Source organism: Litorivita pollutaquae (assembly GCF_003205515.1).
Taxonomy (GTDB): domain Bacteria; phylum Pseudomonadota; class Alphaproteobacteria; order Rhodobacterales; family Rhodobacteraceae; genus Litorivita; species Litorivita pollutaquae.
On record NZ_KZ826482.1, the window covers coordinates 288357 to 346027 of the forward strand.

General features: G+C 60.6%; 51 protein-coding genes and 2 tRNA genes (2 of these 53 cut by a window edge). 28 read left to right on the forward strand and 25 right to left on the reverse strand.

Annotation, left to right across the window (positions count from 1 at the left end):
* Together DI396_RS05265 and guaB are read right to left on the reverse strand one after the other, a co-directional pair.
* A protein-coding gene (locus tag DI396_RS05265) for an RsmB/NOP family class I SAM-dependent RNA methyltransferase (protein WP_110795130.1) crosses the window boundary here: on the reverse strand, window positions 1–576 show its 5' end (the start). The gene continues 609 nt to the left of window position 1, outside the view; the window shows 576 of its 1185 coding nt (coding positions 1–576); the start codon lies at window positions 574–576; its stop codon lies beyond the left edge, outside the window.
* A gap of 62 nt (window positions 577–638) precedes the next feature.
* Window positions 639–2087, reverse strand: coding sequence for an IMP dehydrogenase (gene guaB, locus DI396_RS05270; RefSeq protein ID WP_110795131.1), 1449 nt, complete (start codon window positions 2085–2087; stop codon window positions 639–641).
* 242 nt (window positions 2088–2329) lie between these two features.
* Here guaB and DI396_RS05275 point away from each other — a divergent pair, with 242 nt between their 5' ends.
* From DI396_RS05275 to DI396_RS05285, 3 genes are all read left to right on the forward strand, one after another.
* On the forward strand, window positions 2330–4396 hold the full coding sequence (locus tag DI396_RS05275) for an ASKHA domain-containing protein (RefSeq protein ID WP_110795132.1): 2067 nt from the start codon (window positions 2330–2332) through the stop codon (window positions 4394–4396).
* Window positions 4397–4676: 280 nt separating this feature from the next.
* Window positions 4677–4750, forward strand: a tRNA-Gly gene (locus DI396_RS05280).
* A gap of 65 nt (window positions 4751–4815) precedes the next feature.
* Entirely contained in the window at window positions 4816–5886 is a 1071-nt protein-coding gene (locus DI396_RS05285) for an AbrB family transcriptional regulator (protein ID WP_110795133.1), read from the forward strand.
* Here the strand turns inward: DI396_RS05285 and DI396_RS05290 are convergent.
* The 3 genes from DI396_RS05290 to DI396_RS05300 all read right to left on the reverse strand — a co-directional run bounded on the left by DI396_RS05290 (window position 5883) and on the right by DI396_RS05300 (window position 9099).
* Window positions 5883–7700 (reverse strand): ABC-F family ATP-binding cassette domain-containing protein, encoded by a 1818-nt coding sequence (locus DI396_RS05290; protein WP_110795134.1) that lies wholly within the window; start codon window positions 7698–7700, stop codon window positions 5883–5885. The genes DI396_RS05285 and DI396_RS05290 overlap by 4 nt on opposite strands.
* A gap of 87 nt (window positions 7701–7787) precedes the next feature.
* Entirely contained in the window at window positions 7788–8519 is a 732-nt protein-coding gene (locus tag DI396_RS05295) for a GNAT family N-acetyltransferase (protein ID WP_110795135.1), read from the reverse strand.
* Between the two features lie 127 nt (window positions 8520–8646).
* Window positions 8647–9099 (reverse strand): outer membrane protein assembly factor BamE, encoded by a 453-nt coding sequence (locus tag DI396_RS05300; protein ID WP_110795136.1) that lies wholly within the window; start codon window positions 9097–9099, stop codon window positions 8647–8649.
* A 229-nt stretch (window positions 9100–9328) separates the two neighbouring features.
* Between DI396_RS05300 and DI396_RS05305 the strand changes: the two genes are divergently transcribed.
* From DI396_RS05305 to DI396_RS05340, 8 genes are all read left to right on the forward strand, one after another.
* Window positions 9329–9901, forward strand: a complete 573-nt coding sequence (locus DI396_RS05305; protein ID WP_110795137.1) for a YceD family protein — start codon at window positions 9329–9331, stop codon at window positions 9899–9901.
* 230 nt (window positions 9902–10131) lie between these two features.
* Window positions 10132–10338, forward strand: a complete 207-nt coding sequence (gene rpmF / locus DI396_RS05310; RefSeq protein ID WP_110795138.1) for a 50S ribosomal protein L32 — start codon at window positions 10132–10134, stop codon at window positions 10336–10338.
* Window positions 10339–10361: 23 nt separating this feature from the next.
* On the forward strand, window positions 10362–11483 hold the full coding sequence (plsX, locus tag DI396_RS05315; protein ID WP_110795139.1) for a phosphate acyltransferase PlsX: 1122 nt from the start codon (window positions 10362–10364) through the stop codon (window positions 11481–11483).
* A 3-nt stretch (window positions 11484–11486) separates the two neighbouring features.
* The gene (locus DI396_RS05320) at window positions 11487–12461 is read left to right on the forward strand and encodes a beta-ketoacyl-ACP synthase III (protein WP_110795140.1); all 975 of its coding nucleotides are present in this window, start codon (window positions 11487–11489) and stop codon (window positions 12459–12461) included.
* Window positions 12462–12652: 191 nt separating this feature from the next.
* The gene (ihfA, locus tag DI396_RS05325; RefSeq protein ID WP_110795141.1) at window positions 12653–12955 is read left to right on the forward strand and encodes an integration host factor subunit alpha; all 303 of its coding nucleotides are present in this window, start codon (window positions 12653–12655) and stop codon (window positions 12953–12955) included.
* Window positions 12956–12967: 12 nt separating this feature from the next.
* Complete coding sequence (locus tag DI396_RS16685) at window positions 12968–14155, forward strand: MerR family transcriptional regulator (protein ID WP_235851752.1); 1188 nt, start codon at window positions 12968–12970, stop codon at window positions 14153–14155.
* A gap of 61 nt (window positions 14156–14216) precedes the next feature.
* Window positions 14217–14293: transfer RNA gene (locus DI396_RS05335), tRNA-Pro, on the forward strand.
* A gap of 100 nt (window positions 14294–14393) precedes the next feature.
* Complete coding sequence (locus tag DI396_RS05340) at window positions 14394–15473, forward strand: 2'-deoxycytidine 5'-triphosphate deaminase (RefSeq protein ID WP_110795142.1); 1080 nt, start codon at window positions 14394–14396, stop codon at window positions 15471–15473.
* A 3-nt stretch (window positions 15474–15476) separates the two neighbouring features.
* Here DI396_RS05340 and DI396_RS05345 read toward each other — a convergent pair whose 3' ends face one another.
* The 8 genes from DI396_RS05345 to DI396_RS05380 form a co-directional block, all read right to left on the reverse strand.
* Window positions 15477–16940 (reverse strand): GGDEF domain-containing protein, encoded by a 1464-nt coding sequence (locus DI396_RS05345; protein ID WP_110795143.1) that lies wholly within the window; start codon window positions 16938–16940, stop codon window positions 15477–15479.
* A gap of 203 nt (window positions 16941–17143) precedes the next feature.
* Complete coding sequence (locus DI396_RS05350; RefSeq protein WP_110795144.1) at window positions 17144–17377, reverse strand: hypothetical protein; 234 nt, start codon at window positions 17375–17377, stop codon at window positions 17144–17146.
* 87 nt (window positions 17378–17464) lie between these two features.
* Window positions 17465–18127, reverse strand: a complete 663-nt coding sequence (scpB, locus tag DI396_RS05355; protein ID WP_110795145.1) for an SMC-Scp complex subunit ScpB — start codon at window positions 18125–18127, stop codon at window positions 17465–17467.
* 4 nt (window positions 18128–18131) lie between these two features.
* The gene (locus DI396_RS05360) at window positions 18132–18929 is read right to left on the reverse strand and encodes a segregation and condensation protein A (RefSeq protein WP_110795146.1); all 798 of its coding nucleotides are present in this window, start codon (window positions 18927–18929) and stop codon (window positions 18132–18134) included.
* Between the two features lie 6 nt (window positions 18930–18935).
* Window positions 18936–19967: a beta-N-acetylhexosaminidase gene (nagZ, locus tag DI396_RS05365; RefSeq protein ID WP_235851753.1), complete on the reverse strand. Its 1032-nt coding sequence runs from the start codon at window positions 19965–19967 to the stop codon at window positions 18936–18938.
* Window positions 19943–21349, reverse strand: a complete 1407-nt coding sequence (locus DI396_RS05370; RefSeq protein WP_235851754.1) for an SPOR domain-containing protein — start codon at window positions 21347–21349, stop codon at window positions 19943–19945. The genes nagZ and DI396_RS05370 overlap by 25 nt, the downstream gene beginning before the upstream one ends.
* Window positions 21350–21428: 79 nt before the next feature.
* Complete coding sequence (gene argS / locus DI396_RS05375; protein WP_110795384.1) at window positions 21429–23174, reverse strand: arginine--tRNA ligase; 1746 nt, start codon at window positions 23172–23174, stop codon at window positions 21429–21431.
* Window positions 23175–23448: 274 nt separating this feature from the next.
* Complete coding sequence (locus tag DI396_RS05380; protein WP_110795147.1) at window positions 23449–24627, reverse strand: deoxyguanosinetriphosphate triphosphohydrolase; 1179 nt, start codon at window positions 24625–24627, stop codon at window positions 23449–23451.
* A 180-nt stretch (window positions 24628–24807) separates the two neighbouring features.
* Between DI396_RS05380 and DI396_RS05385 the strand changes: the two genes are divergently transcribed.
* Window positions 24808–25131, forward strand: a complete 324-nt coding sequence (locus DI396_RS05385; protein WP_110795148.1) for a HesB/IscA family protein — start codon at window positions 24808–24810, stop codon at window positions 25129–25131.
* A gap of 380 nt (window positions 25132–25511) precedes the next feature.
* On the opposite strand, the gene DI396_RS05390 is transcribed toward DI396_RS05385, so the two are convergent.
* The 4 genes from DI396_RS05390 to DI396_RS05405 form a co-directional block, all read right to left on the reverse strand.
* The gene (locus tag DI396_RS05390) at window positions 25512–26336 is read right to left on the reverse strand and encodes an IclR family transcriptional regulator (RefSeq protein WP_110795149.1); all 825 of its coding nucleotides are present in this window, start codon (window positions 26334–26336) and stop codon (window positions 25512–25514) included.
* A gap of 139 nt (window positions 26337–26475) precedes the next feature.
* The gene (locus tag DI396_RS05395) at window positions 26476–28590 is read right to left on the reverse strand and encodes an acetate--CoA ligase family protein (protein ID WP_235851755.1); all 2115 of its coding nucleotides are present in this window, start codon (window positions 28588–28590) and stop codon (window positions 26476–26478) included.
* Window positions 28591–28613: 23 nt separating this feature from the next.
* On the reverse strand, window positions 28614–29780 hold the full coding sequence (locus tag DI396_RS05400; protein WP_110795151.1) for an acyl-CoA dehydrogenase family protein: 1167 nt from the start codon (window positions 29778–29780) through the stop codon (window positions 28614–28616).
* A 30-nt stretch (window positions 29781–29810) separates the two neighbouring features.
* Window positions 29811–31025 (reverse strand): CaiB/BaiF CoA transferase family protein, encoded by a 1215-nt coding sequence (locus DI396_RS05405; RefSeq protein WP_110795152.1) that lies wholly within the window; start codon window positions 31023–31025, stop codon window positions 29811–29813.
* Between the two features lie 156 nt (window positions 31026–31181).
* Between DI396_RS05405 and DI396_RS05410 the strand changes: the two genes are divergently transcribed.
* The 6 genes from DI396_RS05410 to DI396_RS05435 all read left to right on the forward strand — a co-directional run bounded on the left by DI396_RS05410 (window position 31182) and on the right by DI396_RS05435 (window position 36549).
* Window positions 31182–32597, forward strand: coding sequence for an acetate--CoA ligase family protein (locus tag DI396_RS05410; RefSeq protein WP_235851756.1), 1416 nt, complete (start codon window positions 31182–31184; stop codon window positions 32595–32597).
* Window positions 32594–33265 (forward strand): acetate--CoA ligase family protein, encoded by a 672-nt coding sequence (locus DI396_RS05415; RefSeq protein WP_110795153.1) that lies wholly within the window; start codon window positions 32594–32596, stop codon window positions 33263–33265. Before DI396_RS05410 ends, DI396_RS05415 begins: the two co-directional genes overlap by 4 nt.
* The gene (locus DI396_RS05420; RefSeq protein ID WP_235851757.1) at window positions 33262–33762 is read left to right on the forward strand and encodes a MaoC/PaaZ C-terminal domain-containing protein; all 501 of its coding nucleotides are present in this window, start codon (window positions 33262–33264) and stop codon (window positions 33760–33762) included. Before DI396_RS05415 ends, DI396_RS05420 begins: the two co-directional genes overlap by 4 nt.
* Complete coding sequence (locus DI396_RS05425; RefSeq protein WP_110795155.1) at window positions 33759–34901, forward strand: acyl-CoA dehydrogenase family protein; 1143 nt, start codon at window positions 33759–33761, stop codon at window positions 34899–34901. The genes DI396_RS05420 and DI396_RS05425 overlap by 4 nt, the downstream gene beginning before the upstream one ends.
* Window positions 34902–34967: 66 nt before the next feature.
* On the forward strand, window positions 34968–36140 hold the full coding sequence (locus DI396_RS05430; protein ID WP_110795156.1) for an acetyl-CoA acetyltransferase: 1173 nt from the start codon (window positions 34968–34970) through the stop codon (window positions 36138–36140).
* A 4-nt stretch (window positions 36141–36144) separates the two neighbouring features.
* Window positions 36145–36549, forward strand: coding sequence for a Zn-ribbon domain-containing OB-fold protein (locus DI396_RS05435; protein ID WP_110795157.1), 405 nt, complete (start codon window positions 36145–36147; stop codon window positions 36547–36549).
* A gap of 87 nt (window positions 36550–36636) precedes the next feature.
* Here DI396_RS05435 and DI396_RS05440 read toward each other — a convergent pair whose 3' ends face one another.
* The 5 genes from DI396_RS05440 to DI396_RS05460 form a co-directional block, all read right to left on the reverse strand.
* On the reverse strand, window positions 36637–38580 hold the full coding sequence (locus tag DI396_RS05440; RefSeq protein WP_235851758.1) for a TRAP transporter permease: 1944 nt from the start codon (window positions 38578–38580) through the stop codon (window positions 36637–36639).
* Between the two features lie 85 nt (window positions 38581–38665).
* A complete protein-coding gene (locus DI396_RS05445; RefSeq protein WP_110795159.1) occupies window positions 38666–39637 on the reverse strand; it encodes a TAXI family TRAP transporter solute-binding subunit in 972 nt (323 codons plus the stop codon).
* Window positions 39638–39680: 43 nt separating this feature from the next.
* On the reverse strand, window positions 39681–40448 hold the full coding sequence (locus tag DI396_RS05450; RefSeq protein ID WP_110795160.1) for a CoA-transferase: 768 nt from the start codon (window positions 40446–40448) through the stop codon (window positions 39681–39683).
* Entirely contained in the window at window positions 40445–41383 is a 939-nt protein-coding gene (locus tag DI396_RS05455) for a CoA transferase subunit A (protein ID WP_110795161.1), read from the reverse strand. The genes DI396_RS05450 and DI396_RS05455 overlap by 4 nt, the downstream gene beginning before the upstream one ends.
* Window positions 41384–41553: 170 nt before the next feature.
* Window positions 41554–42984 carry a hypothetical protein gene (locus tag DI396_RS05460; RefSeq protein WP_110795162.1) on the reverse strand — a complete coding sequence of 477 codons (1431 nt, stop codon included), beginning with the start codon at window positions 42982–42984 and terminating at the stop codon, window positions 41554–41556.
* Between the two features lie 879 nt (window positions 42985–43863).
* Here DI396_RS05460 and DI396_RS05465 point away from each other — a divergent pair.
* Window positions 43864–44922, forward strand: a complete 1059-nt coding sequence (locus DI396_RS05465) for an acyl-CoA dehydrogenase family protein (protein ID WP_110795163.1) — start codon at window positions 43864–43866, stop codon at window positions 44920–44922.
* Window positions 44919–46067, forward strand: a complete 1149-nt coding sequence (locus DI396_RS05470; RefSeq protein WP_110795164.1) for an acyl-CoA dehydrogenase family protein — start codon at window positions 44919–44921, stop codon at window positions 46065–46067. Before DI396_RS05465 ends, DI396_RS05470 begins: the two co-directional genes overlap by 4 nt.
* A 63-nt stretch (window positions 46068–46130) precedes the next feature.
* On the opposite strand, the gene DI396_RS05475 is transcribed toward DI396_RS05470, so the two are convergent.
* Together DI396_RS05475 and DI396_RS05480 are read right to left on the reverse strand one after the other, a co-directional pair.
* The gene (locus DI396_RS05475; protein ID WP_110795386.1) at window positions 46131–46934 is read right to left on the reverse strand and encodes an IclR family transcriptional regulator; all 804 of its coding nucleotides are present in this window, start codon (window positions 46932–46934) and stop codon (window positions 46131–46133) included.
* Window positions 46935–47041: 107 nt separating this feature from the next.
* Window positions 47042–47524, reverse strand: coding sequence for a MaoC family dehydratase (locus DI396_RS05480; protein WP_110795165.1), 483 nt, complete (start codon window positions 47522–47524; stop codon window positions 47042–47044).
* Window positions 47525–47899: 375 nt separating this feature from the next.
* Between DI396_RS05480 and DI396_RS05485 the strand changes: the two genes are divergently transcribed.
* From DI396_RS05485 to DI396_RS05520, 8 genes are all read left to right on the forward strand, one after another.
* Window positions 47900–49012: an acyl-CoA dehydrogenase family protein gene (locus DI396_RS05485; protein ID WP_110795166.1), complete on the forward strand. Its 1113-nt coding sequence runs from the start codon at window positions 47900–47902 to the stop codon at window positions 49010–49012.
* Between the two features lie 16 nt (window positions 49013–49028).
* Complete coding sequence (locus tag DI396_RS05490) at window positions 49029–50255, forward strand: acyl-CoA dehydrogenase family protein (protein WP_110795387.1); 1227 nt, start codon at window positions 49029–49031, stop codon at window positions 50253–50255.
* A gap of 46 nt (window positions 50256–50301) precedes the next feature.
* Window positions 50302–51450 (forward strand): TAXI family TRAP transporter solute-binding subunit, encoded by a 1149-nt coding sequence (locus DI396_RS05495; RefSeq protein WP_110795167.1) that lies wholly within the window; start codon window positions 50302–50304, stop codon window positions 51448–51450.
* Window positions 51451–51521: 71 nt separating this feature from the next.
* Window positions 51522–53489 (forward strand): TRAP transporter permease, encoded by a 1968-nt coding sequence (locus DI396_RS05500; protein WP_110795168.1) that lies wholly within the window; start codon window positions 51522–51524, stop codon window positions 53487–53489.
* 1 nt (window position 53490) lies between these two features.
* Entirely contained in the window at window positions 53491–53931 is a 441-nt protein-coding gene (locus DI396_RS05505) for a PaaI family thioesterase (protein ID WP_110795169.1), read from the forward strand.
* A 32-nt stretch (window positions 53932–53963) separates the two neighbouring features.
* Window positions 53964–54740, forward strand: coding sequence for an SDR family NAD(P)-dependent oxidoreductase (locus tag DI396_RS05510; protein ID WP_110795170.1), 777 nt, complete (start codon window positions 53964–53966; stop codon window positions 54738–54740).
* 1 nt (window position 54741) lies between these two features.
* Entirely contained in the window at window positions 54742–55137 is a 396-nt protein-coding gene (locus tag DI396_RS05515) for a Zn-ribbon domain-containing OB-fold protein (RefSeq protein ID WP_110795171.1), read from the forward strand.
* Window positions 55134–56279: a thiolase gene (locus DI396_RS05520; RefSeq protein WP_110795172.1), complete on the forward strand. Its 1146-nt coding sequence runs from the start codon at window positions 55134–55136 to the stop codon at window positions 56277–56279. Before DI396_RS05515 ends, DI396_RS05520 begins: the two co-directional genes overlap by 4 nt.
* Before the next feature lie 674 nt (window positions 56280–56953).
* Here DI396_RS05520 and DI396_RS05530 read toward each other — a convergent pair.
* Window positions 56954–57671: the 3' portion of a DUF6902 family protein gene (locus tag DI396_RS05530; RefSeq protein ID WP_110795174.1), read on the reverse strand. It continues 359 nt past the right edge of the window; 718 of the gene's 1077 nt are visible here — the last part of the coding sequence; its start codon lies beyond the right edge, outside the window; it ends in the stop codon at window positions 56954–56956.

Genomic DNA, 57671 nt, shown 5'->3' on the forward strand with positions numbered 1-57671 from the left:
TTGAGAAACCCGGCGCGCGCCATTGGTGACCACAATCGCGGTTGCCGAAATCTCATGCGCCTCCGCCTCGATCCCCTCTTCGGACAAAGCAGAAATCGCCGCATCGCGGGTGGTTTTCAGCCTATTGGTACGCAAGAACACCGGCGCACGGGCGCGGCTTGCTTCGGCCATCGCCTCCGCCGCATCGCCCAAAGAGGCGCGCCAGAGCGGCACCAACCACTCGGGCAGGTCAAGCCGCACGCCGTCACTTTGTGGAGCCTCCCCCGCCGCCTGTTCCGCGTCGCTCAACGGCGCGGGTGCATGGCCAATCCCCGAGAAAATATCATCCGGATCGATCCCTTGTGACCGGATCAACCCGAGCAGTATCCCCCGCCCCGTTTCGGCCCCGCCACGCACCGCCAAAGACCGCTTCGCCCGCAGCGCGCCGAACACATGATCGCGCACTGCGGCGCGGTCCTTGCTTCCGGCGAAACGCGAGTTGCGCGCCCAACCGAGTAAGGCCTTTTCCGCAGGCGCGCCCTCAAGGATCGAGTCGAAAATTTCAATCGCGGCTTGGACACGGGCAGCAGGGGTCATGGGGAAGCTCCTTCAATGAAAAAGGCCGCACGCGGCGGCCCCTTCCAAAACAGTTGATAGATTTATCCGATGCGGTAGTTCGGGCTTTCGCGGGTGATCTGCACGTCATGCACATGGCTTTCGGTCAAACCCGCACCGGTGATTTTCACGAAGGTGCAATTTTTGCGCATCTCCTCGACCGTGGCATTACCGGTATACCCCATAGCCGCGCGCAACCCGCCGATAAGTTGGTGCACCACCGTGCCTGCCGGGCCTTTGTAGGGCACTTGGCCCTCGATGCCTTCGGGCACCAATTTGTCCGAGGCTGCATCCTTTTGGAAATAGCGATCCGCCGATCCACGCGCCATGGCGCCAAGGCTGCCCATGCCGCGATAGGATTTGAACGAGCGGCCTTGATAGAGGATCACTTCACCGGGGCTTTCATCCGTGCCCGCGATCATGCTGCCGACCATGGCACAAGACGCGCCCGCGGCAATGGCTTTGGCAAAATCGCCCGAGAATTTGATGCCGCCGTCCGCGATCACCGGCACGTCGCCTGCGGCTTTGGCGCAATCCATGATCGCCGTGAGCTGCGGCACGCCGACGCCCGCAACCATCCGCGTGGTGCAAATCGATCCCGGCCCGATGCCGACCTTGACCGCATCCGCCCCCGCATCGATCAACGCCTTGGTCGCATCAGCAGTCGCCACATTGCCGGCGATGATCTGCACCCCGCTGGACAGGTTCTTGACGCGGGTGACCGCTTCGATCACCCCTGCGGAATGGCCATGCGCCGTGTCGATGACCACAATATCGACGCCCGCTGCAATCAAGGCTTCGGTGCGTTCAAAGCCGGAATCACCCACAGACGTCGCCGCCGCCACGCGCAAACGACCAAGGTCGTCTTTGCACGCTGTCGGGTTCAGGACCGCTTTTTCGGTATCCTTCAACGTCAACAGACCGGTCAATTTTCCGGTGTCGTCCGTGACAAGCAATTTCTCGATCCGCCGCTCTTTCATCATACCGATCGCTTGATCACGGTCCGCAGGTTCGCGCAGGATCGAAAGATTGTCCGACGTCATCATTTTTGCCACGGGCGTGTCGTCCGATGTGGCGAACCGCATATCGCGGTTGGTCAGGATGCCGACCACCCGGCCCGCTTCGTCCACCACCGGAAAACCGGTAAAGTTATAACGTTCGATCAACGCCTTGGCATCGGCCAATGTTTGATTGGGTGTCAGCGTCACCGGGTTGTAAACAATACCGCTTTCGAACCGTTTGACGCGGCGGACCTCGCGGGCCTGTTGTTCAACATCCAAATTCTTGTGGATCACACCAATACCGCCCGCCTGCGCCATGGTGATCGCCATACGCGATTCCGTGACCGTATCCATAGCCGAACTCAAAAGCGGAATATTCATCGCAATACCGCGTGTCACGCGTGTACGCGTGTCCGCCGTTGAGGGCAGCACGCTGGACGCGGCAGGAACAAGCAAAACATCATCGAAGGTCAGTGCCTCACGAATCTCCATTTGGGTCTCTCCATGGCAAGATCGTTTGACGCCTCCCTATTGCACTAATGCGACTTGGGGGAAAGCCTTAATTGCACAGTGACACGGCGCGGGTACTCTATGTCGGCACGGGTTTCCCCCGGTATGGCGGCGCCCCTCCGCTGCGATGCCGCTAAAGGCGAAAAATATGCCAACCCCTTGTCGCCTCCGGCCTGTTTGCGGCATATGGTGCCTTTCGCAGCGCGCGCAAAAAGGACGACGTTATGACAGGCCAACCGAGCACTCCCCGCCCCACCAGCACCGATCCACTTGTCATTTTCATGCCCTCGGGCAAACGCGGGCATTTCGCCGTCGGCACACCTGTGCTGACCGCCGCGCGGCAATTGGGCGTTGATCTCGACAGCGTTTGCGGCGGGCGCGGGATTTGCTCGAAATGCCAGATCCAGCCAAGCTTTGGCGCATTTTCCAAACATGGTGTGACCTCGCGCGAGGATGCCCTGTCGCCCTTTAATGCGGTCGAGCAACGCTATGATGACAAACGCGGGCTCAAAGCCGGCCGCCGTTTGGGATGTCAGGCCACGATCCAAGGCGATGTGGTCATCGATGTGCCCGCCGAAAGCCAGGTCCACAAACAAGTGGTGCGCAAAGCGGCGGCTGTCCGCGATATCATCATGGATCCCGCGACGCGGCTTTACGTGATCGACGTGGCCGAACCCGATATGCATGACCCGACAGGAGATTTGCAACGGATCGAAAAAGCGCTTCAAGATCAGTGGAATATCCAACATATCTCATGTGCGCCATCGCTTTTTCCACGCCTGCAAACGGTGCTGCGCAAAGGCAAATGGCAAGTCACCGCCGCGCTGCATAAAACCGCGGCCGATGCCACGCCAGAATTGATCGATCTTTTTGCCGATCTGCCCGAAACTGGCCTTTATGGCCTTGCGATTGACCTTGGCTCGACCACCATCGCCGCGCATCTATGTAGCCTTGAGGACGGGCGCGTCATTGCCTCCTCCGGCCTGATGAACCCGCAAATCCGCTTTGGCGAAGACCTGATGAGCCGCGTGTCCTATGCGATGATGAACCCCGCCGGCGCCGCCGAAATGACTGCGGCCGTGCGCGAGGCGCTGAGTAATCTGGCCGCCGAAATCATCAGCGACGGCCAAGTCGATCCCGCCCTCGTGACCGAAGCAACCATCGTGTGCAATCCGGTGATGCACCACCTTTTGCTGGGCATTGATCCGACCGAATTGGGGCAAGCACCCTTTGCGCTCGCCACCTCGGATGCGCTCAATCTCGCGGCCTCGGACCTCGCCTTTACCGGCATGAACCCACGGGCCAACATCTATATCCTGCCCTGTATTGCGGGGCATGTCGGGGCCGATGCCGCCGCCGTCGCCCTTTCCGAAGAACCGCATAAATCCAACGAGTTGTCGCTCATTGTTGATGTTGGAACCAATGCCGAAATCCTGCTCGGTGACAAAACCCGTGTCTTGGCCTGCTCCTCTCCGACCGGTCCCGCATTCGAGGGGGCGCAAATCTCGTCCGGACAACGCGCCGCCCCCGGCGCGATTGAACGGGTGCATATCGACCCCGACACCAAAGAACCGCGTTTTTCCGTCATCGGATGCGATCTGTGGTCCGATGAGGACGGCTTTGCCGAAGCCATCGCCACCACCGGCGTCACCGGCATTTGTGGCTCCGGCATCATCGAAGCCGTGGCGGAAATGCGTCTTGCCGGATTGGTCGATGCGGCAGGGTTGATCGGTAGCCCCGCGCAGACCGGCACCGCACGCGCCGTGCCCACGGGGCGCACCCATGAATACCTCATCTTTGACGGGACCGAGGCAAACGGCCCCCGTATCACCGTCACCCAAGGCGACATCCGCGCCATTCAATTGGCCAAATCGGCGCTTTATGCCGGGGCGCGGCTTTTGATGGACGAAATTGGCGTTGATCACGTGGACCGCGTGGTATTGGCAGGGGCCTTTGGGGCGCATATTTCGCCCAAACATGCGATGATCCTTGGCATGATCCCCGATGCGCCGCTCGACAAAGTCACCTCGGCTGGCAACGCCGCAGGCACCGGCGCGCGCATCGCGCTCTGCTCACTCTCGGCACGCGCCGAAGTCGAAGCCTTAGTCCATCGCATCACCAAAGTCGAAACCGCCATCGAGCCGCGTTTTCAGGAGCATTTTGTCGCCGCCAATGCCATCCCCCACGCCACCGCGCCCTACCCGCATCTGCCGCCCCTGCCGCAGGTCAGCTTTAACAGCGGCGGACGCGATAACGGCGGCGCAGGCCGGCGGCGCAGACGGGCCAAATAACGCAAGCCGCCACGCAGCCAAGGCCAACACAGCACGGAACAGCGCCGCGGACATAAAATTCCAGAAGCGGACAGCAGTGCCGACCAAACCACCACCCGTTGGCCTATGACATTGTTTCGCGGCGCAGGCGCTTGAACATGCTGCGCACGATCCAACGGTGAGCAATACCGGCAACATGTAAATGCCGCCGCCCCGCCCATCTCACCGCTCTCTTCTCGCACCGCGCAGGCGCAATCGCTCTTGACGCCCCTGCCGCCGCGCCCTAATCCAACGACGGAGCGCGGGTATGGTGAAATGGTATCATGCGAGCTTCCCAAGCTTAAGGTGCGGGTTCGATTCCCGCTACCCGCTCCACGTTCGGCCCATGCCGCGCCCCGTCCGCGCCGCCGACCTTTGGTCTTTAGGGCCACGGAGACCCGATGCCGCCCATTCCGACTGCCTTACGTGTGACCCCTATGTTGATCGCCCTTGGCGCGTCCGGCGGGTTTGCGGCGAAATGGATCGGGTTGCCGCTGCCTTTCATGCTCGGCTCGATGCTGACCGTGGCGCTGTTGGCGACTTTCAAAGGCAACTGGATCCCCGAAGGCTTTAAGTTTCCTGAAAACTTCCGCGCCGGATTTATCGCCTTGATCGGATTGATGATCGGGGCGCAGGTGACGCCGGAGCTGTTCAAACAAATCCCGACCATGGCGGTCAGCCTCGCCATGATCACCCTGTTTGTCGGGCTGGCGCAGGCTGTGAACTACGTAATTTTTCGCAAGATTGGCCGCTACGATCCGGCCACTGCGTTTTTCTGTGGCTCTCCTGGCGGGTTGATCGAAGCCATCACTTTGGGCGAAGAGGCCGGCGCGGATATTCGCGCGCTGATCTTGCAACAATTCTTGCGCATCATCATGGTGGTGTCGCTTTTACCGGTGGGCCTGTCGCTCTATCACGGCACCCCCGTGGGCAGCTCGGGCGGCGCAACCATGGCGCGCGGGGCGACCGACCTTGCACATTTGGTCCCACTGATCGCCATCGCCATCGCCGGTGTTTTTCTGGGCCGGCGGTTGCATCTACCGGCGGGGCAATTGACCGGCCCTCTGGTCCTTGGGGCGCTCCTGTCACTGAGCGGGATTTACGCCGTTGATCTGCCGCAATGGTTGGTCAATCTGGCGCAAATCATCGTCGGCACATCCCTGGGCACCCGATTTGCAGGGATCGGCCACCGGATGCTGGCCAAGGGTTTGGTATTGGCGTTGCTTTCCTCGGGGGCGATGATGGCCATGGGCGCGGCCATGGCGGCGGCAATTGTGCCGCTGACCGGCGAGAATTTCGAGGTTCTGCTGATTTCCTTTGCCCCCGGCGGGGTCACGGAAATGGCGCTTGTGGCGTTGTCACTCTCGGCCAATCCGGCCTATGTGACCTTGCACCATCTTTACCGGATCACCCTGACGGTGGTCATGCTTGGCACGGCGGCCAAACGGATGTTCCCCAAATCCGGCCCCTAGGCGCCGGCTTTCTCTTCCAGATCCAGCCACTCTTCTTCCGCCGCCGCCAGAGCCTGCTGACGTTCGGCCAATGCCTCGGAGCCTTTGGCAAATTTCACCGGCTCTTTGGCATAGAGGTCCGGCGCGGCAAGAAAGACCTCCAACTTGGCGATCTCGGCCTCCAGACGCTCGATCTCGGCGGGCAAAGCCTCAAGCCGGTGCTTTTCGGTGAAGCTGAGCCCTGATTTACCGGGTTTTGCTGTCTCGGCTGACTTGCCGGATTTCTTCGCGTTCTCCGGTTTGGCCGGTTTCGCCTCGGCGACCATCGCTGCCTTTTGCGCCTGATAATCCGACCAGCCGCCGGCATAGACCACGGCGCGCCCGTCGCCTTCCATCGCCACGGTGGTCGCCGCCACACGGTCCAGAAAATCACGGTCGTGGCTGACCAAAAGAACCGTGCCGTCATAGCTATCGAGCAGCTCTTGCAACAGGTCCAATGTCTCGACATCCAAATCATTGGTCGGCTCGTCAAGCACCAGAACATTGCTTTCACGCGCCAAAAGCTTTGCCAGCAAAAGCCGCGCCTTTTCTCCGCCCGAAAGTGACCGCACCGCAGCGCGGGCCTGCCCCTCGTCAAAGAGGAATTCTTTAAGGTATCCAACCACATGCTTGGGCGCGCCGCGCACCATCACCTGATCCGCCTTGCCAGACACACGCATGTCGGGATCGCCCGTGAGGCTCTCCCAAAGGGTCATATCAGGATCCAGTTGCGCCCGCGCTTGATCGAACACCGCGACCTCAAGGTTGGTGCCAAGCTTGACCGTGCCGCTGTCGGGCGGCTCTTTGCCCAAAAGCATGTTGAGCAATGTGGTTTTACCGGTGCCATTCGGCCCAACAAAAGCAATGCGGTCCCCGCGCAGCACCGTCAAAGAGAAATCCGACACGATGGTTTTATCGCCAAAAGCTTTACGCAATCCCTCGGCTTCGATCACCTTGCGGCCCGATTTCGGCCCTGCCTCGATGGCCATGGCTGCTGCGCCTTGGCGTTTGATTTGCGCCCCGCGTTCGGCCCGCAAATCTTGCAAGGCGCGCACGCGGCCCTGATTGCGTTTGCGCCGCGCCGAAATACCCTCGACCGCCCAACGGGCCTCGGATTTGATCTTCCGGTCGAGTTTATGGCGCTGCATATCCTCGTCCTCCCAGATCTTGTCGCGCCACGCCTCGAAGCCGTCAAAACCGGTTTCCTGACGCCGCACCGTGCCCCGATCAACCCACAAGGTCGCGCGGGTGAGCGCGCGTAAGAACGCACGGTCATGCGATATCAACACATAGCCCGCGCGGGTCTGGCTCAATTCGGATTCGAGCCATGCAATCGCTTCGATATCCAAATGGTTGGTCGGCTCGTCGAGCAGCATGAGTTCGGGCGCTTCGGCCATAAGTTTCGCCAAAGCTGCGCGGCGGCGTTCCCCGCCCGATGCGGTGGATACCGCGCGGTCGGGATCAAATTTCAAACCCTCACCGGCCATTTCAACGCGGTACATTTCCGACGGATCCAGTGCCGAACAGGCGTAATCGCCAAGCGTGGCAAACCCTTCCATCGTCGGGTCTTGCTCCATGTATCCGACCGACACCCCGGGGGATAAGATCACACCGCCGCTGTCTGCTTCGACCAATCCGGCCATGACTTTCATCAATGTGGATTTTCCCGATCCGTTGCGCCCGACAAGCGCCACGCGATCAGAGGGGTGAACCACCAGGGACAGATCGGCGAAAATCGGATCGCCGCCATAGGTGAGAGAAATATCGGTGAGTTGGAGAAGGGGTGTGCGTGCCATGAGCGCGAGGTAATCGCGCACCCGAGCGCCGTCAAGTCGCGAGTGCGCCGACCGGCAAGATTGACCGAACCGCAGCCAGCCCTTGCGCTACCGCGCCACCGCCCGCAACAAACGTTTGCGCGCCGGCGGGATGGATTTAATTTCAAGCCCGGTAAACACGTGCAGCGTGTTCATATGGTTGTCCACCACCGCGTGATCCGACACCCACCCCCCCATCAGCAAATAAGTGCGCAACAACGGCGGCATGCGCAACATCGCCTTTTTCGCATCGGGTTTGCGGCGCAGTTTTTTGGCGAATTGGAACACGGCGGGCGCCTTGACCCGAGGCAACCAGCGTTTCGGGGCCAGATGCCGCGCCTTGAGCATGGCAAAAGCGTCGAGGTAATCCTTGGTCTCGGTCCCCGCAAAGGATGAACACCCGCAGAGCAATTCAACACCGTTGTCATCGACATATTGCGTCATTGCCGCCCATGCGACGCGCAAAATATCCCCGTCGCGTGCATCGGGATGGATGCAAAAACGGCCCATTTCGACAATCGGCCCCTCAAAATCCAACAAGGCGTCAAGATCATAGAATTGCGCCGCATAGCTGCGCCCGATTTCCGCGCCACCGGTCAGCGGCAAGAAGCGGAAACAACACACCACGGCATCCTCGCGGTTGTCTTCGATCAGGATATGCGTGCAAATCGCGTCGAAATCATCGATGTCGCACTCCGCGCCGGTGCCAAAGGCCAAAGCCCGCAATGCCTGCGCCGCCGCCACGTCTTGCGGTGCCTGCGCGATCCGCGCCCGATACCGCCCCTTGTTTAATGCCAGCACTGCGCCATCCCCGCGATTGTCGCCTTGAAACTAGTCCTGCGGGATCTATCACACAAGATGTGACAAAGCGGTGACGCGAAACACCAAAGATCGCCGGCGCTTATGGCAGCGGAACAATCGCGGTGTCTTATTGCAAGAAGCTGTCGGCGCTGAATTTACCCAGATTGCCCAAAAGCTGACGCAGGAAGCTCTTGCCCTCGACCGAGGATGAGGTCACGCGGCGCGAGATCGGCACGATTTTGCCATCGGCCAGCGTAAAGCGTTCGATATTAGCGACGCGGTCCTCATCATCAAAGCTGATCGCCAGAACCGTGCGATCAATCACTTCGGGCTTTTTGATACCATACCGGCGGATGTGGCTTTCCACGTAATACAGATCACCCCCTTCGAGAACGCCCGCCACAGTTGGCGCGCCGAACATGTCATAAACCGCATCGCGCCCGTCCACGCCTACGGTCAATTGCGACAACTCGTCATCGGTTGGGGTATATCCGTGTTTGCGCACCATCGGCGCACAGGCCGCCAAGGTACAGATCAACACGCCGATCATCGCATATTTCGCGCTGAAAACTCTGCCCATTTCATCTGCCCTCTTGCTTTGGCCTTGCTTTGACCCTGTCTGGCTTTTATCTCGCTTACAGAAGGAACGCCGACCTTTCAAGAATACTTCTTCTTGTGTGCAAAGACCAGCACCCCTCCACATAGGCCATTTTGCCGCCAAGCGTGCCCTGCCGCGCCGCGGTCCGATCCGCCAAACCCGTCTAATCCGCCACCCGAATGACCATCCGACCTACCACAGGAGCCGCCCGATGACCGACTTTGCCCCTTCTCCAAAATCCACCGCCATACGGGTTTCGTCGTTAAAGGCGAACCAAACCAAAACATTCGCCCTCACCCCGGAACAGGCCGAAATGACCGCTTTGGCGAAGGAACTGGGGCTGTCCGGCCTGCGCAAGCTGAGCTTCAAGGGTGAAATCAACGCGGATGGCAAACGCGACTGGCTGTTGACCGCGCGCCTTGGCGCCACGGTCACGCAACCCTGCGTGGTGACGCTGGAACCGGTGACCACACGGATCGACACCGATGTGGCCCGGCGGTTTTCCCCCGATTTCGACGAAGCCCTTGTGGTCGATCCCGACGAAGAGGAGGTCGAAATGCCCGAAGACGAAACATTGGAACCTTTGGGCGAAGTGATCGACCCCGCCGCCGTGATGGTCGAAGCATTGGCACTGGCGCTGCCGCTCTACCCGCGCAAAGACGGCGCACATCTGGGCGAAGCGGTCTTTACCGCACAGGGTGTCGCGCCAATGACCGAGGAAAAAACCAAACCCTTCGCCGGCCTCGCCGCGCTCAAGGCGCAAATGGACGGCGGCGGCGACTAACCTGCAACCGCCGCCACCAAACCGGCGGCTTTTTCATCATCCGCCAGGCCGCCCCTACTCACGGCCTGCGATTGGCGCGCACAAAAGAATCTCTTGCACAATGACGATTTCGCAGTATTTTCGCGCCCTCATCCGAATTTAGTGTTGGACTTGGCGCTCGTGACAGATTATGTGCCGCCAACACCTGTGAAACTGGGCCATGCGGCCCCTAGAAAACCGAGGGTTGCGACATGGCTGTCCAGCAGAACAAAGTATCGAAATCGCGCCGCAACAACCGCCGCGCACATGACGCATTGGTTGCGGCGAACCCCAACGAATGCCCCTCCTGCGGTGAATTGAAACGCCCGCACCACGTTTGCCCGTCCTGTGGCAACTACGCCGACCGCGAAGTCATCGCGATGGCGGACGAGGTTGATCTGGACGACGACGCGGCATAATCGCCCGAAGGGACAGCGCCGTTATGACCGCTCTCAAGGATCCAATCCCTGCGGACACGCGCGCCAGCGACCAAAAGATTATTATCTCGGTTGACGCAATGGGCGGCGACCGTGGGCCGGCGGCTGTTGTCGCCGGCATTTCGCGTTCTGCCAAGAAGAACGATGAAATTGGTTTCTTGCTGCACGGTCCGAAGGACACGCTCGAAAAACTCGTCGCCAAACGCAAAAATCTTGCGGGGCGATGCGAGATTCGCCATGCCGCCGATGTGGTGACCATGGATGACAAACCCAGCCAGGTGATGCGTCACGGCAAAGGCACGTCGATGTGGTCCGCGATTGATGCGGTGCGGGCGGGCGAGGCCACGGTCTGTGTGTCTTGCGGCAACACCGGTGCGCTGATGGCGCTTTCAATGGTGCGCCTGCGCAAGTTGCCCGGCGTCAACCGCCCGGCCATCGCGATTTTATGGCCCTCGCGCAATCCCCAAGGTTTCAACGTCATGCTCGACGTCGGCGCCGACATCCGCGCCGATGCGCAGGATTTGCTGCAATATGCTATGATGGGGTCAAGCTATGCCCGCAATGGCCTTGGACTGACGCGCCCGCGCGTCGGGTTGCTCAATGTCGGGACCGAAGAACACAAAGGCCGCGCCGAGCTCAAGGAAGCCCATGAGTTGATCGCAGGCGTTGCAGACCGCGCCAATATCGAATTCGTCGGTTTTGTCGAAGGCGGCGACATTCCGGGCGACAAATGCGACGTGATCGTCACGGACGGGTTCACCGGAAATGTGGCCTTGAAAACCGGCGAAGGCACCGCGAGCCTGATTGGCGACCTTTTGAAAGGCGCGTTCCAATTCTCGCCCCTGTCACGTTTGGCGGCGGTTCTGGCCTTTACATCCATGCAGCGGTTGAAAAAACGCATCGACCCGCGCCGCGTCAATGGCGGCGTTTTCTTGGGCCTCAATGGGACCGTGGTGAAATCACACGGGTCCGCCGATGCCATGGGCGTATCGGCGGCGGTGAAGCTGGCGTTCCAACTGGCGCGCTCGGGCTTTTCCGATAAACTCGCCGCGCGGGTTGCATCCGCCACCACACTGGCCCAAGATGCCCCGAAAAGCGCCGATACGGCCAGCCAGAACGGAAAATAAAACATGACCAAACGCGCCGTTGCCACAGGTGTCGGATCTTACCTACCCGAACGCATTGTCCCCAATAGCGAGTTTGAAAAGTCCCTCGACACATCCGACGAATGGATTCGCACCCGCTCGGGCATCGAGCGGCGCCATTTCGCCGCCGAGGGGGAGCACACATCCGATTTGGCCGCCAATGCCGCCCGCGCCGCGTTGCAAGACGCCGGATTGGTCGCCAATGATATCGACGCCATCATCGTCGCCACCTCGACCCCGGATCTGACCTTCCCCTCCGTCGCCACGATGGTACAGGAAAAAATCGGCATGACGCGCGGCTATGGCTTCGACGTGCAAGCGGTCTGTGCCGGTTTCATCTTCGCGCTCAGCAATGCCAATGCTCTGATTGTCTCCGGCCAAGCCGACCGCGTTTTGGTCATCGGTGCCGAAACCTTCAGCCGCATCATGGATTGGGAGGATCGCGCCACTTGCGTCCTCTTTGGCGATGGCGCGGGGGCCTTGGTGCTTGAGGCGGCAGAGGGCGCAGGCACGCCGGCGGACCAAGGTATTCTGGCCACGGATTTGAATTCTGACGGCCGCTACCGCGACATGCTCTATGTGGATGGCGGCGTCAGCAGCACCGGCACCGCCGGAAAGTTGCGTATGCAGGGCAACCCGTTGTTTCGGCAAGCGGTGGAAAAACTAACATCCACGGCGCATCGCACCTTGGAAAAATCCGGCCTGACAGAGGCCGACGTCGATTGGATTGTTCCGCATCAAGCCAATATTCGCATCATCCAGGGCACCGCTAGAAAAATGGGTCTGCCGATGGAAAAAGTCGTTGTCACCGTGCAAGACCACGGCAATACCTCGGCCGCTTCGATCCCCTTGGCCTTGGCAGTGGGCGTCCAACGGGGCCAGATCAAGCGCGGCGATCTTTTGGTTGCCGAAGCCATTGGCGGCGGGTTGGCATGGGGATCGGTGGCGCTGCGGTGGTAGAGCGCCGTTGAACGACCGTTGACCTGCGCGAAACGCTCCAAAAATCGATTTTTCGGGGCGAATTTTCCCGCCCTTCCTAAACCGCCCCGCCAAACAGCATCTTTTCGCACATAAACCGCTACCGCCAAGTCGTTGATATTGACTCGGAAATTCCAATCGCCCTATGGTTGGAAAAATCCGAGGGGGATAGAATGAGTGAAAAGACGTTAACCCGCATGGACCTGAGCGAAGCTGTATTTCGTGAGGTCGGACTTTCCCGCAATGATAGCGCGCAATTGGTCGAGAGCCTTCTTGAACACATGTCCGATGCGTTGGTCAAAGGCGAGCAAGTGAAAATTTCGTCTTTCGGCACATTCTCGGTGCGCGAAAAAGCCGCCCGCGTTGGGCGCAATCCCAAAACCGGAGAAGAAGTGCCCATCAACCCGCGCCGGGTCCTGACCTTTCGTCCGTCGCACTTGATGAAAGATCGCGTCGCTTCCGGCAACAAACGCTAAGGACCGCTTGGCATGACCAAGAGCGCCAATGCGTTCCGCACCATCAGCGAGGTGGCCGAATGGCTGGACACGCCCGCGCATGTCCTGCGATTCTGGGAAAGCAAATTCAGCCAGATTAAGCCCGTCAAACGGGCCGGCGGGCGGCGATATTACCGCCCTGCCGATATGCAGTTGCTTGGCGGCATCAAGAAGCTCTTGCATGAGGATGGGTTAACCATCAAGGGCGTGCAAAAAACCCTGCGAGAGCATGGGGTTAAACATGTCGCGGCCCTGTCGCAGCCTCTGGACGAATTGACCGCAGCAGAGATGGCCGAAAGCGGCGAAACCATATCGACCACGCAACGCGATAACACATCAGATCCGGTCCAGTCGGATCCCATCACGTCGCCTATAGCCGCAGCAGATGCCGAAGCCGCCGTTGAGTCGCAGGACAGCACGGATGAAGCGCAAATCCATCTTGACGCGCCAGCGCAGCCAAACCCCACCGCCGACGTGGTGCCCTTCGACATCCCTACCGCCGCGCAGGCTCTGAGCGACCCGGACGAGAGTGCCCAGGAGGACACCCCCGTCGCCGCCGGAACGCACCTGTCGGTTGAGGATACGGATGCCACGCCTCAGGGCGACCTCTTTGCCGGCGCGCCAGATGGCCCCGCCGCTGTGCCAGATACGGCAACGCCAGACGCCGGTCCACACACAGGACCAGATGCCGGCAACGACATGCCGCTGGTCAACACTGCCGATCCTGTCGACCTTACGGCGTCCGAATCACAGGAAGCTGAAACCGACACGCCAGCGGCCCCCGATCTGGCCGACACTATTCCGATCGGATCCGACCCGGCGCCGCGCGAAGCGGATCTGTCTCCCGGCCCCTCGCCATCCGTGCCGATAGCCGAAGATTCCGCCGCCCCGTATACCGCAGAGGACGCGCCCGCGCCGTCTGAACCGCCCGCAGTTGAACCACAGCCGGCCGGCGATGCAGAAACCGCCGCCCCCACAGATGTGCCGCCCCCCGCACCGCAGGTCATTGCCGTCGATGTTCCGGCTGACCCCGGCGATGATATCGCGGCCCCCAGCGGGATCTTAACGCAGTTCGCACGTCTCAGCGGACCGCTCCGCGCCGACGTCGCATTTGAAATGGCCCCGCTGCGCGACCGGCTGTCCGCATTGGCCGCGCGCATGGGCGGCGGCACGCAAGAGTAATCAAAAAAGTGGTTTTTCCCTCTTGCTCCTGCCCCCAAAACCAGTATGAAGCCCTCATCGTCGGGCTATGGCGCAGCCTGGTAGCGCGTCCGTCTGGGGGACGGAAGGTCGCAGGTTCGAGTCCTGCTAGCCCGACCATGATAAATCGCCCGTGGCCCCTGCGGCCCGGGCGTTTTTCATATCTGCCTGACCGGTTCAGGCATCTGGCGGCCCCCCGCCCAGTTCGAGGAGACCCGCGATGACCGGCGTATTGGCCAGCCAGCAAATCCAAACCCTGATCGACACCGGAGCCTTATCCGCCAGCCCCCCGATTGATCCTGCACAGGTTCAACCGGCGAGCCTTGATCTGCGCCTTGGCACCCGCGCTTGGCGGGTTCGGGCCTCGTTCCTAACCGGTGAAGGCCGCAGCGTCGCAGAGCGACTCAACGAATTCGAGATGCATCAAGTCGATTTGACCGAGGGCGCGGTGCTGGAAAAAGGCTGCGTCTATGTGGTGCCGCTGATGGAACGCCTTGCCCTGCCCGAGGGGTTGCAGGCGGTTGCCAATGCCAAAAGCTCGACCGGACGGCTCGATCTGCTCACCCGCCTGATCACAGATGGCGGCACCGAGTTTGACCGGATCACGCCGGGGTATACCGGCCCGCTGTATGCCGAGATTTGCCCGCGCAGTTTTTCGGTTCTGGTCCGCCCGGGTATGCGGCTGAACCAGATCCGGTTTCGCGACGGACAAGCCATTGTCGACGATGTTGCTCTGCGCGCGCTCCATGCCGAGACACCGCTTGTCGATGGGGACGCGGTGATCATCGACGAGGGCCTGGGATTTTCCGTCGATCTGCGGCCTGCCTCCGGCGATCTGGTCGGGTATCGCGCCAAACCGCATACCGGGGTGATCGATCTGGACCGGATCGGAGCCTATGATCCGGCGGAATATTGGGAAGAGGTGCGCAGCACCGAAGGCCGCGTGATCCTTGATCCGGGGGCGTTTTATATCCTCGTCAGCCGCGAGGCTGTGTGCATCCCACCCGATTATGCCGCCGAAATGGCCCCCTATCTGGCAATGGTCGGTGAATTTCGGGTGCATTACGCCGGTTTCTTCGATCCCGGATTCGGCCATAGCCCTGCAGGCGGTGCGGGATCACGCGGGGTGCTTGAAGTGCGCTGTCACGAAGCCCCTTTCGTGTTGGAACACGGGCAAGTCGTGGGACGGTTGGTCTATGAAAAAATGGCCGCGCGGCCGGCGCAACTTTATGGCACCGGCATTGCCTCCAATTACCAAGGGCAGGGTCTCAAATTGTCGAAACACTTCAAATCGGTTTAAAGCTCAAGCTTCCCGGACAAGGATTTCGTGCGCGTCGATCGGAAGCGGAGACACACGCTCATCACCATAGCGCACGGCATTGGGCAGGTCTCGCCAATAGGTGACGCGATTACGCCCCATATCTTTAGACCAATAAAGCGCGCGATCTGCGCGGGTGATCGCAGAATCCAACGACTCTTCTGATCTGTCCATAAGCGTGACCCCGAATGAGGCCGTAAATCTGTCAACCTCGCCAGCGGGATCAGCCAAGTCGTCAATAATTCGGCGCAAATCCTGCGCTACGATCTCAAGATCCTTTTCATCGACATCATGGAGCAAAGCCAGGAACTCTTCCCCGCCCCAGCGCGCCAATACATCCCGATCCCGCAGGCGTTTGCGCAGGGCATTGCTCACCTCTCCGAGGATGCGGTCACCAGCCTTGTGCCCATACCGATCATTGACCGATTTGAAATGGTCGAGGTCAATCAAAACCACCCCAAGGTCACGTTGGCGGTGCAAGGAATTGAAATACGAATCGAGCCCATGACGGTTCGCCGCTCCGGTCAACGGGTCTATCAGAGCGATTCTAACGAGATCGCGTTCAACCTTGCGTCGGCGGCGGTCGATCCTGTCATATACCCGCGATGTGATGATGTTCATGACCCCAATGAGCCACAAGGTCAGCGCAAACAATACATTCTGCAATGTCGCCGAAAAGTGATCGCCGCTCCAATGATCGGCAGCGATGCCTAATAACAATAGGCTACTCATTAATATTTGCGTCCGCGCGATAAGACCGACAGGCGTGTCACTGAGCACCATACGATAGATGCGCCGATGCGCAAAAATCGTCGCCGTGCCAAGCGTCAATGGCACGATTGCCACCAATGTCACCGGCGACATCGCCCCAAACAGAACACCAATATTGAACACATACCCCGCCATCCCGAGAAGCGCGATAAATATGGCCGCCATCGACGCAACCATCGCCAATCTTGGCGCTCTGGCATATAGCAACAGGGAGATCGCCAAAAGCCCGGTGCTCATGGCGGTATTATCGCCCGTTTCGACCCAATCCACGCTGGCACCAGCCCCCACCACGGTTTCGAAGACCCGGCTGACCGGCCGCGTTACGGAACCGAAGGCAATTTCAAGCAATCTTGCGGCGCTCAAACCGATCACCGTCACCAAAGCAACTTTGCGTAGACGCGTCACAGGCTTCAACAGCCTGTGGGTCAACACGCAAAACCCAAGCAACAAGAGCATGAAGGCGGTCAAAGGGTGGGTGCCAGGATAATCGGGCACAGGTCGGTGAATTTGGCTTTGGAACCAATACCCGGACAACACCGTCAACGCGACGACGATCGCGATCGCCGCCAAAAACGGCCGCGCCCGATGCGCCATGCCGACATAACTATAGGTTATGTTCCTTGCGTAAGACCGCAAACCGTCGACCTCCGGCATGGAGGACGGAAATATGTATTTCATCCCCGGCAAGGGAGCGGGCCTTGATAGGGGACTACAGCCAAAATCAAACTGACTGTTGTCAGCGGAGGGAAAACTACAACCATCGAAGCCACTCAGTTTATAAAATCACATCAGAATGGCATCACTCTGCGCCAGCATGGTAAACATCCGGTAAACTTGGTTTACAATGTCACGCATCCGCAGCAACGGCTGGGAGATGTTGGCTAGAACCGGCCGATCCGGCGCATCAAACGGGTGCTTTGACGCATCCGTTTTCCCGTATTGCCGCCCTGAACCTGCGGCGCGGACGGGGGCGTGTCGCCCTGCCCTGCTTTGCTCTGTTTTGATTTGTCACCGCCGATACGCGACAAACTGTTCATCCCGACGCCGATACCTTTATTGACCACACGGCGCATCACCTGCCGCATGACCATATTAATCACTTGATTGACGTTCATTGCATTGCTCCTGCCTTGATGGCCCAAAGGCCCTTGGACTTAGTATAGCATGAAACATGCCAATTTCACGGCCCTCCCCCGAACAATTTACGGCAGTTCGATCACATCATCGTCTTCGAACAGGTCATCTTGCTCCGCATCCTCGGGTTCGTCGCCGGCATCTGCTCCCATTGGCGCGGGACGACTTTCCAAAAGCCCTGCCGCGCGCAATTCCTTAAGCCCCGGCAAATCGCGGGCATTCTCAAGCCCGAAATGATCGAGGAAGTTTTCCGTGACCACAAACGTCACCGGCCGGCCCGGCGTCATCCGGCGGCGGCCAAAGCGGATCCATTCCATCTCGATCAGCTGATCAATCGTGCCGCGGCTGACCGAAACGCCACGAATTTCCTCGATCTCGGCGCGGGTGCAGGGTTGGTGATAGGCGATGATTGCCAGTGTCTCAATCGCCGCGCGGCTCAGCTTGCGGGTTTCGACGGTTTCCTTTTGCATCAAGAACCCAAGATCCGGCGCGGTGCGGATCGCATAGGCATCGCCAACGCGCACAACATGCACGCCGCGGCCTTCATAGCGTTTGGTCAGATAGACCAACGCTTCTTTCGGCTCGGATCCATGTGGCATACGCGCTTGCATATCCCGCACGGACACCGGTTCGGCGGTCGCAAACAAAATCGCCTCGATCATCCGCTCTTGTTCGGCCATCGGCGGCGCTTCGAACAGGCTCTCTTCTTTGTCGTCTGCGTGTTCGCTCATGCTGTTAATCCTTCCGCCTGACCTGCACCGGCGCAAATGTCTCGTCTTGGCGGATCTCGGCTTTACCCTCTTTAACCAATTCCAATGAGGCGGCAAAGGTCGCCGCCGTCGCCGAGCGGCGTTTGACCGGATCATCGCCCCACCCCTCGGGCAGCCACGTGTTGATATCGGTCCACTCCCCGGCAAACCCGATCAAACCCCGCATCCGGCCAAGCGCCTCTTCCATCGTGTAAACGCTATCACGATCCATAACGAACGGGCGAAATTCATCCCGCGTGCGAATCCGCGCATAGGCCTGCATCAGATCTAAAAGCGTGGCAGTATAAGTGACTTTTTTAATCCGCTCGACAGTCTCCGGCACGCCGCGCGCAAAGAAATCCCGCCCCATTTGATCGCGCGCCATAAGACGCGCCGCCGCATCGCGCATGCCTTGCAACCGCTCCAACTGAAATGCCAGATGCGCGGCCAATTCTTCGCCCGAGGGACCGTCCTCTGTCGGGTCCGGCGGCAACAACAAACGTGATTTCAAAAATGCCAACCACGCGGCCATCACAAGGTAATCGGCGGCCAACTCCAATCGCAACTGCTTGGCCTTTTCGACAAAGGCAAGATATTGCTGCGCCAGATGCAGAACAGAAATCTTACGAAGATCAACCTTTTGGCTGCGTGACAGGGTCAGCAAAACATCGAGCGGGCCTTCGAACCCGTCCACATCAACGATCAGCGCCTCCGCAGCCAGCCGTTCGGCCACACGGTCTTGCGTCTCGCGATCCTGCGCATCAAAAAGCCCTGTGTCCGCCATGCACCCTCAGCCGTGTAAACGCCCACCAATAAGCGCTTCAAGCTGGGCGTTGAGGGCCGAAATGTCAACAGGATCCGGGGTTTTGCGCAGGGCCATGGCCGCGTCGGCGCGCTTCTGCGCCGTGGCTGTCATACGGCCTGCCGCCTCGGCCACCTCGCGCATTTCGCTCATCGCGCCATTGCAATGCAAAATCACGTCGCATCCCGCCGCAAGCGCGCTACGCGACAATCCCCCCAAAGGACCACTGAGCGCCTTCATCGAAATATCGTCGGTCATGAGCAAGCCGCCAAACCCGATCTCGGTGCGGATCACCTGCATCATACGCGGCGAAAGCGTCGCGGGCATCGGATCGATCGCCGAATACACCAAATGCGCGGTCATCCCCAACGGCAAATGGTTCAGGGCTTTGAAAGGTGCAAAATCCACCTCGTGCAGGATCTCGGCCGGCTCTGACACCACCGGCAATTCCAGATGGCTGTCGGCGCGCGCCCGCCCGTGGCCGGGAATATGTTTCACAATCGGCAAGACGCCACCATCCAAATGCGCCTGTGCTACCGCAGCACCGATCTTGGAAACGCTTTGTGCATCAAAGCCATAGCAGCGGTTTTTAAGAAACGGATGGGTGCCGTCGTCGGCCACATCGACCATCGGGGCGCAATTGCTGTCGATGCCGAGGCTGCGCAATTCGGCAGCGATGATTGCATATCGCAAATACATCGCGCGCGGCGCGGCCTCGGCCCCAGCGGCACCAATATGCTCAAGCGGCGGTTGCCAATCAGAGGCCAACGGCGGGCGCAGGCGCTGCACACGGCCACCCTCCTGATCAATGGTGATCATCGCCTCACGGCCCACACAATCGCGCAGCTCAGCGCACAGCGCGCGCACTTGTTCCGCAGTGTCGATATTGCGTGCAAAAAGGATAAAGCCAAAAGGGTTCGCCGATTTGAAAAAGGCCTTCTCGGACTCTGTCAGACGCAGGCCGGAAAGGCCGAAAATCGTCGCGCCGAAAGCACTCATCGCGTCGCCACGGGGAAACATTCGACCCCTTCGGACACAAATGCAGCGCAGAAGCGGCGGGCCTCGTTGATGTCGTCAAATCCATGGGCGCGCAGCCGGTAGAAAACCCGCCCACCGCTTGTGGCTTGTTGCACGACCAGAGATTTACCCTCAAGCAGATCCCCGAACCGCGCATCCAGTTTATGCCATCCGGCCCGTGCACCATCGGCGGTATCAAATGTGCCAAGCTGCGCCAAACGGGTGCCAACCGGAAGGCTGGCGGCGTCGATCTCTCCGGCGCGGGCGGCGGATTTGAGCGCCGCCTCAACCGGTCCACTGGCCGAGGCCTTTTGCAACCCGGCGGGCCGCAAGCGTGGGCGCAAGCTGCGGGCCAAACCGCTTTTCGGCGCGGGGGTTACGACCTTTGCCGGCGGGGCCACGGCAACAATGGGTGCGACAACAGAAGCCGAGGCCTTGATCGGCGCGGTTTCATCCATCGGCGTAGACCCTGCGGCCAATTGCGCGGCCAGAGCTTGAATATCGGCCAATTTGCCTTGCGGCAAAGCGGCACCGCCAGCCGAAATGTCGACCTGCGCCGCCTGTGGTGCCTGTGGTGCAGCCGGAACAGCCCCTGCCACGGCAGGCGTGTCTTCGGCGGTCAAATCCACCGGTTTAGGGGCCAACACAAGCCGGTCTGCCGGCTTCGCAGCGGCCCCTTCCGCAGCAACCTGATTGACCGAAAACCCTTGATAATCTGCGGGTCTTCCGCCGGGGGTTTCGGGGGCGACGCGCATCGGCCCTGCGGCGGCGCGGATCACCGGCACGCCGGACACATCGCGCGCCAAAAGTTTATAACCCCAGACACCAAGCCCGACCACCAAAGCCAATGACACCACCGCGCCCGCGAGGTTGGCCATACGCTGCGCCCCTGCGGCGCTTGGCATCCGGGCCGAAGACATCAAAGCGGCGGCCATCGTCGGCGCGGCGCTCTGCGGAGCGTGCTCCGCAGGTTGGGCGCCTTGGCCGGCATATTGGGTCTGCGCTGCATATTGGGACTGCGCCGCATCATCCGCCGCATGACTCTGCGCTGCGATCTCCGGTTGCGGTGCGAAATAGCCTGCGGTCACGCGCAAAGCCTGTGGGGTTTCGGACGCTTGTGAGACCTGCGGCGCATGGGCAGAAGCCTGTTGCACCGCATCATACTGTGGCTCTGCATAGGTCTGGGCGGCCTGCGCCGCGGGCACATATGCCGCCGCCGGCTCAACCTCTTCGGGGTGCCCCTGCCCCTGCGCATGTTGCGCATTTGAACCATAACCGCGCGATGCGGCAGGCGCCGAACGCGCATAGGCCGGATGTTGGGATGGATCGAAAGTCGTTGCCTGTTTGGGCGCACGCGCTGCGCCCGTCACACGGATATCCGCCATTTCTTCGCCTCACTGCCCGTGCGATACGTTGCCGCCGGTGCTTATCTAATGCCTGCTCGACACCGGCGAAGGCGCGCTTTTATCGCATCTCTTTCGCCGGAGTTACGCCCAGAATACCAAGACCTGCGGAAATAACAACGCTTGTGGCCTTTGCGAGGGCAATTTTTGCCGATGTGGCATCCGTGTTTCCCTCTTGCAAGAACCGCAGCTCTGGCGTGTCATTGCCACGGTTCCACAGCGCATGGAAATCCGACGCAAGCTCATAAAGATAAAAGGCGATGCGGTGCGGCTCGTTGGTGCGGCCGGCGATTTCCACCAAACGCGGCCATTCGGCGATCTTCTTGGCCAATGTCAGCTCTGCCTCATGGGTGACACCGGACAAGTCCGCCGCCGCCAAATCAGCATCGGTAAATGTCATGCCCGCCTCGGCGGCCTTGCGCAGAACCGAATGCACCCGCGCATTGGCATAGTTCACATAGAACACAGGGTTGTCTTTGGATTGCTCCATCACCTTGTCGAAATCAAAATCCAAGGGCGCATCGTTTTTGCGCGTCAACATATGAAACCGCGTCACATCGCGGCCCACTTGATCCACCACGTCGCGCAGGGTGACAAAGGTCCCTGCCCGTTTTGACATTTTGAACGGTTCGCCGTTTTTGTAGAGCTTCACCAATTGCGTCAGCTTGACATCAAGCGGCACGCGATTGTCCGACAAAGCCGCCACCGCCGCCTTCATCCGTTTGACATAACCGCCGTGATCGGCGCCAAACACATCGATGAGCATATCGAACCCGCGCTCAATCTTGTCGAAGTGATAGGCAATATCAGGCGCAAAGTAGGTCCAGCCGCCATCGGATTTTTGCACCGGACGATCGACGTCATCGCCATAGTCGGTGGATTTGAACAAGGTCTGCTCACGCGGCTCCCAATCTTCGGGCAGCTTGCCCTTGGGGGGCTCCAACGTGCCGCGATAAATCAAACCTTTGGCGTCGAGCGCCTTTAACGCCGCCTCAATCCGGCCGGTGCCATAAAGCGATTTTTCAGAGTAGAACACATCCATCTCGACGCCAAGCGCCTTGAGGTCGCCGCGAATGAGATCCATCATCGCATCGGTGGAATACACCCGCACCTCTTGCAACCAGACCTCTTCGGGCTGATCGACATAGGCACCGCCAACTTTGTCCTTAAGCGCCGCGCCCACCTCGACAAGATATTCGCCCGGATATGTGCCTTCGGGAAAGGCAACCTCTTGGCCGTGGGCCTCAAGGTAGCGCAGATAAACCGAACGCGCCAAAACATCGACCTGCGCGCCGCCATCATTGATGTAATATTCGCGGGTGACGTCATATCCGACGTAATCAAGCAGCGAGGCCAAAGCATCGCCAAACACCGCGCCGCGTGTGTGACCCACATGCATCGGGCCGGTGGGGTTGGCCGAGACATATTCGACATTCACGCGTTTGTTTTGCCCCATATCGGACCGGCCATATGCCGTGCCCTGTTTCAAAGCGGTGCGAAGAACCCCGTGCCACAGGTCCGCATCAAGCCGCAGGTTCAAGAACCCCGGCCCCGCCACCTCGGCGGAAACAACACGCGGATCATTGCCCAAACGGGTCGCCAGAGCATCGGCAATATCGCGCGGTTTCATCTTTGCCGGCTTGGCCAGAACCATGGCCGCATTGGTCGCCATATCCCCATGCAACGGATCGCGCGGCGGTTCGACCGCGACATTGGCGAAATCAAGCCCCTCGGGCAACGCGCCCTCGGCTTGCATCGCGTTGAGCGTTTCAATCACAAGGGTGCGAATTTGGGTAAAGAGGTTCATGGCGGCGTCCTTCTGGCTTAGCATGCGGTTTAGCACGGGCAGCGGTGCCGTCAATGTCCGCCGCCGCAAAACCGCCGCGCAGCGCCCAAGCACGACAAGCCGGCGCATCCCCCACATAATATACTGGGCTCAAATATGCCGGTCTTTGCACAGCAGCCGCAGTTGTCAGCTTGGCCAAGCCGCCAGACGCGCGGGACAGCGGCGCAAATGCCGCTCTGTTGAACACCTTTTCCCCGTTATGCAAAACATGCCGCCAGAGACCGCCGTTCAATTTTTAGAGCACCCCGCCCAAGAGCCGCTCGTGTTCTTGAATGGCGAAACGGTCGGTCATGCCGGCGATATAGTCACACACGATCCGCGCCAAGGCGACCTCACCCTGCGCTTCGGCCACGTCTTTGCGCCATTGCTTGGGCAACAACTCCGGTTCTTCCAGAAACAGCGGGAATAATTCATTGACCACGCGGGTCACTTTTTTGCGCATCGCCACCACATCGGGGGCGCGATACATCCGTTCGAACAAAAACTGCCGAATGACTTTAAGCTGCGTCCAAAGATCGGGGGAAAACTGCACCATCATTCGACCCGCATGGCGCACATCTTCGGCCGATTGCGGCGCGGCTTCGGCCAATCGCGCGCGGCTGACGTCAATCACATCTTCGACCAAAATCCCGAAAAACCGGCGCAAGGCTTCATGGCGGCGGCGATAGTAATTCAGGCCCGGATAAATCCGGTCCACTTCGGCGAAACAGCCGTTCACGATTGGCAATTCGGCCAGCTCATCGGTGGAGAACAGTTCCGCCCGCAATCCGTCATGCAGATCATGGTTATTGTAGGCAACATCATCGGCCAAGGCCGCAACCTGCGCTTCGGCACTGGCATGGGTGTGCAACTCCAGATCATGGCGTTTGTCATATTCGGCCAAAGCCCAAGGAATATCGCCGGTCACCGGACCATTATGTTTGGCAATGCCCTCTAAGGTTTCCCACGTCAGATTCAACCCGTCCCATTCCGCATAGTGCCGTTCCAGAGAGGTGACGATGCGGATCGCCTGCGCATTGTGATCAAATCCGCCGTAGGGCTGCATCAGCGCCGCCAAAGCATCCTCGCCGGTGTGACCAAAAGGCGTATGACCCAAATCATGTGCCAATGCGACGGCCTCGGTCAGTTCAGGATTCAATCCCAAAGCGCCGGAAATCGTCCGCGCCACCTGCGCCACCTCAATCGAATGGGTCAAACGCGTACGAAAATAGTCCCCCTCATGCTCGATAAACACCTGGGTTTTGTGCTTCAGTCGGCGAAATGCGCTGGCGTGGATGATCCGGTCGCGGTCGCGTTGGAACGGCGAGCGGAACACGCTTTCTTCCTCGGCGAACAAGCGCCCGCGTGTCGCCCCCGGATCAGAGGCGAAAACGGCGCGCGGCGTCGGCTGATAGCTCACAGGATCGTGGGGCACGGGATCAGTTTCCTTGTCGGCAGCGGTGACGCACCCTATATTGGCACTGTTACGACTGCTTATAGACGAGCGGCGCGGATCGAAAAACCGGAACAAACGCGAACAGCGACGCCTAAACGTTTCTTTTCGCGCGAAAATCCTGCATATCGGCGCTGCCGCGCGCCCAACGGAGATGCCACGATGAACCTGCCCCCAAAAGTCACAGAGCGCGCCTATGCCCGTTTGGCTGAAATTGGCGCTGCGGATCAAGGTCAAGCCCTGCGTGTGGCGGTCGAAGGCGGCGGCTGCTCCGGTTTTCAATATGAGATCAAATTAGACGCCCCCGCAGGGGATGATTTGATCTTGGAAGGTAGCGGCCAACAGGTCTTGGTTGATCCGGTCTCCCTGCCCTTTCTGGCCGGTGCCACAATTGATTTCACCGAGGAATTGATCGGGGCGCGATTTGTCATCGACAACCCCAACGCCAGCAGCGCCTGCGGATGCGGCACATCCTTCTCGATGTAAGCGGTTTCGCGTTGCCAAACCAAACCCGAACGATCCAGAGAAACGCCGCGATTTAAAAACCTGTGCCTTGACGATGTCATGTCGATGGGGACCGCAGGCGGGTATCTTTGGCGTCTCGAATAGACGCCCCTCACCTATTATCGCGGTCACCCTGATCCCTGCGGCTGGTGCCTTTCAAGCGCCACGGAAACCCTTCTGCCCTATATTGATACCGGTGGCATGTCGGAAACCTTGACGATTGTGACAAGTCAACGCTTGGCGAAATGATCACCCGAACCACATTTTTGCGGCCTCGAGAAAGGTTCTCATCTCCCAGTTTCTGTGAACATGCGGTTCAAGATTTGCCCCTTTTTGCCGCGCCAACCGCCAGATCCCGGCGTTCAAAAACTCATCTGAACGGCGCATTTTTGTTCGGGCCGAGGCATCCGCTTGCCCAGATGGGTCAGGATTTCCTCTCGCATGATTTTGACGATCTCCGCCTCCGCCCGCAGGATGGTCTCCGTGGGGGCGGCCACGCCGACCGCAAACAGCCGCGAATCCAGATGGTTCGGGAAGGGCATCGAGATCAGCCCAGCCCCTTTCACGACTTGGTCCGTTGAACGGTAATAGCCTTTGGCGCGGGTCTCCTCCATCGAGGCGAGGAAGGCCTTGATGTCCACGGCAGGGGTATCCGGCGCGCGATAGGCGTTTATTTTGCGGAGCATGCGGCAGATCTCGTCCTCATTGAAACGGCTCATCAGAACACGGCCGACGCCGGAGTTCCCCAGAGGACGGCGGGTGCCGAGCGATATGTGATGGATCGGCGACTTCTTTGGCCGAATGACCTGAACATATTGTGCCTCGTCGCCGTTCTTGGTTGCCAGGATCACCGTGTTTTTCGTGCGCACAGAAATGGCCTTAAGCAGTTTTTGGATCGTGCCCTCGCCAAATAGGTCCGGGTTCATCCATGATCCCAGAAGCGGCACCTGCTCTGTTGGAAAGTAGCTTTTGCGCTTGGCGTCATGCGCCAGAAAGCCGAGTTTCACCAAGCTCTTCAATAAAGCCGACGTGCTCGACTGCGGGTAGCCCAGCTTTTTGGAAATCTCGACCACGGTTAGCGGCCTGCGCATTTCGTCGAAGAAAACCAAAGTCTCGCAAGTGCGTGCAACCGACTTCACGATGTGATTGTCGTTCGCGCAACTTGTTGATTGACGTAACTCCTCCATAATTCCCACTCCTCCCGTGCGATTATATGAATGCCATTCCAAAAATAATGGCGAGGCGCGCAATCCCTGTCAATGATTTCGAGTCTTGCCGAATGCCGCCGGCAAGACGTTGCTGCGTTTTTCGAGTGGTCAGCTGCCCCTAAGGAGCCTCGGGGCCAGCCGGGATGATCACGGCGTCGGCGGCCACCGCGCCCTGCCCCTGCGCCCCGACGATCAGAGGGTTCACGTCGATGGATTCCAACGCCGCGCCATGATGTGCCGCGTAAGCTGACAGGCGCGCCAAGGCCTCTGCCAAGGCATCGATATCGCGTTTGGGCACCCCGCGAAAATCATCAAGCAGCTTGCGTGCGCGGATCTCGTCGATCATGCGACGGGCCTCGGCAGGACCGAAAGGCGCGACCCGAAAAGACACATCTTCAAGTGCCTCGACCAACACCCCGCCGAGGCCGAACATCACGACCGGACCAAAGACCGGATCCTGGGCCACGCCCAGAATTGCCTCAAGACCCGGCGCCGCCTGCTCGGCCACAACCAATCCCTCGATCCGCGCATCAGGCACCTTTTCGGACGCCAGTTTTAGTATCCGCGCGCCTGCGGAGCGGACCTCTTCAGCCGAACGCAGGTTCAACGCCACACCACCAATATCGGATTTGTGCAAGATATCGGGCGATGCGATTTTCAAGACAACCGGATAGCCCATTTCGTCAGCGGCCGCCGCTGCGGCGTCGGGGGTTTCGGCAAGGGTTTCGCGCACGATTCCGATGCCCGCTTCTGCCAGCAAAGCCTTGGCTTTGATCTCGTTGACCATTCCATCAGGCAAGGGCGAGAGCTTGGGCAGATCCGGCACGGGATCGGATTCGCGCAGGCGCTGGAACGACCGAGCAAAATACCGCAGCGCCGCCATGGCGCGCACCGCGCGGGTTGCTTCCTCGAACACGATGAAACCCGACCGTTCATACGCCGCCCGTCCCTCCGGCTCTGTCAGCGAACAGAACAACATTGGCCGGCCAGGATATTTCTCGCGGCTCCGCTCAAGCCCGCTGCGGATGGCCTCATTGAGGTCGGAGACCAGCCCGACCGTGGACATGAAGATAATGGCACCGTCGATATCGCCATCCCCAAACAACACATCCATGTTGGTTTCCAACAAATCGATCTGGTTCACCAGTTGCGCCGTCACATCCACCGGATTGCGCACACCGGCAAAGGGCAACACCTCTTTCAGCTTTTTTTGCGCATGATCGGGCAGAGCCGGCACCTCGAGACCGTATTCCTCGGCCTCATCGGCCATCAACACCCCGACACCGCCCGACACAGTGACGAGGCCAAGCCGGTCGCCATTCATCAACGAACTGCTCCCGGAACAGGCATAGGTCACATCGAACATCTCATCGACCGATCGGGCACGGTAAACGCCGTATTGACGGAAAACCGCATCATAGATGGCATCGGATCCCGCCAAGGAGGCGGTGTGCGATTGCGCCGCCTCGGCACCCACCGCGCTGCGCCCCACTTTCATCATCACCACCGGTTTGGATTTGGCCCGCGCCAGTTCCAGCGCTTCGATCAACCGGTCACGGTCTGTCGCCCCCTCAAGATAGCCCATGATCACCCGGGTATTTTCATCCTCAGCGCAATAGGCCACGGCATCGGCAAAATCGACGTCACAGGAATTGCCGGTCGTCGCCCAGATGTTGACCCCCAGGCCACGCATCCGCACCAGCGTCATGCAGTATGACCCGAAGGCCCCGCTTTGGCTGACAATCGACACATCGCCGGACCGGGGCAAATGCGTCTCAACCCCCGGGGTGAATGTGGCGTAAAGATTGTGGCGCACATTGGCGATGCCCAAGCAGTTCGGCCCAACCAACCGCATGCCCCCCTCGCGCGCGATGTCGACCATCCGCGCCTGAAGCGCCGCGCCCGCGCTATCGACCTCGGAAAAACCGGAGCTGAAGATCACCGCGCCCCCGACACCGCGTGCCGCGCAATCCTCGACCGCCTTGACGGCCAAAGGCGCCGGCAAGGCAATCACGGCCAGATCCGGCGTTTCCGGCGCCTCGGAGATCGACGGATACGCCGTCAGCCCCTGCACCACCGGTGATTTGGGATTGATTGGAAAAATCGGACCGGCGAAGCCGTGACGCTTGAGGAAATCCACCGGCCGTCCGCCGATACGTTTGGGATCGCTTGAGGCACCGATCACGGCAACAGAACGCGGGGCAAAAATGGCATCCATTCCGTCAATTCGCATGGGTATTCTCCTTGGGCACTAGATTAATAGGATTTGGGCAGGCCAAGCGCGTGCTCGGCGATGAAGGACAGAACGAGCTGCGGTGTCACGGGCGCGATGCGGAACAATATGGCTTCGCGCACCAAGCGTTCGACATGGTATTCCTTGGCATATCCAAAACCGCCGAATGTCAGCTGTGCGGTCTGCGTCGCCTTGACCGCCGCTTCGCCCGCGAGGTATTTGCCCGCGTTGGCCTCGTTTCCGCAGGGCTTGCCGGCGTCGTAAAGCGCGCCTGCGTTCATCGCCATAAGATTGGCGGCCTCCAACTCGGCCCAGCAGGTGGCCAACGGATGCTGCACGCCTTGGTTCTGACCGATCGGCCTGCCAAAGACGACACGTTCATTGGCGTAATCGGCGGCACGGCGTAGCGCATTGCGCCCGATGCCCACCGCTTCGGCAGCGATCAGCACCCGTTCCGGGTTCAGCCCGTGCAGGATCTGGCGAAAGCCCTGACCTTCCTCGCCGATCAGATCCTCGGCCGGAATTGGCAGCCCGTCGATAAAGAGCTCGTTTGAATCGACGCATTTGCGGCCCATCTTCTCGATCTCGCGCACCGTGACAAAGCTCCGGTCGAGATCGGTGTAAAACAGGCTGAGACCCTCGGTCGGTTTCTTGACTTCTTCAAGCGGCGTGGTGCGCGCCAAAAGCAGGATCTTATCCGCGACCTGAGCGGTGGAAATCCAAACCTTTTGCCCATGCACAACATAGCGGTCACCCTGGCGCACGGCGCGGGTTTTCAATTTGGTCGTATCGAGGCCGGTGGTCGGTTCGGTCACCCCGAAACAGGCCCTTTGCGCGCCAGCCACCAGCGGCGGAAGATACTTTTTCTTCTGGTCGTCGGTGCCGAATTTGACGACCGGATTGAGGCCGAAGATGTTCATATGCACCGCCGAGGCCGCGCTGTTGCCGCCACCGGATTCCGCGATGGCCTGCATCATGATGGCGGCGTCAACGATCCCAAGTCCGGCCCCGCCGTATTCTTCGGGGATGGCAATTCCCAGCCAACCATCGCGGGCCAGCTTTTGGTGCAACTCGTGCGGGAAGCCGCCTTCGCGATCCCGATTGAGCCAGAATTCATCGTCGAATTCTTCGCAAATCCGCAAGATCGCATCGCGAATTCCCTGTTGCTCGGACGTCATTTGATAGGTCATGTTTTTCTCCTCACTTCTCGCAAACTCCGATCAGGAGTCCGGTGCACCAACCGTGCCTTTGTTGATCAAAGCGGCAATCTGCCCGCTGTCGAAACCGAACTCTTCTAGAACCGAGCGGCTGTCGGCCCCCAATGCGCTGCGGCCAAGCCAGCGCAATCGCCCAGGCGTCTTGTCCAGCTTTGGCACCGGACCGACGACTTTGGTGTCGTCGCCTTCCACCCCCACAATGTCGCCGCGCGCAGCGATGTGCGGATCGGCCAGAATGTCATCCACATCATAGACCATCGCCGCCACGGCATCGTGAGCCTGAAAAATGTCGATCGCATCCTGGGCGTCATGCAGTGCAATGAACGCCCCTATCCGCTCGACAATCTCATCCATGTCCTTCGTGAAGCCTTCTAATGTCTGGAACTGTGGCTGCGCCGCCCACTCCGCACCGCCGGCCGCCTCAAGCAACCGCCGGCCGGTTGCAGCGCTTCCCGCGCTTATAGTGATCCATTTGCCATCCTTGGCACGGAACACCCCCGCCGGCGCATAGGAGTTGGGGGCCTGTAGCCCGTTTCGATCAACCGGCAGCCCCGCACCGGTGCGCGTCGGCACATGATAATCGATCAAGCGCAGCAGCGGCTCAAAGATAGCCAGATCCACCACCTGCCCGCGGGCGCTGCCGCTCTGCACCGCATGCAGCGCCATCATCGCGCCATAAGCCGCCATGAGGCCGGTAGTTGAATCCGCCGCAGGAAAGCCGGGATGCATCGGCGCGTTGTCGGCAAAGCCGGTCATATGGGCCAACCCGCTCATTGCCTCGCCCGCGCGGCCAAAGCCCGGCCAGGAAGCGCGCGGACCGGTTTGGCCATAGCCCGAGATCCGCACGATCACCAGATCGGGGTTCCACTCGTGCAAGACCTCCGGCGCCAGACCGGCCCGTTCGAGCACACCGGGGCGAAAATTCTCGATCAGGATTTGCGCATTTTCAACCAGCCGGCGCAACACCTCGCGCCCCTCCGCGGATTTCCAATCCAGCGCGACCAACCGCTTGTTCCGGGCCAAGGTTTTCCACCAGACGCCCACGCCATCCTTGGCCCGCGCGCTCAGAACCCGCAGCATATCGCCCTGCCCCGGGCGTTCGATTTTGATCACATCGGCGCCGAAATCAGAGAGCAAAGCACCGCACATCGGCGCGGCAATCACATGTCCCATTTCAATCACCCTGACGTCGCTCAGCGGCCCGTTTTTCGTGCTCACGCAAGTGCCTCCCAATATTCATTTTACGCTCGTCAAGCCCGAAATGCCCGACCCTGCACCGCCAGTTTGCTCAGAAGCAAAATCCATTGCGAGAAGAATCGAACGGTCGTTAGATCGTCGGGAGTGACGGAGAAAATTATCTTGACGGAGGGAAAAATGGCGGAGCAAGACACGAATCAATCGGCCGCAAACCGGCTTTCGGTGACGGAGGCCTTGGACGGATTGTTCGATCCCCGCACCATCGCCGTGGTCGGGGCGTCGCGCACCAAGGGCAAGTTGGGACAGGCCGTGCTGGCCTTGCTCAAGAGCAACGGATATGGCGGCAAAATCATTCCGGTGAACCCTTCGGGCGGCGAGATCGAGGGGCTTAAGGCGGCGCGCACACTGGAAGAGATCGAAGAGCCGATCGATGTGGTCATTCTGGCGACCCCGGTCAGCGTCGCGCTCGACGCGCTAGAGGTCTGCACGCGGCTCGATGTGAAAGTGGTTGTCGGCGTGACCTCCGGATTTTCGGAAGCCGGAGAGGATGGGCATGAGAACGAAGCACGTCTGCGCCGGATCATGCAGGACGCCCCCTTTCGGCTGGTCGGACCGAACTGCGAAGGCGTGGTGCGCCCAGCGTCGGATCTGCAACTGACGTTCAGCCCGATGTTCAACGGCCTTCGGCCCGGTCCCGTGGCGATGATTTCCCAATCCGGGGCGCTTGCGGGCCTTATGGCATTACGGCTTGGCGATCGCGGCGTTGGTATTAACGCCATCGTCTCCAGCGGCAACGAGACGGATCTGACGGCGGCGGATTTGCTAGACTATCTGGGCAATGATCCACAGACCCGCGTGGTTCTGTGCTATGTCGAGGAGCTGCGCGACGGGCGCCGTTTTGCCGAAGCGGCCCAGCGACTGACAAAGGCGGGTAAGCACGTCGTGGCCGTCAAGGGCGGGCGCAGCCGGGCCGGATCGCGCGCGGTTCAATCCCATACCGGCGCGATGGCTGGTGACGACCGTGTCATCAGCGCGGTCTTTCGTGAAACCGGTGTCATTCGCGCGCGCGAATCCGTGGCCGCCGTCGATGCGGTGACGGCCCTTGCGGCGGGACGTCGCCCTGCGGGCAACCGCGTCGGCATTATTTCCGTCACCGGCGGCCTTGGCGTCGAAATGACCGACCTTGCCGAAAGCGCCGGCTTCGAGGTGCCGGTGCTGGCCGAGGCGACGCAGACCGCATTGTCGCGCTATGTGCCGTTTTACGGATCGGTCTCGAATCCGGTCGATCTGACCGGTGTCGTCTTGACGAATCCCACCTATGTGGGCCGCTGCCTAGAGGCCGTCGCCGCCGATCCGGGCGTGGATATCGCCATCGCAATCATCACATTTGTGCCGGATCAACAGTTCATCGAGGCCTTGGCCGAGGCCTATGAGACCACCGACAAGCCGGTTTTGATCATTTGGACCGGGGCCGCGCGCAGCGATGCCTCGGGCGACTCGCTCCGCGATCGGGCCGTTCCTGTCTACGATTCGCCTGCACGGGCGGCATCGGGCCTATCGGCTCTTATGGCCATGAAAGGAGAAGTGGCATGACCCCCAGAGAGACACTTGAACACTGGCAGCGCGCCGGGCGCAGGGTGGTTCACGAGGCGGACGCGAAGGATCTGCTGCAACGGATCGGCGTGCCCGTGCCAACGCGCGACCCCGCCGAAGGCCCCTGTGTCGCCAAGCTGTGTCACGACGACTATCCGCATAAATCCGACCACGGGCTGGTCCGGTTGGGCCTTTCCCCGCAAGAGGCCGCACAGGCCACCGCCGAAATGTCCGCCCGCATTCCCGGAGGCACCCCGTTGATCGAGGCTATGGAAAACAATGCGGTGGCCGAGTGGATCATCGGTTGCAAACGCGACGACACCTTTGGCCCGATCATTCTGGCCGGTCCTGGCGGGATTTTGGTGGAATTGATCGACGCCGCAGAGATCCGTCTCGCACCCGCAGAGCCGCAAACCGCCGAAGCGATGTTAAATTCGGGGCCCGGCGCCAAGTTGCTGGCAGGTCTGCGCGGCGCAAAGCCCGCCGACAGTGCGGCTCTGGCGGACCTGATTTCGCGCATATCTGTTTTCTTCGCCGAAAACGCCGATCTGATCTCGGAAATTGAAATCAACCCTGTGATGGTTCGGGCCGACACCAAAGGATTGATTGCCGCCGATGCCTTGATCGTCTTGGCGCCTGCGGCGGAAAAACGGGAGCACGACACATGATACGCAAGCCATTCGGAGAGTTATCCGTAGGTCAGACCGGTATTTCAATCGGGCGCACGATGACCGAAACAGATGTGGTCAATTTTTGCATGCTCACGGGAAACTGGCTTGAGCTGCATTCCAATGTCGAACACGCCAAGAGTTCGCTTTATGGCCAGCGCCTTGTTCAGGGCAGCCTCGTGTTCTCGATCGTCAATGCAATGATCCCGTTCGACAGTTCTGTGCTCGCGGCCTTTTATGGCTGCGACAAGCTGCGTTTTTTGCGCCCTACTTTTATTGGCGACACCCTCTGGGCCCGCGTCGAGGTCGCGGACCTGAAGGATCACGATGAAAATCACGGCGTCGTGACCAGCAAGCTGGAAGGCATCAACCAGCGCGACGAAACGGTCCTGCGCTGCCAGTTCAGCCTGCTGATCCGCAAGTCCCGCCTCGACCATCCTGGCGAGCCACCCAAAATTCAGGCCGCCCGCGAAGAAAGCAAAGGAGAGAACGCATGAATTTTCTGACACCCGAACAGGAAATGTGGCGCGCCACCGTCGAACGTTTCATCGATGAAGAAATTGGCCGCGACTATATCCGCAAATGCGACCGTGAGCGCGAATACCCCTATGAGGCCTATGAAAAGGTGGCCAAACAGGGCTGGCTTGGCATCCTGTTTTCCGAGGAAAGCGGCGGACTTGGCGGCGACATCATGGATTACGCTTTGATGTGCGAGGGGCTGGCGAAATACGGTTTCGACTTCTCCACCGGTCTGATGGTGGCCACATTCACCGCGATGAATATCGAGAAATTCGGCACGCCCGAACAAAAAGAGCGCTATATCCAACCGTTCCTCGATGGCGATATCCGCTTCTCGATTTCGATTTCCGAACCCGGCGCCGGATCGGACGCGGCCTCGACCAAAACCCGCGCGCGGCGCGATGGCGACGGCTGGGTGGTCAAGGGGCAAAAACTCTGGTGTTCGGGCGCGAAGGCCGACAATGCGATCCTCGCCATGCTGACCCGCACCGACCCCGACGCGCCCAAACACAAGGGCCTGTCTGTATTCCTGATCCCCAACGACACCGAGGGTCTGGACATCCGCAAGCTGCCGACCCTAGCGCGGCGCGCGACCGGCACCACCGAGATTTTCGTCGATGATGCGAAACTGCCTGCCGATGCCCTGCTGGGCACCGAGAACGAGGGCTGGAAAATTATCACCGACCATCTGGAGTTGGAACGGGTGGCCGTGGCCGCCGCCTATGTCGGCAATGCCCAGACAGCGGTGGACGATGCCCTGCGGTACGCGCATGAAAGGATCCAGTTCGACAAACCGATCTTCGACTTTCAGGTGATCCGCCACATGTTGGCCGATATGCAAACACAGGTCGATGCCGCGCGGTTGCTGGTCTACCGCGCCGCCAGTCTGGCTGCGGCCAAGACGCCCTGCACACGCGAGGTCTCGATGGCAAAACTCTTCGCCTCAGAGACCTTGCAAACCGTCACGCGCAACGGCATGCAGATCCTCGGCGGCCATTCGATGTTGCCCGACGCAGATATGGAACGGTATTTCCGCGAAGGGATGCAAAGTACCATCGGTGGCGGAACCTCGCAAATTCAGCGTACACTCATCGCCAAGACCATGCGCCCGACCTGACACCGGGGACCGAATGGGACGTAATGAGGCGACCGGACACCACCGGCCAACAAGGAGAAACAACCTATGAAGAACGCACGCGATCCGGTGATCGTCGGCCTTGCTGACGCGCCAATCGAGGACGGCAAATTCGTCACCAAAGCTTCGGTTTTGGGCCATGCGGCCTTGGTGGCGAAGGCCGCCGTGGAAGAGGCCGGCCTGACGCTAGATGATGTTGACGGTCTTTTGACCGCCGGCATGTGGGGCGTGCCCGGGCCCGGTCAGCTCGCCACTGTAACATTGGGCGAATATCTGGGCATCATGCCAACCTACGTTGACGGTACCAATATCGGCGGCTCGGCGTTCGAGGCGCATGTCGCCCATGCCGCGATGGCGCTGCGCGAGGGCTATTGCGAGGTTGCGCTGATCGTTTACAGTTCTGATCAGAAATCCCTGCGCAGCCGCAATCTGGGCGGACGCCCTTCGGTTCTGTCAATGCAGCACGAAACGCCCTACGGGATGCCGACGCCTGTGGGCGGGTATGCGATGGCGGCGCAGCGTCACATGCACGAATATGGCTCCACCTCGGAAAATCTGGCCGAGATTGCCGTCGCCACCCGAAAATGGGCGCAATTGAACCCCGCCGCAACGCGGCGCGATCCGCTCACCATCGACGACGTTCTGTCCAGCACGATGATCTCGGAGCCGCTGCACCTGCTTGATTGCTGCCTTGTCACCGACGGGGCCGGCGCCATCGTGATGACCACCGCCGAGCGCGCCAAGGATCTCAAGACCAAACCGATCGCGGTCAAGGGCTATGGCGAGGCGCACACCCATTGGGCGGTTGCAGAAATGCCCGACCTTGCCCGCCTGCTGCCCGCGCAAAAGGCTGGCGAAACGGCGATGAAAATGGCCGGAGTCACCCATTCCGACATCGACGTGGTCGAGGTCTATGACAGTTTCACCATCACGGTTCTGCTCACCCTCGAAGCGCTGGGGTTTTGCAAGATCGGCGAAGGCGGCGATTTCGTATCGGGCCAACGCACAGCGCCCGGCGGCGCCTTCCCGATGAACACCAATGGCGGCGGTCTATCGGCGCTGCATCCGGGCATGTACGGGATGTTCCTGCTGATCGAGGCCAGCCGGCAATTGCGCGGCGACTGCGGCGACCGGCAGGTCACGGGCGCCGAAACCGCGCTGGTACATGGCACGGGGGGCACGCTGTCCTCCGGCGCGACCGTAATTTTGCAAAAGGACTGATCCGATGAGCATCGAAAAACCGCTTCCGGTGATCGACCATGACAGCGCGCCCTATTGGGAGGCCGCACGCGAGGGCCGGCTTGACATCCCGCTGTGCGGCGATTGCGGCAAGCATCACTTCTATCCGCGTGCAATCTGCCCGCATTGCCATTCCGACAACCTTAAATTCGACACGGTCAGCGGGCGCGGCGAGGTGCATACCTTTACCATCGCCCGCCGTCCGGCCGGACCGGCCTTTGCCGATGACGTGCCTTACGTCGTTGCCTTGATCGAGTTGGAAGAAGGTCCACGGATGATGAGCCGTGTCCAAACCGACGATCCCGAAGCCGTGAAGATCGGCGCCAAGGTCGAAGTGACCTTCGTGAAGGCCACCGATGAGGTCACCTTTCCCTACTTCAAGATGATCTGAGACAACGGACACAGGTCCGCGACACCAAACCCAAAAGGGCCGCCGCAGGTATTCTGCGGCGGCCCTTTTATATGAAGTGCAGGAATGTCATCCGGTGCTGAGGGTCTTGCGCTCACCGCGAAGGAACCGCCATGCCAACAACCCGATCAATGCGGCGCCGCCGACAACATCGGCCATTGGCGCGGCATAGAACAGCAGCGCGGCCGCCGCCAGAAACAAGACCCGGCCGGTCACGGAAAGCGTTCCTCGAAGGTAGCCGCTGAACCCGACGCTGACAGCAAAGACAGCGGCACTGGCCACGCCCAGATCCAAAATGACCTGACCGGCGCCACCCTGTGCCAAGATCCCAGGCCGGAACACAAACAAGAAAGGCACCACATAGACCGCCCCGGCCAGCGAGAGCGCGCGCCCGGCCACTTTCCAAAAACTGGTCCCGGCCAATGCGGCGGCAGCATAAACGCTGGCACAAACAGGCGGCGTGATGGCCGAGAGGATCGCGTAGTAGAAGACAAACAGGTGGGACGTCAGCTCCGGCAAACCAAGCCGCACGAGGCTGGGCGCGGCCACCGCAGCCGCCAGAACGTAAGAAGCCGTGGTCGGAACATCCATGCCCAGCACGATCGACAGCACAGCCGCCAGTAACAAGGCGACGATCAGGCCTTGATCGGACACGGAAAACAGCAGGTTCGAGATTTTCACCCCCGCGCCCGTCGCCGTCAGAACCTTGACGACAATCGCGGCGCAAGCCAGCAGTGCCGCAATCATCACAAGCGCGCGGCCCGCCTCGACCATGCCGCCGTAAACGTCGCGGGCCAGCTCGACCCAACATGCCTTCAATCCTTGCGTCCCTGAGTTCTGGCCAAAGGGGCGTACCACCGCACAGGCCAAAATCAAAACGATGATCGAGGCCGCGCCGGCAAAGCTCGGCGTATAGCCCTGAAACAGAAAGTAGACCACTGTTGCGATCGGCAGAAACAGCGGGATCGCCTTGTCGGGTGCCAGAAAATCCGCCGGTTTCGGCATTTCGTTTTTCGGCGTCGGCTGAAGACCTGTGCGGCGCGCATAAAGATCCACACCCAGCCATATGGCGAGGTAATAGAGAAACGCCGGACCAATCGCGGCCACAGCAATCTGGGTGTAGGGAATGTTCAGGAACTCGGCCATGATAAAGGCCCCCGCCCCCATCACCGGCGGCGTTAGCTGACCGGCGGAAGAGGCGACCGCCTCGACCGCGCCGGCAAAGGCCGGCGGATAGCGCAGTCGCTTCATCGTGGGAATGGTGATCGATCCTGTCGCCATCACATTGGCCACCGCCGATCCGGTCACCGTCCCGAACATCGCCGAGGACAGCGCGCAGACCTTGGCAGGGCCGCCAAAGGTGCGTCCGGCGATCCATGTGGCCATTTTCATGAACACATCGGTCGCCCCGGTGGACAGCAGCAAAGCCCCCAAAAGCACATAGATCGTGATGACCCGTGCGCCAACATCCGCCAGATATCCGAAGATACCGGTGGTCGAGCTGTAGAAAGTTTCGACCGCCGTACGAGCCGAAACACGCGGCGGGCGCCAGCCCCCGTCGATCAAATCATAGCCGAAATAATAATAGAAAACCGTGATCAGCGCCAGCAGAGGCAGGAACCATCCGATCACCCGCCGGGCCGCTTCGAGCGTCAACAGAACCGCCAGCAATCCGGCGGTCTTATCAAGCGGGCCGTATTGCACCATGATGTCGGAAAAGCGGTCCCGGTTGACGATCACATAGAGACACACGCCAAAGGCCAGCAGCCCCAGTGTGATGTCGATGGCCCGTTCCAAACCATTTCGGCCGCCGGTTCGCGACGCGCGCGCAGCATAAAGGAAAAAGGCACCGCCCAGACCAAAACCGATAAAGATCGGTCGTTGAACCAGCGGTTCGAATTGCCCGAACAGAGCGTTGTAAAAATGCAGCGCCACGAAGGCCGCGAATAACGCGCCGAGTGCCTGCGCTCCCCGCCGTTCCCAAGGCGAAGCTTCGGTCGATGAGTGTTTCATGTTTCCTCCCCAGACGGCGGGGCGCATGAGGCGCCCCGCTCGACCGGTCCGTTCGACCGGCAGTGTGGTTGTCCGCTGTGCGAAATCAGTTGCCTACGGCTTCTTTCCAGTAGCGCGCCGCGCCCGGATGATAGACGACACCGGCCTCCATCGTCGCGACGGCATCGGCGGCGATGTCATACTCCGCCAATTGCGGCCAGGCCTCGACCAGCAGGTCCATGTTCTGGTGGATGCTGCGGGCGATATCATAGGCGGTCTCGTCATCCATGACGCCGGTGCGGGTCAGGAAGAAAACGTTGAGCTTGGGCACCCGCATCTCCTCGGACCCCGCAATAAGCCCGGCGGGAAGGGTTGTGAAACCGACGCCTTCCATCCCTTCCGTCGCCGCTTTCTCCTGCTCTTCGGAGAAGCCGATCAAGCGCATCTGGGTGCTGGTCATCAGCTCTTGCAACGTCGCATCTACAGAGTTTGCGGCGCCGTATTTGCTATAGCCGATGATCTGGCGGTTCTTGATGCCTTCCACCGCGTCACCCACCGCGCCATGCACAAGGTCGGCCTCGATGTCGAACATCGACAGCACGGTGGTTGTCAGGGTTTCGGCGGCCGATCCCCGGATGCCGGGATTGAATTTCTTGCCGTCCAGATCGTCGAGCGAGGTCACGCCCGATGCTTCGGTTGCGGCAATCAACAGGACCGACGCGCTATAAGGATAGAGCGCAACCGTATCGGCAATGGCGTTGCCTTCGAACTTTCCGGTTCCGTTTCTGGCCGAGATCAGAATGTCCGTGGTGGCCAGGCCCAGATCGATTTCTTCTCGCGCCAGACGCAGGACATTGTCCACACTGGCACCGGTTTCGATCACATTGACGGTCGCGCCCTCAATACCGGTTTCGATTGCCTTGCTCATCGCGACCGAAATCGTAAAGTGGCTGGATGTCGGGCTCGTGGTCCCCATCGTGAGATCCGTGGCCGAAACCGCCCCGCCCACAAGAATGGCACTCAAGGCGGCTGCGGTACTGATGCCCACCCGGCTTTTGATTGTTATGCGTTTGAACATATCTTCCTCCCAGTCGTTGTTCAAAATTATCCGAAACGGCGCGTCAGATGCGCAAAGTTCCGGTCTTATCGACCCGCTCGCGCAGGACAGTCAGCTCCTCCTCTGTTGGCGCCGGCGTCTGCGGCACGTCCCCCCTAATGCCGAGATCGAACCCGGTATGACGCTGAACCTCTTCGGCGGTATGGCCCGCATGGACCGACTTCAGCCGCATCCGCAACGTCGCCGGATCGAAATCCATGACCGCGCGCGGTGTCACCACGAACCGTGGACCTTCCTTGGTCAGGCCAGCGGCGCGCTTCGCCTCGGGGCCGGAAAGATGCCCCGGTATGGTGATGAAATCGACTTTTTCGACAAAATTGCGCGCCGTATGAACGGTCGGGCAGATATAAAAACGCGTCGAAGTGTGACAATAGGACAGGTTGGCCGCCCCCGGTCCGCGCATCTTGGGCGCGTGCAATGTGCCACCGACGTGATGCAGGTTGATGTTGCCATAAGCATCATGCTGCAGCCCGCTGTGAAAGAAGAAATCCAACCCATGATGGCTGTGGCCGAAAAGCTCGATGAAGGTTTCGGCGGCCTCGCAGCGGCCCAAGGCGCGGTCATCCAGCATCGAAGGATACAGATGCCCCGGCTCGGGGTTGAAAAACATTTCTCCGCCGACGGTCATGTTGGGGGCGTGCAGTTCGCGCGCCAGCGCGATTGCCGCCATCGGCACCAAAGCCGCAGCCCCCGCCGCGCCCAATTCGCCATCGGCGAGGTCACGGGCCAGCACGACAACCATCTGTTCAAGAGGGGAAAACGCCGCGCTCATTCTGTTCGGGCCTCCGGTTTGAGCCGGGCGAGATTGTCTGCTCCCCCGACCGCTTTGATATAATCTTCTTGGCTTGTCGGCGCGGTCACATGACGCGCGATGTAGGCGTCCAGACCCGCGCGGTCACCGGTTCGGGCGGCGTCGCCCAGATCCGCGTAAGCGTCGATATGCTCCTCATCCATTGCGTAACCGGGGAAGCTCGCAGTGGGGTGCGCGCCATAGGGCACCTCGACCACAGCATCGATATAATGGGCCGGCACCGTGACCCGCGACGGATCGTCCAGAATGACGTCGTCCGGCACGATCCTGTCTACGCTGGCAATGACCATATCCGAGGCGCGCGCCATCAACTGATCGGCATAAACCATCGTGCTGAGATAGCGCAGGTTGCCCCATCGGTCGGCCTCCTGCGCGTGAAGGAAGGTGACGCGGGGCCGGATCGGGCCAACGGCGTGGATACGGCGCCCCGAAAAGGGACAGTCGATTTCACGTATAAGCGGATTGTGCTTCAAAACATCCGACCCGCGCAGCGCATCAATCGGTTGGAACGGAACACCATGGGCCGAGGCCATAAGCCCCCCCACCACGGTCAGCGCATCAAGTGCATGCGCCGTCACCTGCCCGGATTCGACCGCGCTGCGAAAATTCGGGCAAAGACGATTTTCCAACGTGACGCCGGGAATGAAGACTTGCTCGACCGCGCCCGCCGCGATCATCAGATCGATGTCATAACCCGCGCCGGGCGACGAATAGACATGCAGATCCTTTGCGCCCGCAGCCAGCAGCGCGCGCACCAAAGCGACGGGCCGGCCCTGTTTAAATAGCCCACCGAGGCAAATCTCGGGGCGTTCTCTCAAAGCATTCCGGGCAAGGATTGCCGCATCCCCAAGGCTTGTGACCTTGCTGTGACGCGTGGGTTTCTTTTTGCGTTCCATCGTATGGGGGCCGCTCCGACTGTTCTTTTTCCGCGCAGGGCGTGAAAACCTCTACGCAGATCAACAGTAATGCAATTCGCGCGGTTCGCCGCCTCCCTGCATGCGCAAAGCATGATCGAACACATATGTGCGAATAGCCGGCTCCCCTGTCCGCGCCGCGCGTCAGGGGATCAGATCAGCCCCATAGCGACGCCCGTCGCGAGAATAGAGGTGACAAGTAGAATGCTCGCGATGCCGAAGAGCCCATTCCATCGCAAGCCGATGGTCACGGGCGATTCCCCTACAATGCCAGAGGCATAGACCACGGCCGTGATGGCCGGCCCCATGCAGATGATGCTGCTCCATCCGCCGGCCAGAGAAAGCCCCAAAGCGAGCGGAGACAAGCCCTCCACACCAACGCGATTGACCACTTCGGCCAACAGCACGACCGAGATCATCGGGTGCACCCCCAATAGCCCCGTCAAGAACACCGTGAACACCAACAGGATCACGGTCAGAACCGGACGCGCAGCGATCCAGCCGAGGTGGTCCGCGACCCATTCGACCGGCACGACTTCGAGCGCAACAAGCCCGATGAACCCCGCCGAAGCAATCACACTCATCTCGGTGGCGTATCCCGATGACTGGGCGACGAACCGGCGCGACATGGCGGTGACACCGCCAATACCGCCGCCGCGCAACGCTGCCCAGAGCACCGCATAGATCGGAACAACCGAAATCAGGACGGTTTGGAAGCTGAACGGGGTCGCCCGATCCAATGAAACCACGGCAGACCCCAGAACGATGACATGGCCTGCAACGATCAAGGCGGCCCACCGGCTCCATCCCGGCAGATCCCCCGTAAGGGCCGGTGCACGGCCACGCGCCGAGGGCGGGCGCCACCATTCCACCGTGTCAAACAACCAGCCCAGTAGAAAAAGCACCCCGGCCAGCGCGATCCCGTAAGGCGCGAGAATCGCCCATTCCAACCCCGGAATGGTAAGGACCATCAGGTTGAGAGAGATCCCGAAGGGCGTCCAGAAGGCAATCGAGGAAAACCCGCGCATACAGGCGCTCACCATGCGCCGTTTGCGGGCGGCGTAGACGAAATCGTCCATCTCATCCCGATGCGCGCGCAGCCCTTTCATGATCACTTCCAACATCACACCCAGCCCGCCAAGGTTCAGGAGCACACCAAACAAATGCCCCCCCGCGCCCAAAGACGCATAGCGGCGGGTCGGCGGTTGCAACGTGAGGAATTCTCCGGCCACTTCCACGACCCGGTCGTTGGTGGCCGCAATGCGCAAGAAAGCGACAGCCGTCAGCAGTGCCGACAGGAAGACGACGCGGCCCGCCGCTTCGACGAAAATACTGGCCTCGATGCCATTGGCCAGCGCCAGAACCGCCACCACGAGGGAAAAGAAGAGCAGCACAAAACCGACGGGGGCAATGTTGCGGAACGCCAACGCAAGATAGACGCCGAAAAGAGGCATTACCGCAACGGCCGCACCGCCATAGCCAAAGATACCCTGTGCGATGGCGCCGCCAAGGCAACATAGCAAACAAAAAGCCGCAATCCAGTTGCGCGCATCAGAGCGTTTTAGTGATAGAATGGACGACATCGGCCCTCACATGTCCAAAGGCGGCTTTGGTCGGGATGCGCGGCGGCGGCAGATGTGGCCACGCCCGATATCGCACCCGATGTGTTGCCCGAAAACCGATGCCGATTATACTGGCGTCTTTCGCTTGGGCAGCACAGACGCCCCTTTTGCCGGCACGGGCCGAGCCGCGCGCCCAAGACACCAAAGGAGCCGAGCGGCGCAGGTCCGTTCAACCCTATATAGTGCAGCAATGTATCGTGCAGCCCTGTATTCTTCAGAATCCTATTCCGACGGGCAATGACACAGGAGCGTCTTGAATTATCTTGTCGCGTGCGCGCCTTTGTCTTCTCGACCATTCCCGTCGACACCTTCAGCCACGTTCGCCCTTCCTCCCACAGCTTTACCGTAGAAGCCCGATGCCCGATCCGTCAGGGACGAATTCGGCAAAAGGCGAATCCGGCAGGAACGAAGATTTGTCTTCCAAGGTGGCGCAAAGGCGCAAGGAACGCAACGCGGATTACCTACTCCAACACATATGTGCAAAAGGGTGGCCTTGGGAATTGAACGCCTCCATTGACGCGAGGCAATATCCAATCTCACCGAGGATCAGAATAGGACACGTGACTGCACTCCCCCTTGGGCGCGGTTCATCAACGCGCCGCAGCGGCAGGGCAAGACGGATGCCGCGCAGGCCACGCTTTGCGCGAAAGATACCGCGATGGCCATTTACCGCACGCCGCCGTCTGTGGCGGTATTTTGTCAGGCTCTGTGTAGATGGCTCCATCAGCCACCGCTGCCAAATCCGATCCCCACGATGGACAAGCCCCCCGATACACAGCACAATAATCCACAACGCGGCACGCCAGCCGCCAACCTAATATTGTCTGAAAGGACCACCTGATGGAGTCGATGATCTTCGACATGGCCGAACGGCTTTTGCGCGACCATGTCACCCACCGCCTGCGCGAGGACGCCGCAGCGGGGCAATGCCCCGATGCCCTCTGGACCCGCATCGAAGAGGCCGGGCTGCACATGGCTCTGGTGCCCGAGGAGGCTGGCGGTTTTGGTGTGCCCGCCGCCGAGGCGCTGGGGCTGGCACGAATTGCGGGGGCGCATGGTCTGCCGCTGCCACTGGCCGAAACCCTGATTGCCAATGCGGTTCTGGCGCGTGCGGGTCTGACCCTGCCTGGCGGCCGGCTGACCATCGCCGAGGGCGCGGGGCTGCGGCTGGAACGGCGCGGCGTCGCGATCCATGCAAGCGGGCAATTGACAGTGGTGCCTTTTGCCCGCTGGGCCGACCGGATCGTGACCATTGCCGCGCTGGACGGCACCGATCATGTTCTGTCCCTGCCGGTCAAGGATCTAACCCTTACTCCGGGGCAGGATCTCGCCGGAATGCCGCGCGACGAAGTGGCGGTTGATCGCGATCTGACCGAAGCCGATGCCGCCGCCCTGCCCCGATCCATGGGCGGAATGCGCGGGCTGGGCGCGCTTGTGCGCAGTCTGGCCACCGCTGGCGCGATGGAAACCATCCTGCAGATGAGCGTCGAATATGCCAACGACCGGGTGCAATTCGGGCGCCCGATCGGCAAATTCCAAGCGATCCAGCACAGTTTGGCGACCATGGCCGGAGAAACCGCCGCCTCGCGCACCGCCGCAGAAATGGCCGCCGACAGCTATGACACAGCCGCCTTCGCGCTGACCGTTGCCGCCGCCAAAAGCCGCGCCGGAGAAGCCGCAGAAACGGTCGGGGCTCTGGCACACCAAATCCATGGGGCCATCGGCTATACGCAGGAACATGCGCTGCACCATTTCACCAAACGGATCTGGAGTTGGCGCGACGAGTTCGGCACCGAACTGGAGTGGAGCACGGAATTGGGACGGGCGGCTCTGTCGAGCCCGCAAGACACCTTCTGGCAATTTATCACCGACAGCACAGCACAAGGCGCACCGGCATGACCCTCACCGCATTTCCCCCACCCCCGCCCGGCGCCGATCACGACGACCTGCGCCAAGAGGTCCGTGCATTTTTGGCTGAAGAACTGGCAGATTTTCCGCCCGAGAAACGTGCGAAATCATGGAACGGGCATAGCCGCGACTTCTCGCGCAAGCTGGCGCAGCGCGGCTGGGTCGGCATGACCTTTCCCAAGGAATACGGCGGGCATGCGCGCAGCGCGCTGGAACGTTATGTCGTGTCCGAAGAGCTGCTGGCCGCCGGCGCGCCGGTGATTTCGCATTGGATCGCCGACCGCCAGAGCGGCCCTCTGATTTTGGCCAAGGGCACCGAAGAGCAAAAACGCGCGATCGTGCCGCGTATTGCTGCGGGCGAGCTGAGCTTTTGCATCGGAATGAGCGAGCCTGATTCCGGCTCGGACCTTGCCGCCACCCGCACAATCGCCACCGAAGTCGAGGGCGGTTACCGCGTCAATGGCACCAAGGTCTGGACGACCTATGCCCATGTGGCCGATTACATGATCCTGTTTTGCCGCACCGGCAAAAGCGAGGACCGCCACGGCGGGATGAGCCAGCTTCTGGTCGATCTCAAGACCACAAAGGACATCCAGATCAGCCCGATCATCGACATGGCCGGAGAACATCATTTCAATCAGGTGATCTTTGACAACACGTTCCTGCCCGCCGATGCGCTTTTGGGTGAAAAGGGCGAGGGTTGGTCGCAGGTTATGAGCGAACTTGCTTTTGAGCGCAGCGGGCCGGAACGCTTCCTGTCGTCTTTTGCCCTGATCGAGGAAATGATCCGGGTGCTGCGCCAGGACGCCACCGAGGCGCAACAGGCCGAGATCGGCCGTTTGGCCGCGCATCTGATGGTGCTGCGGCAAATGTCGCGGTCGGTCGCCGGTATGCTGAACGAGGGCAAGAACCCCGCGCTTCAGGCGGCGATCGTCAAGGATCTCGGCGCGCTCTTCGAGCAGGATATCCCGCGTCTGGCCCGCAGCCTGATTTCGCGTCCGGCGGTGCCCGGAGGGCGCGACAGCTATGCTGCGGTGCTGGCCTATACCGAACTTGCGGTGCCGTCCTTCTCGCTTCGGGGGGGCACCCGTGAGATCTTGCGCGGCATCATCGCGCGCGGCCTTGGTCTACGGTAGGGGGATGTCATCGGGCAATCCAAGGGTCAAGGATTGCCCGCCGCGCAGCAATGGCAAGGCGCTTCAATTGGGGTTGCGGCGATACCCCAGAGCAAGCGACAGCTGATCCGCGCTTTCCTTGACGGCGGCGACGCACAGCTCTTTATTCCTGACCGCGCGCTCCAACGGGGCACCAAGCACCAGCGCGCCAGCCAGCCGACCGTTGGAGCGGAACACCGGAACACCGAAACCGGCCGCGTCAATATGCGCGGTGCCCACTGTGCTGCAGTAGCCTTGCTTGGGGATCTCCGCGATGATCTGTCGCAATTCCCGTTCGTCGGTCACGGAATGCGGGGTAAGCGGCGTCAACTCTGTCCGCTGAAAGTAATCGTCGAGCTCCTGCGGCGTGTCATAGGCCAACATAACAAGCCCCGACGCCGAACAGAACAGCGGCCGGTTGATACCTATCTGGGCAACGTAGCGGACGGGCTGCGGGCTTTCTATGACCGACGAATACACGACGCGATCCCCGTCGCGCACCGCGAAAAGGACCGTCTCGCCGGTCCGTTCGACCAGATCATTCATGATCCCGCGCAGGGCCGTTTCAAACGGATGGTTGGTCAATATGGTTTGCGCGAACTGGAATATACTTGGCCCGAGAGAATAGGCGTCATTCTCGCGCATCAAGTATCCCTTTTCAGTGAGAGGGCGCAAAAGCACCAAAAGGCTGCTCTTGGGGCATTCCAGTTTGCTGCTCAGCTCTGCAAGAGACATGCGCCGGTTGCTTTGCGCAAACAGATCGAAGAGCGCCAGGATCCGCGTCAGGGATCTCGGGCCTTCCGACGGACGCCCGGCAGATCCAATTTGGTCAGACTGCGCGGTTTTCATGACATCTGCTCCAGTTTCGCGATGCGCCGAGCCGCTGGCAGAGGCTGCGGGGGCATCTCGGCAAATTGTGCCGCCCGCATCGCCTGTACCGAGCATATTGGACAGGCTCAAGTCACAGTTGGTTCTTCGTCCACGGTGTGTGCCTTTATCATCCGCAAGGGCGTGTATTCCAGAACTTGTTCGCCCGTTTGCTTGAACACCTTGTTGCGGGTCCGCACCAAACCTCGGTTCGGCCGACTTTTCGAGCGGCGCGCCTCGGTCACCTCGACCTCGCAATGGATGGTGTCGCCAGCGAGTGTCGGGCCCAGAACCTTTAGCTCCATTTCCAAAAAGGCAAAGCCGGTGTGCTGCATCGTGGATTGGGTCAACAGCCCCTCCATAAAGGTGTAGACCAACGCGCCGGGCGCGGCGAACCCCGCAATATTGGATTCTTTTTCTCGAAAATCGCTGTTGATGAACAACACTTCAAGCATGCCGGTGGCATTGATGAAATTCGTGATATCGGCGTCGGTCACGGTGCGGCCGATGGTCCGAAACCTGCGCCCCACCGGCAAATCCTCGTAGCAAAATCCAAGGCCCACAGTTTCCATGCCGCTCAAATCCTTTTGTCAGATGGGTGCATCGCTTCGGATATTCCGGCAAGCGACCACCTGAGTTCCGCGTCAATCCCGCGTCGGTGCAGGTTAGAAGACAAGCGCGGCCACAATCAATTAAAGCGCCCGTTTCGGCGCACTCGGCGTGGATCGAGCACATTTGTGATGAATCCCGCCCCGCGCCCCAAAGGGCGGCGCTTCGATAACTTTGCACATATGTGGTTTTGCACGACCGGGGGCCGGATAGCGTTTGGTGCATCCCGTCTGCCAATCTACCGTCGCCCAATCTACCGTGACCAGGCAGGGCGTTGGATACCTGTGATTTCGATGCCCACGGTTTTAACGCCCATGATGTTTAGGAGGTGGTTTGGCATGAATTTCGGTTTTTCCGAGGAACAAGATACCATACGCGAAACTCTGGCCCGCTTGCTGGGCGATCATGCCACCTTGGCGGTCGCGCATGACCGTCTGGATACAGCGAAAGGGTTTGATGCGCCGACTTGGGCGGCTTTGGCCGAAGGCGGCTGGCTGGGCCTCGCGATTGCTGAAGATGTCGGCGGCTCGGACATGGGCGCTGTCGAATTGGCCATCCTTGCCGAAGAGATCGGCCGCAGTCTGGCCGCCGTGCCATTTGCCCCGGTGCTGGGCATCGCGGTGCCGGCGATCGAAAGCATGGGCACAAAAAGCCAACGGGAAACATATCTGCCGCAAATCGCCAGCGGCCAAACAATCATCGCGGCCGCATTCGCCGAAGACGGAGGTCTCGGGCCGGAAAAGAGTACTGCGACAGTCGCTCAGGATCGCCTCACGGGGCGCAAAACGCCGGTCACCTTCGGTGCCGAAGCCGATCAAGCCTTGGTCATCGCAAAAGACCACGACGGCACCGCGCGTCTTTACCTTGCGGATCTCTGCGCCCCTGGCGTGACCATTCGGGCGCTGGATTGCATCGACCGCACGCGTCCGGCGGTCGAGATCCTCTTTGACAACACCCCGGTCGAATTGTTGCCCGGCTCGGACCCTATGGCCATCCGGAGGCTTGTGGACGGGGCTGCGGTGCTTGCGGCCTTCGAACAGATCGGCCTGGCCGAGCGCATCCTGTCCCTGACCACAGCCTATGCCGGCGAGCGGCAGGCCTTCGGGCGTCAGATTGGCAGCTTTCAGGCGGTCAAACACCGGCTCGCGGATATGTTCGCCAAAATCGAACTGGCGCGGTCGAATGCCTTTTTCGGCGTCTGGGCGCTGGCGAGCGGCGATAACAGACTACCCGAAGCCGCCGCTGTTGCGCGCCTCTCGGCGCTTGATGCGGTGCAATTCACCACCGAGGAATCGATCCAGCTGCACGGCGGCATCGGTTTCACCTGGGCCGCCGACCCGCATCTGTTTTTGCGGCGCGGCTGGCAGTTGAAGGCAGAACTCGGCCCCGCCGCCATCTGGCGCGAACGGTTGTTTGAAAACATCGCGGATGCCCCGCGCGCCGCAAGCTGACAGGGAAAACACACAGATGGATTTTAGCGACAGCCCCGAAGAAGCCGCCTTTCGCGCAACAGCGCGGGACTGGCTCGACGCCAACGCATCCCTGCGCGACGGCAGCGAAAAGACGCAGGATCACTTCATGGCCCGCGACGCCGACGACGTCGCGCGGGCGCAAGATTGGCAGGCCCGCAAGGCCGGCGCAGGCTGGGCCGGGCTGACCTGGCCCAGTGCCTTCGGGGGCCGCGACGCCACACCGATCGAACAGGTGATCTGGAATCAGGAGGAAGGCCGCTTTGCCGTGCCGCCCAATGTCTTCTTGATCGGCATCGGGCTGGTCGGGCCGACGGTTATGACCCATGGCACCGAGGCCCAGAAAGCCGCAGTTTTGCCGCGCGCTCTGACCGGCGAGGACATTTGGTGCCAGCTGTTTTCCGAACCTGCCGCCGGCTCCGATCTTGCGGGCATCCGGACGCGGGCGCGGCGCGACGGTGATGATTGGGTGATTTCCGGTCAAAAGGTCTGGACCTCGGGGGCGCATTATTCCAGTCACGGCATCCTTTTGGCGCGCACCGACCCGAAGGTGCCCAAACACAAGGGCATGACCATGTTCCTCGTGGAGATGTCCGATCCGGCCATCGAAACCCGTCCGATCCGCCAGATCTCCGGCGGAGCCAGCTTCAACGAGGTGTTCATCGACAATCTCCGCGTGCCCGACAGCGCCCGTTTGGGCGGCGAATCGGAAGGCTGGAAGGTGGCGCTGACAACGCTGATGAACGAACGGTTCAGCATTTCGGTCGGGCGCGCCAGCGGCGGAGCCCGCGCCGAGGAGCTGATCGCGCTTGCCGCCCGTGTCGAACGCAACGGACGCCCGGCCATCGAAGACGGCGACGTACGGGCGCGCATCGCTGATTTCATTGCGCGGCAACGCGGGCTTGAATTCACCTCCTACCGGGTCATGACGTCGCTGTCGCGCGGCGAGGCACCGGGGGAGGAAGGCTCGATCGGAAAACTGCTGTTGGGCAAACTGCGGCAGGAAATGGGGGCCTTCGGAATGGAGCTGGCGGGAACGGCAGCGGGCATTTCGTCCAAAGCCGGCGACGACGTGGCGCGCTGGCGCAACGAGTATCTGACCGCTCCGGGCAACCGCATCGCCGGCGGGTCGGACGAGATCCAGCGCACGATCATCGGCGAACGCATTCTCGGGCTTCCGCCGGAGATACGCGTCGACAAGACCGTGCCCTTCTCGGAACTTTAAACAGACGGCCGGCACCGCCGGAACAACCAACAAGGAGGAGACGACAATGAACTTCAGATGGACAAGTATTGCCGCTGCCGGGTGTCTGGCGATCGCCGCACCGGTTGGCGCACAAGACATCGAATTGCCGAAGGTGATCGCCTGGTCGGCCTATGACACCGGCTCGGCGGGACACGCGCAATCCATCGCCATCGGCAACATGATGCGTAGCCGTTTCGGCACAACAATCCGGGTGCTTCCGGGGCGCAACGACGTCTCGCGGATGACGCCGCTCAAAAATGGCACAGTGGATTACTGCCTCTGCGGCATCGCCTCCTATTTCGCCGGCGAGGGTGTGTTCCTGTTTGCCGCGCCTGAATGGGGGCCGCAGCCGATCCGGGCCGTGCTTCAGGCCGTGGGCGATTATGGTCTGGGCGTGGCTGTCGCCGCTGATTCCGGCATCGAAACCGTTGCCGACCTCAAGGGCAAACGGGTCGGCCGCGCCGTCAGTTCGCCCGCCATTGACGTCAACATGGAGGGCCTGCTGGCCTTTGGAGATCTGGGATGGGACGATGTGGAGGCCGTTGAGTTTTCGGGCTATGTGAACACGCTCAAGGGCATCATCGAAAATCGCGTCGATGCGGCCTTCGCGCTGACAACCACCACGGTGAACTACCAGATCGATTCCAGCCCTCGTGGCCTCAAATGGCTTGAAACCCCTGCGGATGCGACCGAAGCTTGGGCCCGCTACGCCAAAGTGGCGCCCTTCGTTACGCCGCATATGGTATCGGTGGGGCCGGCCATCGACCCTGCCTCTCCGCTGCCCATGGCACAATATCCTTATCCGATCCTCGTCACCGAGGCCAAACAGGACAGCACCGAGGTGCGCAATATCGTCGCCGCGCTTGACGCCGGTTTCGACGACTACAAAGACGCCGCCCCCGGTGCCAATGCCTACGGAATTGATCGCCAGATCCTGAGTTGGGTGATGCCGTGGAGCGATGGCAGCGTCGCCTATTTCAAGGAAAAAGGCCTTTGGACAGCTGAAGCCCAAGAAAATCAGGACAAGCTGGTGGACCGGCAAAAGGTTCTTGCACAGGCTTGGGAGGGCTTTGTCGACAGCGCCCCCGATGGTGAAGACGCCTTCACTGAGGCTTGGATGAAGGCGCGCGGCGACGCGCTGGAAAGCGCCGGTCACGACGTCTTTTTCCGCTGACATAACGCGGCGCGGTGCCTTTCGGGCGCCGCGCATCATCGGAAAATCCGGCACAACACGGGGAATCGGGCATGTCACAGGAAATCCAGAACGAAGCAGCACAGCCGGTGGTCACGGGCACCCTGCCCCCTTACCTTCGCTGGCTGCTCGCTGCATCGGCGATTTTGCTGTCAGCGGCGTCAATCAACCATCTTTTCAACCTCGGGTTCTTTATGAACGTCCGCCTGCTCGAGATTCACTATCTCTATGTGATGCTGGTCCTGACGCTGCCGCTGGTGTACCTGATCTTTCCGTGCAGCAAGACAAACCCGCATGGGGCAACCCGGTGGTTGGATTATTTTCTGGCTGTTCTGGCGCTCGTCACCTGCGTGTTCTTTGCCTATTACGGGCGCAGCGTCGTGAACAAAGGGTGGGATTTTTCCGCCCCCCTCCACGCCGTGATTGCCAGCTTCTCTTTCTGGTTCCTGCTTCTGGTGGCCGCGCGGCGCACCGGCGGTTGGATGCTGTTTGGCGTCATTTTGATGTTTTCCATCTATCCGATGATCGCCAATTATGCGCCGGGCCCGATTCAGGGGTTTCAACGCCCGCCGGTCGAAACGGCGATTTTCCATGCCATGAGCGGTGAAAGCGTTCTGGGTATCCCGATGCGCAGTTTTGTCAATCTGGTGGTCGGATTCATGATCTTCGGGGTCGCGATGCAACACACCGGCGCGGGGCCGTTCTTTATCGACATCGCCTTTGCCGCGCTCGGGCATGTGCGGGGCGGACCGGCCAAGGTCGGCGTTTTGACCAGCGGGCTGACGGGTTCAATGAGCGGCAGCGTCATCACCAATGTGCTCACCACCGGGTCAATCACCATTCCGGCGATGAAAAAGGTAGGATTCCGGCCCAGTTATGCCGCCGGAATCGAGGCGGCGGCGTCGACCGGCGCGGTGCTGATGCCGCCGATCATGGGGGCCACCGCCTTTGTGATGGCCAGCTTTCTGATGACCGATTACACCAACATCGTGGTTGCGGCGGTGCTGCCCTCGCTGCTTTATTTCTTTGGCCTCTTCGCCCAGATCGACGCCTATTCGGCGCGCAACGGGCTCAAAGGTGTGCCGCGCGCCGATCTCCCCAAATTCGGCAAGGTGCTGCGCGAAGGCTGGTATTTCCTCGCCGTCTTCGGGCTTCTCATCTGGATGCTGCTCTATCTCAAACGGGAGGCCATCGCGCCCTTCTATGCCACCGCGCTGTTGATTGTGTTGAACCAACTGCTGTCAAAATCGCGCTGGGGCCGCGAAGAGTTGATGGATTTCCTGATTTCAACCGGACGATTGTTTGTCGAACTGGTGGCGATCCTCGCGGCGGTCGGGCTTATCGTTGGCGGGTTGGCCGTAACCGGCATGTCCGGCACGATCTCGAATGATCTGCTTTTCATCGCGGGCGGCAACACATTCCTATTGCTGCTTTTGGGGGCTTTGACCAGCTTCATCCTCGGGATGGGCATGACGGTGACCGCCGCCTATGTCATCCTTGCGGTGTCTTTGGCTCCGGCTTTGATCGCCGGCGGGCTCGACCCGATTGGCGTGCACCTCTTCATCCTCTACTGGAGCATGCTGAGTTATATTACCCCGCCCGTGGCGCTGGCGGCTTTTGCCGCAGCAGCCATTGCACAGGCCAAACCTTTTGCGGCGGCTTTTGAGGCGATGAAGCTGGGGACGATCATCTATATCCTTCCCTTCTTCTTTGTCCTTGATCCCGCCTACACCTTACAAGCGGGGTTCGTCGAAAGCCTCTTGACGGTCCTGCGCGCGGGTGTCGGCGTCTTGCTGATTTGTGCCGGATTGCAGGGCTATCTTTTGGGAGTCGGGCGTATCGAACCCGGCCCCACCGGCGGGATCGCGCGGCTTTTGCTCGGGGTTGCCGGTTTGGCTTTCGCGCTGCCGTCGACCGCAATGCTGGCCGTTCCGATCCCCGGCGCGGTTGGGGCCGGTGTCGCGATCACCGTACTTGCGGCGATCCTCGTTGTGTTTTCCCGCGATCGGGAGGCCGCTTGAGATGAGCCTCCAAGATGGCAAACCCGAGGTTCCCGCCCCGTTCAATGCATTGTTGGGCATCCGGTTTATATGCTGGGGCGAAGACAAAACAGAATTGCAATTGCAGATCACTCGCGACCACCTGAACGGCTCATTCGCGGTGCATGGCGGGGTCTACGCAACTATGCTGGACAACGCAGTGACCTTTTGCGCGGCCTACGTCGGCGAAGGCCGCCCCGGTCATCGCTGTTTGACGCTGTCGCTCACCACCAGTTTCGTCGGCCCGGCAGCCGAAGGTGACACCCTCACGGCCCGCGCGCGCATCGCCGGGGGCGGGCGCAAAATGGTATTCGTGCAGGGCGAGATTATAAATCAGGACGGGCAGCGTCTGGCGCATGGGGATGCGGTGATCAAACGGGTCACACCGCCCTCGGGCTGGCCCGCGCCGCACGGCGAAGACTGAGTTGCAACATCGAATGAAGTGAGGAGAGAGAGATGATCAACCCGATGACATTGGAAAATCAGGTAATTATTGTCACCGGCGCCGGACAGGGCATCGGTCGGGGCGTGGCCGCGCTGGCGGCAGAACTGGGCGCCAAGGTCGTGGTGAACGATCTGAACGAAGACGGCGTCAAGGAAACGGCCGAACAGATCGGCAGCAATGCCCGCGCCATTACGGGCAATGTGGCCGATCCGGATTTCCCCGAAAAGCTGGTGAAATTCGCGCTCGACGAATTCGGGGACATCAACGGATTGGTGAACAACGCCGGCATCGTGCGCGCCGCGATGATCCACAAGATGGACCGCGCCACGTGGCAGCAGGTCATCGACGTCAATCTCACCGGCGTCTTCGCCTGCCTGCAGGCGGTGGGCACCTATTATAAGGATCAGGCCCAGAAGGATCCGGAAAGCGCGGCACGCCGCGCCATCGTCAACATTTCATCCGATGCCGGTCGCCGCGGCACAATCGGACAGATCAACTATGGCGCGGCCAAATCCGGCGTGCTTGGCCTGACGATGAGTGCGGCGCGCGAATGGGGCCGTTACGGGATCAACGTCAACTCGGTCTGTTTCGGAATGGTCGAAACACCGATGACCGAAACGATCCGCTCGGACAAATTCGCCGACAAATACATGGCACAAATCCCGATGGGCCGTATGAGCACCCCGGACGAAGTGGCGCAGCCGGTCTGTTTCCTGCTGTCAAACGCAGCATCCTACATCACCGGCCAGCACCTGAGCGTGAATGGCGGTTATCACATTGGATTCTGAAATGACTGATTTGAAAAACGGCCCGGGGCCGGACGCCGTCTTTGCCGCCAAGCTGGCCGAAGGCGTCTTCGAAATTCAAAAATGTGGTGGCTGCGGCGCGTATATTTTTCATCCGCGCGTCATCTGCCCGACCTGTGGCAGCGCAAACCTTGGATGGATCACTCCGACGGGTCACGGCACGGTCTATGCGCGGACAATCGTGCGCCGAAAACCCGAACGGGGCGGCGATTACAACGTGGTGCTGGTGGATCTCGATGAAGGCGTGCGCATGATGTCGCGCGTTGACGGCATCGCAAATGAAGAGATTGTCGCCGGACTGAAGGTCACCGCAGCGATCGGCGAAGGCGCGGACGGAGAACCGGCCGTGGTGTTCCGGCCCGAAGGAGGTGCATTATGAGTTTGCGGGGAAAAGCCGCCATCGTCGGCGCCGCATTGGCCGGCTGCGGCGAGGCCCATGGCAAAAGTTCGATGGAAATCACGATTGAGGCCGCGTATGGCGCGCTGGCCGACGCGGGGATCGCATTGGGCGAGGTCGATGCCATTGCCACTTGCCAGCCGCTGGACATGCTGTCGGGGCTAACCCTGGCGCAGGAACTGGGGCTGAACCCCAAGTTCACCATGAACAACCGCATGGGCGGCTCGTCGTTCCTGTCGCACACGCTTTGGGCCGCGATGCTGCTGGAGCTCCGGCTCGCCGATACGGTGCTGATCTGCTACGGGTCGAACCAGCGCACCGCCTCGGGCAAGCTGATGACTGCGCTTGGCCTGCCCACCTATGAAGCCCCCTACAAGCCGATGTTCCCGCTGTCATCCTACGCGCTGGCTGCGGACCGTCACATGACGCAATTTGGCACCACCCGCGAACAGCTCGCCGACGTGGCAGTGGCCGCCCGCGCCTGGGCGCAAAAGAACCCCGAGGCGTTCATCCGCGACCCCCTGACGCGCGAGGATGTCATTGCCTCGCGGCTGGTTTCTGATCCGCTGCGGGTGCGCGACTGCTGCCTTGTCACCGATGGCGGCGGCGCGATCGTCATGCGGCGGGCCGAGACGGCCAAGGATCATCCCAAGCCCCCGGTCTATTTGTTGGGCGGCGGCGAAGGCACGACGCACCGCGACATTTCCGAAATGGCGGACCTGACCGTGACCGGCGCGGCCCAATCCGGCGCGGCGGCGATGACAATGGCCGGCGTCAAACCCGCCGACATTGACGTGGTGCAGCTATATGATGCCTTTACCATCAACGTGATCCTGTTTCTGGAGGATCTGGGCTTTTGCAAGAAGGGCGAAGGTGGTGCCTTTGTCGAAAACGGCGGCATCGCGCCCGGCGGTCACCTGCCGGTCAACACCAATGGCGGCGGGCTGTCCTGCGTGCATCCGGGCATGTATGGCATCTTCACGCTGGTCGAAGCGGTGCGCCAGCTGCGCGGCGAGGCCGGAGACCGCCAGATCGCGGGTGCCGAATTGGCACTGGCGCATGGCAATGGCGGTGTCCTGTCCAGTCAGGTGACGAATATTCTGGGCACCGACACCGCGCTTTGATCACATGATCCGGCAAGACGAAAGCGGCCCTCCTTGCGCGGGGCCGCTTTGCATTTCAGCCTGAAGGGGGCGCAGATCGGGTCGGATTTCCATGTGGGTCTTGGGATGAATTTCCTGATCCGGCTAGATCGGCGTTGGCCTACCGCGAATGGGCGTTACTATTGCCATATGAAATATAAGCGCTTCAACCGCAACTTTGGCTAGCGTTTCATAACTCCCCATGGATGCCGGAGCGTGGTGATGCTGTTGTTTGATTGTGCGGATGATCCGGGGACCATGCGACCGGACTTTGGCGGCTCGCGACGCCCCGATATCTTTTCTATATTCCAGCAATCGTTTGACATCGCAGGGCCGCCTATGTGTCAGCTATATCGCCGTTCTCTGTCGGTCTGTCCGATGCACTGGGGCACCCAAAAAGATAGGCCTCATATCGCGCGATTTGGAACCGCAGGCCTGTTTTCCGTATGATTTGCAACGCCATAAATCCATGGCAGGTTGTTTCATGCGCCACAAAAACCAAAAGGTGCAGCGCATAGGTGATGCGCCGCACAACTTCTCCGATGGCGTGTCTCTCGGGGGATGAAGGACACGCGCGCCGCAGGGTAGCCGCCCCTAGGCTTCGGATCCGGCGGGAGGCGGCCAAGCCCCGTAATCCGCCGGAGAATTAACGTGAATTAGATCGCTGCCTGCCTCAACCCGACACGGGCAAAACCGGCAAAGAAGGCATCAAAGTCGGGGCAGCTTTGCTCTGCCAGACCCAGAACCTCTTGCGCGGCGTCATCCATGCCTTCGGTGACCAGAGGCCGCATCGCATCCCAATCGGCGCTGCGGCGGTCATCAAGGCGGAACATACATTCCGACATGGTGCGCAGCGGGGCCAAAGCACGGGGCACACGGTGGAACGACATCCGTTCGGCGGCAACCCGTTTGGTAAACGCCTGCCCGCCCGATACAGAGGCGAGCCAGTTGCAAATAAAGAACTCGTGGTATTCATCTTGAACATTGGCGCGCTCGCCGGTTTGAACCGTGAAGCTGTGCATTTCGCGCTCGACCCAGCTTTCCCAGATCGCGGGCGGCTGTTGCCCGGCATAGCGCAGGGCAATGCAAACTTCCGCCACCAGATCAAGGTTCTGGTCGAGCCATGCCAACGTGCCCGCAAAGCGCAGGGATTGCAGAGCGCCCGCGCCCAGTTCGAGTGTCTTACGGCCGTATTCCGACAGGTAAAACACCGTATGTGTCAATTCGTAAGCCGCTTTCTTATTCGGCATGGTGAAGGCCTCGGACCGTTCAATAAACGCGCCCATGCGGACCTCAAGACCGGGATCGGCCGGCAAAGGATCACGGCCCCGGCGCAACATCAACCGCCGCGCTTCCATCCGTTGCAGATCGCTC

Bases quoted from the DNA above. Each gene is read 5' to 3' on its own strand.
- guaB (WP_110795131.1), bottom strand. From the start codon at position 2,087: ATGGAGATTCGTGAGGCACTGACCTTCGATGATGTTTTGCTTGTTCCT.
- DI396_RS05275 (WP_110795132.1), top strand. From the start codon at position 2,330: ATGACAGGCCAACCGAGCACTCCCCGCCCCACCAGCACCGATCCACTT.
- DI396_RS05285 (WP_110795133.1), top strand. From the start codon at position 4,816: ATGCCGCCCATTCCGACTGCCTTACGTGTGACCCCTATGTTGATCGCC.
- DI396_RS05290 (WP_110795134.1), bottom strand. From the start codon at position 7,700: ATGGCACGCACACCCCTTCTCCAACTCACCGATATTTCTCTCACCTAT.
- DI396_RS05300 (WP_110795136.1), bottom strand. From the start codon at position 9,099: ATGGGCAGAGTTTTCAGCGCGAAATATGCGATGATCGGCGTGTTGATC.
- DI396_RS05305 (WP_110795137.1), top strand. From the start codon at position 9,329: ATGACCGACTTTGCCCCTTCTCCAAAATCCACCGCCATACGGGTTTCG.
- rpmF (WP_110795138.1), top strand. From the start codon at position 10,132: ATGGCTGTCCAGCAGAACAAAGTATCGAAATCGCGCCGCAACAACCGC.
- plsX (WP_110795139.1), top strand. From the start codon at position 10,362: ATGACCGCTCTCAAGGATCCAATCCCTGCGGACACGCGCGCCAGCGAC.
- DI396_RS05320 (WP_110795140.1), top strand. From the start codon at position 11,487: ATGACCAAACGCGCCGTTGCCACAGGTGTCGGATCTTACCTACCCGAA.
- ihfA (WP_110795141.1), top strand. From the start codon at position 12,653: ATGAGTGAAAAGACGTTAACCCGCATGGACCTGAGCGAAGCTGTATTT.
- DI396_RS16685 (WP_235851752.1), top strand. From the start codon at position 12,968: ATGACCAAGAGCGCCAATGCGTTCCGCACCATCAGCGAGGTGGCCGAA.
- DI396_RS05340 (WP_110795142.1), top strand. From the start codon at position 14,394: ATGACCGGCGTATTGGCCAGCCAGCAAATCCAAACCCTGATCGACACC.
- DI396_RS05345 (WP_110795143.1), bottom strand. From the start codon at position 16,940: ATGAAATACATATTTCCGTCCTCCATGCCGGAGGTCGACGGTTTGCGG.
- DI396_RS05350 (WP_110795144.1), bottom strand. From the start codon at position 17,377: ATGAACGTCAATCAAGTGATTAATATGGTCATGCGGCAGGTGATGCGC.
- scpB (WP_110795145.1), bottom strand. From the start codon at position 18,127: ATGAGCGAACACGCAGACGACAAAGAAGAGAGCCTGTTCGAAGCGCCG.
- DI396_RS05360 (WP_110795146.1), bottom strand. From the start codon at position 18,929: ATGGCGGACACAGGGCTTTTTGATGCGCAGGATCGCGAGACGCAAGAC.
- nagZ (WP_235851753.1), bottom strand. From the start codon at position 19,967: ATGTTTCCCCGTGGCGACGCGATGAGTGCTTTCGGCGCGACGATTTTC.
- DI396_RS05370 (WP_235851754.1), bottom strand. From the start codon at position 21,349: ATGGCGGATATCCGTGTGACGGGCGCAGCGCGTGCGCCCAAACAGGCA.
- argS (WP_110795384.1), bottom strand. From the start codon at position 23,174: ATGAACCTCTTTACCCAAATTCGCACCCTTGTGATTGAAACGCTCAAC.
- DI396_RS05385 (WP_110795148.1), top strand. From the start codon at position 24,808: ATGAACCTGCCCCCAAAAGTCACAGAGCGCGCCTATGCCCGTTTGGCT.
- DI396_RS05390 (WP_110795149.1), bottom strand. From the start codon at position 26,336: ATGGAGGAGTTACGTCAATCAACAAGTTGCGCGAACGACAATCACATC.
- DI396_RS05395 (WP_235851755.1), bottom strand. From the start codon at position 28,590: ATGCGAATTGACGGAATGGATGCCATTTTTGCCCCGCGTTCTGTTGCC.
- DI396_RS05400 (WP_110795151.1), bottom strand. From the start codon at position 29,780: ATGACCTATCAAATGACGTCCGAGCAACAGGGAATTCGCGATGCGATC.
- DI396_RS05410 (WP_235851756.1), top strand. From the start codon at position 31,182: ATGGCGGAGCAAGACACGAATCAATCGGCCGCAAACCGGCTTTCGGTG.
- DI396_RS05415 (WP_110795153.1), top strand. From the start codon at position 32,594: ATGACCCCCAGAGAGACACTTGAACACTGGCAGCGCGCCGGGCGCAGG.
- DI396_RS05420 (WP_235851757.1), top strand. From the start codon at position 33,262: ATGATACGCAAGCCATTCGGAGAGTTATCCGTAGGTCAGACCGGTATT.
- DI396_RS05425 (WP_110795155.1), top strand. From the start codon at position 33,759: ATGAATTTTCTGACACCCGAACAGGAAATGTGGCGCGCCACCGTCGAA.
- DI396_RS05430 (WP_110795156.1), top strand. From the start codon at position 34,968: ATGAAGAACGCACGCGATCCGGTGATCGTCGGCCTTGCTGACGCGCCA.
- DI396_RS05435 (WP_110795157.1), top strand. From the start codon at position 36,145: ATGAGCATCGAAAAACCGCTTCCGGTGATCGACCATGACAGCGCGCCC.
- DI396_RS05440 (WP_235851758.1), bottom strand. From the start codon at position 38,580: ATGAAACACTCATCGACCGAAGCTTCGCCTTGGGAACGGCGGGGAGCG.
- DI396_RS05445 (WP_110795159.1), bottom strand. From the start codon at position 39,637: ATGTTCAAACGCATAACAATCAAAAGCCGGGTGGGCATCAGTACCGCA.
- DI396_RS05450 (WP_110795160.1), bottom strand. From the start codon at position 40,448: ATGAGCGCGGCGTTTTCCCCTCTTGAACAGATGGTTGTCGTGCTGGCC.
- DI396_RS05455 (WP_110795161.1), bottom strand. From the start codon at position 41,383: ATGGAACGCAAAAAGAAACCCACGCGTCACAGCAAGGTCACAAGCCTT.
- DI396_RS05460 (WP_110795162.1), bottom strand. From the start codon at position 42,984: ATGTCGTCCATTCTATCACTAAAACGCTCTGATGCGCGCAACTGGATT.
- DI396_RS05465 (WP_110795163.1), top strand. From the start codon at position 43,864: ATGGAGTCGATGATCTTCGACATGGCCGAACGGCTTTTGCGCGACCAT.
- DI396_RS05470 (WP_110795164.1), top strand. From the start codon at position 44,919: ATGACCCTCACCGCATTTCCCCCACCCCCGCCCGGCGCCGATCACGAC.
- DI396_RS05475 (WP_110795386.1), bottom strand. From the start codon at position 46,934: ATGAAAACCGCGCAGTCTGACCAAATTGGATCTGCCGGGCGTCCGTCG.
- DI396_RS05480 (WP_110795165.1), bottom strand. From the start codon at position 47,524: ATGGAAACTGTGGGCCTTGGATTTTGCTACGAGGATTTGCCGGTGGGG.
- DI396_RS05485 (WP_110795166.1), top strand. From the start codon at position 47,900: ATGAATTTCGGTTTTTCCGAGGAACAAGATACCATACGCGAAACTCTG.
- DI396_RS05490 (WP_110795387.1), top strand. From the start codon at position 49,029: ATGGATTTTAGCGACAGCCCCGAAGAAGCCGCCTTTCGCGCAACAGCG.
- DI396_RS05495 (WP_110795167.1), top strand. From the start codon at position 50,302: ATGAACTTCAGATGGACAAGTATTGCCGCTGCCGGGTGTCTGGCGATC.
- DI396_RS05500 (WP_110795168.1), top strand. From the start codon at position 51,522: ATGTCACAGGAAATCCAGAACGAAGCAGCACAGCCGGTGGTCACGGGC.
- DI396_RS05505 (WP_110795169.1), top strand. From the start codon at position 53,491: ATGAGCCTCCAAGATGGCAAACCCGAGGTTCCCGCCCCGTTCAATGCA.
- DI396_RS05510 (WP_110795170.1), top strand. From the start codon at position 53,964: ATGATCAACCCGATGACATTGGAAAATCAGGTAATTATTGTCACCGGC.
- DI396_RS05515 (WP_110795171.1), top strand. From the start codon at position 54,742: ATGACTGATTTGAAAAACGGCCCGGGGCCGGACGCCGTCTTTGCCGCC.
- DI396_RS05520 (WP_110795172.1), top strand. From the start codon at position 55,134: ATGAGTTTGCGGGGAAAAGCCGCCATCGTCGGCGCCGCATTGGCCGGC.